Origin of the sequence: Thioalkalivibrio halophilus (genome assembly GCF_001995255.1) — a bacterium.
GTDB lineage: Bacteria > Pseudomonadota > Gammaproteobacteria > Ectothiorhodospirales > Ectothiorhodospiraceae > Thioalkalivibrio > Thioalkalivibrio halophilus.
In genome coordinates this window covers 54725-110226 of sequence record NZ_MUZR01000035.1, presented here as the reverse complement: position 1 = coordinate 110226, position 55502 = coordinate 54725, and the positions used below count along the sequence as shown (strand labels likewise).

The following is a 55502-nucleotide window of genomic DNA, read 5'->3' as shown; positions in this document are numbered from 1 at the left end:
GCCGCCGCTCTGATGATGGGCATGGCCGCTATCGGCGCCGCGATTGGTGTCGCCACCCTCGGGGGTCGCTTCCTCGAAGGCGCCGCCCGTCAGCCGGAACTGATCCCGATGCTGCGCACCAACTTCTTCATCGTTGTGGGTCTGACCGACGCCGTCCCGATGATCTCGGTGGGTATCGGCCTGTACGTCCTGTTCGTTCTCGGCTAAGGGCTGATCGAGTCACGAGGATCCCTCACCACTCGTCAACCTGAGGTAGCAGGATGAATATCAATCTCACCATCATCGGGCAGCTGCTGGCCTTCAGCGTTTTCGTATGGTTCACCATGCGATTCGTATGGCCGCCGCTGACCCAGGCCCTGGAGGCACGGCGCAAGAAGATCGCCGACGGCCTCGCGGCCGCCGAACGCGGCGAGAAGGAACAGGAGCTGGCCCAGGAGCGAGCGACCGAGGTCATCAAGGAGGCCAAGCAGCAGGCCAACGACATCGTCGCCTCCGCTCAGAAGCGTGCCAACGAGCTCGTCGAGGAAGCCCGCACCACCGCCCGCGAGGAAGGGGAGCGAATCAAGGAATCGGCCCAGGCCGAATCCGAGCAGGAGCTCAACCGCGCGAAGGAAGAGCTGCGCAAGCAGGTCTCCGACCTGGCAGTTCAGGGTGCCGAGCAGATCCTGGCCAAGGAGATTGACGCCAAGGCCCACGGTGACCTTCTCAAGAAGCTCGCCGCAAAGCTGTAAGGAGAGGCTATGTCAGACCTGATTTCGGTAGCCCGACCCTACGCTCGCGCCGCCTTTGAGCGGGCCCGCGACGGCCAGGATCTTGCCGGCTGGGCCGAGCAGCTGGAGTTGCTGGCGGCCATCGCCCGCGATTCCCGCGTGCACGATCTCCTCACGAACCCCCGGGTCCCGCGTGCCCAGCGTGCCCAGCTCATGCTGGAGATCGCCGAGGGCAAGCTCGACGACGGCGTGGCGAACCTCGTCCGTCTCCTGGGCGAGAACGGTCGACTGCCGGCCCTGCCGGCGGTGAGCGAGGCGTTCAATGCGCTGAAGGCCGAGGCGGAAAGTCGCGTGGAGGCCGAGGTCATTGCCTCCCGCAAGCTCACGCAGGCGCAGGAGAAAGAGATCCACAAGGCCCTGTCCCAACGACTCGGTCGCGAGGTGGATCTGACCTCCTCGGTCGACAGCTCCCTTATTGGAGGGGCCATCATCCGCGCCGGCGACCTGGTCATCGACGGCTCCGTGCGAGGCCAGCTGGACCGCCTGGCTGCCAATTTGAGTCGCTAAGAGGAAATTATCATGCAACTGAATCCCTCCGAGATCAGTGATCTGATCAAACAGCGCATCGACCAGTTCGATGCGGGCTCCGAGGCCTCCAACGAAGGCACGGTGGTCAGCCTGCAGGATGGTATCGCCCGCGTACACGGCCTGGGCGACGTCATGCAGGGCGAAATGCTCGCCTTCCCCGGGGACGTCTACGGCATGGCGCTCAACCTCGAGCGCGATTCCGTGGGCGTCGTGATCCTCGGCGACTACCAGAACCTCAGCGAGGGCGACACCGTCAAGTGCACCGGCCGCATCCTCGAGGTGCCGGTCGGCGACCAGATGCTCGGCCGTGTCGTGAACTCGCTCGGTCAACCGCTGGACGGCAAGGGCCCGATCGAGACCGATCATACCAGCCCAATCGAGCGCATGGCCCCGGGCGTGATCGAGCGCCAGGGCGTCGACCAGCCGCTGCAGAGCGGCATCAAGGCGATTGACGCCATGGTTCCGGTCGGCCGCGGCCAGCGCGAGCTGATCATCGGCGACCGTCAGACCGGCAAGACCGCGGTGGCGATCGATGCGATCATCAACCAGAAGGACTCCGGCGTTAAGTGCATCTATGTCGCCGTGGGCCAGAAGGCCTCCTCGGTCGCCTCGGTGGTGAACAAGCTTGAAGAGGCCGGCGCGATGGACAACACCATCATCGTGGCCGCCAACGCCTCCGAATCGGCCGCGATGCAGTTCATCGCTCCGTACGCCGGCTGCGCCATGGGCGAATACTTCCGCGACAAGGGCGAAGACGCACTGATCGTTTATGACGACCTGACCAAACAGGCCTGGGCGTATCGCCAGGTGTCCCTGCTCCTGCGTCGCCCGCCTGGTCGCGAGGCCTATCCGGGTGACGTCTTCTACCTGCATTCCCGTCTGCTGGAGCGCGCCTCCCGCGTCAACGAGGATTACGTGGAGAAGGCCACCAACGGTGAAGTGAAGGGTAAGACCGGCTCGCTGACCGCGCTGCCGATCATCGAGACCCAGGCCGGCGACGTCTCCGCCTTCGTGCCGACCAACGTCATCTCCATCACCGACGGTCAGATCTTCCTTGAGACCGATCTGTTCAACTCGGGCATCCGTCCGGCGATCAACGCCGGTCTCTCGGTTTCGCGAGTGGGTGGTTCGGCTCAGACCAAGATCATCAAGAAGCTGGGTGGCAGCGTCCGTCTGGATCTGGCCCAGTACCGCGAACTGGCGGCCTTCTCGCAGTTCGCGTCCGATCTGGACGAGACGACCCGCAAGCAGCTGGATCGCGGCAAGCGCGTGACCGAGCTGATGAAGCAGGGTCAGTACAAGCCGATGTCCATTGGCGAAATGGCGTTCTCGCTGTACGCGGCGAACCAGGGTTACCTGGACGACGTCGACGAGGACAAGGTGGTCGACTTCGAACGTGAACTGCAGGCGTGGCTGCGCTCGAACCAGAAGTCCCTGCTCGACGAGATCAACAGCACCGGTGACTACAACGACTCCATCCAGGAACGCATGACCAGTGCCCTGGACGAGTTCAAGTCCAAGAACACCTGGTAACGGGAGCGCGCAATGGCGGGCACAAAGGAGATCCGGACGCAGATCAAGAGTATCCAGAATACTCAGAAGATCACCAAGGCCATGGAGATGGTGGCCGCGTCCAAGATGCGCAAGGCCCAGGACCGCATGCAGGAGTCCCGGCCCTACGCCGAGAAGATCCGCGACGTGATCGGTCACGTTGCCATGGCGAACGCCCAGTACAGGCATCCGTTCATGGTCGAGCGCGACGTCAAGCGTGTCGCCATGATCGTGGTGTCGACCGACCGGGGTCTGTGCGGCGGGTTGAACACCAATCTGTTCAAGCAGGCCGTGGCGGAGATGCGGCGTTACCGTGAGGAAGGGGTCGAGGTCGACCTCTGCGTCTTCGGTAACAAGGCACTGCAGTTTTTCCGGCGGCTTGGCGGCAATATCGTGGCTCAGGCCACGGATCTCGGTGACCGCCCGCACCTCTCTGACCTCATCGGAACCGTCAAGGTCCTGCTCGACGATTTCCGTGAGGAGAAAATCGACCGCGTGGTCCTGGTGGAGAACAAGTTCGTCAACACCATGACGCAGCAACCCCGGACCACGCAGCTGCTGCCGACGGCGCCGAGCTCCGACGACGAGCTCGAGTACCACTGGGACTACATCTACGAGCCGGAGCCCTACGAGGTCCTGGATACCCTCGTCGAGCGCTACGTGGAATCCCTGATCTATCAGGCCGTAGTCGAGAACGTGGCCTGCGAAATGGCTGCGCGGATGGTGGCGATGAAGGCGGCCTCCGACAACGCCGGAACGATGATCAAGGATCTCCAGCTGGTCTACAACAAGGCACGCCAGGCCGCGATCACGCAGGAGATTTCCGAGATCGTCAGCGGCGCCGCCGCGGTCTAGAGACCGGCTCCCGCAGGCCCGACGCGGCAAGAATTACGACTTAGAGGATTGAACGCATGAGCTCTGGAAAGATTGTCGAAATCATCGGCGCTGTCGTGGACGTGGAGTTTCCCCACGGCGAAGTGCCCAAGGTGTACGACGCCCTCACCCTGGAAAACGGCCTGACCCTCGAGGTCCAGCAGCAGCTGGGTGACGGGGTCGTGCGCACCATCGCCATGGGCAGCACCGACGGCCTCAAGCGTCAGACGGCCGTGACCAGCAGCGGCGGTCCGATCTCCGTGCCGGTGGGTCAGGGGACCCTGGGCCGCGTGATGGACGTCCTCGGGCGGCCGGTCGACGAAGCCGGCGAGGTGGAAACCGAAGAAAAATGGTCCATTCATCGCAAGGCGCCCAGCTTTGACGAGCAGGCGGGTTCAACCGATCTGCTGGAAACCGGCATCAAGGTGATCGATCTGCTGTGCCCCTTTGCCAAGGGTGGCAAGGTTGGCCTGTTTGGCGGCGCCGGCGTGGGCAAGACCGTCAACATGATGGAGCTCATCCGTAACATCGCGATCGAGCACAGCGGTTATTCCGTGTTCGCCGGCGTCGGTGAGCGTACTCGCGAAGGGAACGACTTCTATCACGAGATGAAGGATTCCAACGTCCTCGACAAGGTGGCTCTGGTTTACGGCCAGATGAACGAGCCGCCGGGCAACCGTCTGCGTGTGGCGCTGACCGGTCTGACCATGGCGGAGTATTTCCGGGACGAAGGTCGCGACGTGCTGATGTTCATCGACAACATCTACCGTTATACGCTGGCCGGTACCGAGGTTTCGGCACTGCTGGGCCGCATGCCCTCCGCGGTGGGTTACCAGCCGACTCTGGCGGAAGAGATGGGTGTGCTGCAGGAACGCATCACGTCGACCAAGAAGGGCTCGATCACCTCGATCCAGGCGGTATACGTGCCCGCGGACGACCTGACCGACCCCTCGCCGGCCACCACGTTCGCGCACCTGGATGCCACGGTCGTGCTGTCCCGTCAGATCGCCGAGCTGGGCATCTACCCGGCGGTGGATCCGCTGGATTCGACTTCCCGCCAGCTGGATCCGCAGATCATCGGCCAGCAGCACTATGACACCGCGCGTGCGGTGCAGGGTACGCTGCAGCGCTACAAGGAACTGAAGGACATCATTGCGATCCTCGGCATGGACGAGCTGTCGGAAGATGACAAGCTGGTCGTGGCCCGGGCCCGCAAGATCCAGCGCTTCCTGTCGCAGCCGTTCTTTGTGGCGGAAGTGTTCACCGGTGCCCCCGGCAAGTACGTGTCGCTCAAGGACACCATCCGTGCCTTCCAGGCTATCGTGGACGGTGAGTACGATCACCTGCCCGAGCAGGCGTTCTACATGGTGGGTACCATCGAGGAAGCCGTCGAGAAGGCCGACAAACTCGGCTAAGGAGCACCTGTCATGCCAATGACAATGCATGTGGACGTGGTCAGTGCCGAAGAGTCGATTTACTCCGGCACGGCCGAGATGATTGCGGCTCCGGCCGAGGAAGGCGAGGTCGGCGTGTATGCCGGCCACCTGCAGATGCTGGTCCGCCTGAATCCGGGCGAACTGCGCATCCAGGAAAAGGAAGGGGCAGAGCCCCAGCCGGTGTTCGTCTCCGGGGGCGTGATGGAGGTGCAGCCGCGCCATGTTACGGTGCTCGCGGATACTGCGGTCCGCGCGAAGGACCTGGACGAGGCCGAGGCGCTCGAGGCCAAGAAGCGGGCGGAGGAAGCCCTGGCCGACAAGCAGGCCGACTTCGATTATGCCAAGGCGCAGGCCGAGCTTGCGGAAGCCGCGGCCCGGCTGCAGATGATCGAAAAGCTGCGTCGGCGCCGCTGAGGCGACGGACACGGCAGGGAAGCAGTGCAAGGCCGCCTGTTCTGGGCGGCCTTGTTGTTTGTGGCCCCGACCGGGCACTCGGGATGGAAGGTGAAACGTGGAAACACTGCATCTGATCATACTGGCGGCGGGCAAGGGGACGCGGATGCGTTCGGCCCTGCCGAAGGTGCTGCAACCGCTGGGTGGGCGTCCGATGCTTGCCCACGTGCTGGAACGGGCGGACGCGCTCCCCGCGGAAGCCAGGCATGTGGTGGTGAGTCACGGACGCCAGGCGGTGGAGGGTGAATTCGCGTCCCGACAGGACATCCACTGGGTGGATCAGGGACACCCTGGCGGGACCGGCCATGCGGTGGCCCGCGCCCTGGAGGCTGTTCCCGACGGGGCACGGGTCCTGGTGCTGTATGGCGACGTGCCGAGGATTCCGGTCGCAGATCTGGAGGGTTGTGCTCGCGCCCGTGAGAGTCTGGCGGTGCTCGGAACTCGGGTGGCCGATCCTCGTGGCTACGGGCGGCTGATCGAAGATGCGCAGGGCAACCTGGAGTGCATTGTCGAGGACAAGGAAGCCAGTGCGTCGGAAGCTGCCGTCACGCGGATCAATACCGGGGTGCTTGCCGGGGATGCGGTCGCGCTGAGGCGATGGCTGGGCGCATGCGAACCGGCGGCGGGTAGCGAACGCGAGTGGTACCTCACGGACGTGGTGGCAGTGGCTCGCGGCGAGGGTCAATCGGTGGCGCTGGTCGACAGCGAGGATCCCGATGCCGTTCTGGGCGTGAATGACCGGGCCCAGCTTGCGGTGCAGGAACGTCTGCTCCAGAGGGATATCGCCGAAAAATACATGCGCGAGGGTCTGGCACTGGCCGACCCGGCCCGATTCGATTGCCGCGGCACGCTGCAGTTCGGGCAGGACTGCGGTCTGGACGTGAACGTGGTCCTGGAGGGCACGGTGGTCCTCGGCGACGACGTGAAAATCGGCCCCGGCTGCGTGCTGCGTGACTGTCGTATCGCCTCCGGCGCACGGCTGCAGCCGTATACGGTGGTTGAGGGCGCGCGGCTCGGTGAGCGGGCCGAGGCGGGCCCGTTCGCGCGCCTGCGGCCGGGCGCCGATCTTGCCGAGGACGTTCGTGTCGGCAATTTCGTCGAGGTGAAGAACGCGCGCCTGGATTCCGGTGCGAAGGCCAACCATCTCGCCTATGTCGGAGATGCCCGTGTGGGTGCCGGCGCCAATCTGGGCGCCGGCACCATCACCTGCAATTACGACGGCGCCAACAAGCATCACACCGAGATTGGTGCGGATGCGTTCATCGGCTCGAATACGGCGCTTGTCGCACCGGTCACCATTGGTGCAGGGGCGACCGTGGGTGCGGGCTCCACCATCAGCCGTGATGTCCCGGACGGGGCCCTGGCGCTCACGCGGGCACCGGCACGAACCGTAGAGGGCTGGCAGCGACCGGCCAGGCAGCCTGATTCAGGCGCAGCCGGCCCCAATCCAACCAAAAGCGGGGACTGAACCATGTGCGGACTGGTTGCCGGAATCACCGAACGCAATATCGTCCCGCTGTTGATCGAAGGCCTCCATCGCCTGGAGTACCGCGGCTATGACTCCGCCGGCATTGCGGTCACCGGAGCCGGCGGAATCGACATGGTGCGGACCGAGGGCAAGGTGGCGGCGCTGGAAGATCGCGTCGCCCGGACCGGTATCCACGGTCACGCTGGCCTCGCCCACACCCGGTGGGCGACCCATGGTCGGCCGTCCGAGGTGAATGCCCACCCCCACCTGTCGCGCGACCGGCGTGTCGCCATCGCGCACAACGGCATCATCGAGAACCACGCGGCCCTGCGCGATGCGCTGGCCGACGATGGCTGGACCTGTGCATCCGACACCGACAGCGAAGTCATCGCCCACCTGGTCGAACAGGCGCTGGAGGCGGGTCAGGAACCGGTGGCGGCAGTCCGGAGCACCTGCGCCCGGCTGCAGGGTGCATGGGCACTGGCGGTGAGTGTTTCCGACGCGCCCGAACGCATCATCGTCGCCCGCCACGGGTCCCCGCTCCTGCTCGGACTGGGAATCGGCGAAAATTTCGCCGCCTCGGACATGCAGGCCCTCCTTCCGGTCACCCAGCGGTTTATCGACCTGGAAGAAGGCGATATCGCTGTGCTGTACCGCGACCGGGTCGAGATCGAGGACGTGGCCGGACAGCCGGTCGTCCGCGAAGCTCGCGAAACCCGGTGCGAGGTGACGATCGCCGACCGCGGCGAATATCGCCATTTCATGCTCAAGGAAATCCACGAACAGCCCCGGGCACTGTACGACACGCTGGCGGGGCGTTTCGGGCACGATGGTGTTCTGCCCAATCTTCTGGGTCCGGACACCGACCGCCTGCTGCAGGAAGTGAGCTCGGTCCAGATCGTGGCCTGCGGCACGAGCTACCACGCGGGGATGGTCGCGCGGTACTGGATCGAGGATTATCTCGGCATGCCGGCACAGGTCGAGGTGGCGAGCGAATACCGTTATCGTCGGCATGTCGTGGCGCCGGGGACCCTGTTGCTGGTGCTGTCCCAGTCGGGAGAAACTGCTGATACTCTCGCGGTCCTGCGCCAGGCGCGGGAAGAGCCCTTCGCCGCGCGTCTCGCCATCTGCAATGTGCCCGAGAGCACCATGGCTCGTCTCGCCGATCTGGTCCTGATGACTCAGGCGGGCCCCGAAATCGGAGTGGCCTCAACCAAGGCCTTTACGACCCAGCTGGCCGCGCTGGCGGTGCTGGTGCTCCTGTTGGGCGATACGGCGCGGGCCGCCCGCCTTGCGGATGGTGATCGCCAGGACGGGATCCGGGCCCTGCAGTCCCTGCCCGCGATGGCGGAAGCCACCCTGCAGCTGGACGGCCGCCTGGCGCAGGTGGCGGAGCATCTCGTGGAACGCCACCACGCGCTGTTCCTGGGCCGCGGTGTGCACTATCCGATCGCCCTGGAAGGCGCCCTGAAGCTGAAGGAGATCTCCTACATCCATGCCGAGGCCTACCCGTCCGGCGAGCTCAAGCACGGTCCCCTGGCGCTCGTGGATGCCGAGATGCCGGTGATCGCGGTCGCGCCGGATGACGCCCAGCTGGAGAAGCTCGCCAGCAATCTCCAGGAGGTGCGGGCCCGGGGCGGCGAGCTCATCGTGATCGGGGAAGCGGCTGCTGCGCGTGCCCTGGGTTCGGATGACACCTGGATCGGGATGCCGCAGAGCGGTCCGCTGAATCCCTGGATCGCGCCGGTACTGTTCGCGATCCCGCTGCAGCTCCTCGCCTATCACACCGCGGTGCTCAAGGGCACGGACGTCGATCAGCCCCGCAATCTCGCCAAGTCCGTGACCGTGGAATAGCGTACATGGCTTGTATTGCCGCGCCGGCTTCGCTAGATTCCCCGGCGTCCTGAAAACCGTGACCGGAGTATCCGATGGATCAGCAACAGATCAATCAGCGCTGCGTCGAACTGTTCAACTCGCCGCGGGTGCAGACCAAGATGTGGAATCCGCGCATGTTCTGGGAGGTGGGGCGTCATCTGAACGTGACCTCCGGCCAGCTGACCGATCCGAAGGTGGACGTGGCCGAGCTGGAAGTGATGCTGTCCGCCGCAGCCTACGAGCCGTCCCAGTGCGCGGATGAGGTCAACCAGCGTGAAGGCGGCCGTGCGGACTTCATCCGTCGCGCCGTGCAGTCCGGACAGCGGCCGTTCCTGCGTCGCGCCGACTGACGCGATTTCCGTGTTCGGCCTCCTTGCAGGAGGCGAGCCCCCGCGCCGTTCCGGCGCAGGCATTGGCCGAACGCAAAATCGGCCGGAGGGCCGGCCTCCTACCGGGGCCAGAGTTCCACCTGCCCGTAGGAGGCGAGCCCCTCGCCGACCCGGCGCAGGCGATTGGCCGAACGCAAAATCGGCCGGAGGGCCGGCCTCCTACCGGGGCCAGAGTTCCACCTGCCCGTAGGAGGCGAGCCCCTCGCCGACCCGGCGCAGGCGATTGGCCGGACGCAAAATCGGCCGGAGGTCCGGCCTCCTGCCGGGGCCAGGGTTCGACCTCCCTGTAGGAGGCGAGCCCCCTCGCCGATTCGGCCCCCTCGCCGACCCGGCATCACGTCCGTTCCGGCGGTCCGCCTCAGGCCCGCAGGAGCGGACCCTCCACCGCTTCGCGGGTTTCGCGGCCCGCCAGTTCTTCGATCACCGCCAGGGCGAAATCCATCGCCACCCCGGGGCCACGTCCGGTAATCACGGTACCGTCGATCTCCACGGCCGCTCCGCTCGACTCCACTCCGGTGCCGTCGAGGGCGCCGGTAAAGCAGGTCGCCCGGCGCTCCTGCAGCAACCCGGCCTGCGCCAGCACCTTGGGGGCCGCACAGATGGCCGCCACATGCCGGCCGGCCTCCGCCTGTTTCTGCAGTCGCGTGATCAGCCGCGGGTCATCGCGCAGGTGATTCGCGCCCGGCAGTCCCCCGGGAATGGCAATCAGATCGAAATCCTCGCCGACGGCCGTTTCGAGGTCGCTGTCCGGCTGGATCACCGTAGCACGCGAGCAGGTGACCGGCCCGGCCTCCTGACCGGCCACCGTGACCTCGAAGCCGGCCCGCCGGAACAGGTCGATCATGGTCACGGCCTCCAGCTCTTCCGAGCCGGAGGCCAGAGGTACGAGCACTCGCGTCATCGCGCTCCTCCCAGCTAGCGTCCGTTGTAGAAATTCAGGCCCTTGAGGAGATTGAGGGCCTCGTTAAGCCCGAAGTCGCGTTCGGCCAGACTTTCTTCTTCCTCGTCTTCGACGTCTTCAGGCAGGTCGCGCCGCGCGGGTTCATCGTCTTCCGACCGCGACACCCGCAGTCTCTCGTCGAGCGCGATGTCCGGATTGATGCCTTCGTCCTGGATGGAACGTCCGTCCGGGGTGAAGTAGCGCGCGGTGGTCAGCTTGATCCCGGTCCGCTCGGACAGCGGCAGGATGGTCTGCACCGATCCCTTGCCGAAGCTGTTCTGCCCCATGATGATCGCGCGACCGTGGTCCTGCAGAGCACCCGCGACGATTTCCGAAGCCGACGCCGAGCCGCGGTTAACCAGCACCACCATCGGCACGCCATCGAGGACGTCCCCCGGCGAAGCGTCATATTCGATCTGAGCCTCGTCCAGACGGCCCTCGGTGTAGACGATCCGTCCACCGTCCAGGAAGGCGTCGGACACGCCCACGGCGCCGTTGAGGATCCCGCCCGGGTTGTTGCGCAGGTCCAGGACCAGGCCCTTCAGTCCGTGGGCCTCCTTGAGTTCCTCGATCGCGCTGACCAGATCTCGCGCCGTGCGCGTCTGGAAGTTGCTGACGCGTACGTAGCCGTAGCCTTCTTCCAGCATCTCGGAGCGGACGGATTCCACCTGGATGATGTCGCGCGTGATGGTGATCTCCAGCGGCTGATCCTCGCCGTCGCGCACCACCGTCAGGGTGATGTCGGAACCCTGTTCGCCGCGCATCCGGCTGACGGCATCCGACAGGGTCATGCCGCGCACCGAGTCGCCGTCCAGACGCACGATGAGGTCACCCGCCTGGATGCCCGCACGCTCCGCGGGCGTATCGTCGATCGGAGCGATGACCTTCACGAACCCGTCTTCCATCCCGACCTCGATCCCGAGGCCGCCGAACTCGCCCGAGGTTCCCGCTTCCATGTCACGGAAGTCGTCCTCGTCGAGGTAGGAAGAGTGCTCGTCGAGCCCCGTCAGCATGCCCTGAATGGCATTGTCCAGCAGCTCGCTGTCGTCGACTTCCTCGACGTAATTGCGCTTGATGCGCATGTAGACGTCGGTAAAGCGCTGCAGGTCCTCGACCGGCAGCGCCGACAGACCGGCGGCATCGTCGCGCCCGGCGTACACGCCAACGGACACGCTCAGCATGATGCCCAGAACGAGACCCGTGAGCAGGCCGTAGCCGGAGTGGAAAAGCTTGTTCATCAGAGTATCCCTTGTCCGAGGTCTTTCTGCGGATATGCGCCCAATTCTAGCATTCCGCCCTTATTGTGACGGCCACCATTCCTGCGGGTTCAATGTCCGTCCCTGACGGCGCACTTCGAAGTACAGGCCCGGAGCAATCGCGGGACTGCCTTCCCCGGCCCGCCCCACCGGTTCGCCCGCATCGGCCCGTTCCCCCGGCCCGGCGAGGATGTCTTCCAGGTTGCCGTACAGCGTCAGAAAATCGTCCCCGTGATCCAGGATCACCAGGAACCCGTACCCCTGCATCCAGTCCGCATAGACCACACGACCCTGATGCACTGCCCGCACCGGCGCGCCGGAGGGCGCCTCCAGTACCACCCCGTTCCACTGGCTGCGCAGGTTACCCCGGCGTTCGCTGCCGAAATCGCGGATGACCGGCGCATCCACCGGTCGCGGCAACTCCCCTTCCAGATCCGCGAACGGGACGTCCGGATTGACCGCGCGGGACCGAGGGGCCGCCTCCTCGCCCGTTTGTTCTTCGGCGGCGGTGGCATGGCGTTGTTCTTCGATCTCCGTGATCACGCGATCCAGGGTTTCGGCGTTGCGTTCGAGGCGCTCCAGCTCGAGTGCCTCGTCTTCCATTGCCGCCTCGAGTTCCTCCAGTGCCGCCCGGCGGGCCGCTTCCTGGCGCTCCAGCTCGGCCATCGCTTCGCGGGTTTCGGTTTCGCGACGTGCCAGCCGTTCGCGCTCCTCGGTCAGCCCGGCACGGGCCGCCAGCAGCTCCTCGATCCGTTCGTGCAGGCCTGCCAGGGTCCGTTCCCGCGCCTGCTGAATGGCGGCCGCGTAAACGGGGTGGTGCCGCTGTCCGCCTTCCGTCGGTCGCTCACGCTGCCCGTGGCGCGCCTGCAGCCACTGGTCATGCACCAGTCGCGCCGCGTCGTGTCGCTGCTCGTGCAGCCGTTCCTCGCGCCGGGCCACGCGGGCCTCGTGCTCGGCAATCACCTCCTCCTGGGCCTCGCGGCGGCGTTTCAGTTCATCCAGACGCTCGCGTTGTTCGCCTGCGCCCCGGGCGGACGCGGCGATCCGGTCTTCCAGATCGGCGACTGCCTCGCGGCGTTCCTCCAGCGAACGTTCGACGTCCCGGATGGCCTCCAGGGTCTTTTCCAGCTCCGCCTCGGGTTCCAGTGCCGTGGCCGGCACGGCAACCAGCAGGCCCGCCAGCAGCAGGCCAACCCATGAAAGCGACAGGGACAAGATTGCGTGAATCCGCATATCGGGGTACGTTTGCGTTCTAATATTCTCACCCAGTGGCAGGGGTCATGCCCCTCCGAACGAGAGGCTGCCGTGAGCGACGAACCGTGCATCGAAGACGAACTGATGTCGCAGGACGAGGATATCGAGAGGGCCTCGCGCTCGCTCAAGGCCATGTCCCATCCGCTGCGGCTCAAGATCCTGTGCATTCTGGGCGACCGGGAGGTCAGCGTACAGGAAATCGTGGATCAGGTCGGGACCTCGCAGAGCAATATTTCCCAGCACCTCGGAATCCTGCGTGACAAGGGCATCCTGGCCACGCGCAAGGACGCCAATCGGGTCTATTACCGCGTGGGGGACTCCCGCACCCTGCGCCTGATCGGTATGATGCAGGACGTCTTCTGCCGTTCCTGAATCCCGACCGGTCTCCCGCATGCTTGAACGACTGCCCGAATTCCTCGCCAACAACCCGATTCTGACGGGCGCCCTGATCGCGGTGCTTGCCCTGATCATCTACGCCGAGTTCCGGCGCCTGACGCGCAAGTACCGCGAGCTGGCGCCCACCGAAGCGGTGCGCGTGATGAACCAGGACGATGCCCTGGTGCTGGACGTGCGCGAGCACAACGAGGTCTCCGGCGGCCGCATCGGTGGCGCGAAGCATATCCCCCTCGGCGAACTGAAAAAGCGCATGCAGGACATCGAGGCGTGGAAATCCAGCCCCGTGGTGGTGTATTGCCGTAGCGGTAACCGGTCCTCCATGGCTGCGAACCAGCTGACGGCGGCCGGCTTCGAGGACGTGGTCAATCTTTCCGGTGGCATCCAGGCATGGGAAAATGCGGGCATGCCGCTGAAGAAGAAGTGACATGCGCTTCGAGGTCTACTCTACCGGGCACTGCCCGTTCTGCATCCTCGCCCGCCGCCTGCTGAACCAGCGCGACCTCGGCTTCGACGAATACCGCATCGACCGGGACTCCGGGCTGCGCCACGAGATGGAACAGCGGGCGGACGGACGCACCAGCGTCCCGCAGATCTTCCTGGGGGACACCCATATCGGCGGCTACGATGAACTCCACGCCATGGAACGGTCCGGCGAGCTGGACCGCCTGATCGAGGCCTGCGGGGGCGTGGACGCCGGCGATTCCACGAACACCTGAAAGGATCCGAACGCACCATGGCTGAAGAAAACCAGACCGACGCGGCCGCACAGGGCGGCCAGGGCTCCGATGGCCCCGAATTCTCCATGCAGAAGGTCTTCATCAAGGACCTGTCCTTCGAGGCCCCCGGCGCCCCGGAGATCTTCCTCAAGGAATGGAAGGGCGAGACCGGCATCCAGCTCAACACCCAGGCGCGCCCGGTGGGCGAGCAGGAAGGGGTCTACGAGGTCGAGCTGGGCCTGACGGTCACCACCGAATCCAACGGCGAGACCGGCTACCTGGTCGAGATCAAGCAGGCCGGGGTGTTCATCGTGCGCGGTTTCTCCGAGGAGCAACGCAATCAGCTGCTGGGTGCCTACTGCCCCAATGCGCTGTTCCCCTTCGCCCGCGAGACGGTCGCCGACCTGGTCCTGAAGGGCGGATTCCCGCAGCTGCTGCTGCAGCCGGTCAACTTCGACGCGCTGTATGCCAAGCACCTGAAGGAACAGCAGGAAGGTTCGGGTCAGGGCCAGGGAGGCAACGGCGCCGCCGTCACGGCCAGCGAAAACCCCTGAGCCGGCCCGGCGCATGCGCATCGCGGTACTGGGCGCCGGTTCCTGGGGGACCGCCCTGGCGGTGCATGCCGCACGCCTGCACGACGACGTGCGGCTGTGGGGGCGTTCGGCCGAGACCGCCGAGCGCCTCCAGCGCGAACGCGAGAATCCCCGCTATCTCCCGGGCCTGACCTTCCCGCGCAACCTGCGGGTGACCGCCGCGTCGGAGGTCGTCGACGGCGTCGACCTGGTGCTGGTGGTCGTGCCTTCGGGCGCCTTCCGCGAGACCCTGCGCTGGCTGCGGCCCCGGCTGGAACCGGGGCAGGTCGTGGCCTGGGCCACCAAGGGGCTGGAAACCGGGACCGGTGCCTGGCTGCACGAGGTGGCCGAGGCGGAACTCGGCCCCGGACAGCCGGCGGCCCTGATCTCCGGGCCTTCGTTCGCCGCCGAGGTTGCGCGCGGTCAGCCCACCGCCCTCACCGCCGCCTCGGCCGATCCGGAGCGCCGGCGACGTCTGGCGGATGCCTTCCACGGCGGTTCCATGCGCATCTACGGCAACCCCGACGTGATCGGCGTGGAGCTGGGCGGGGCGTTCAAGAACGTCCTCGCGGTGGCCTCCGGGATCGCCGACGGGGCCGGGTTCGGCGCCAACGCCCGCGCCGCGCTGCTGACCCGCGGGCTGGCCGAGTTGCAGCGCCTGGGCGAGGCCCTGGGGGCGCGGCCGCAGACCCTGACCGGGCTGTCCGGCCTCGGCGATCTGCTGCTCACCTGCACCGACGACCAGTCGCGCAACCGCCGCGTCGGTCTTTTGCTGGGCCAGGGTTACGACCTGGCGACCGCGCGCGAGCGGGTGGGCCAGTCGGTGGAAGGGGTCGAGACCGCGCGCGTGGCGGTGGAACGCGCGCATGCCGCCGGCGTGGAGATGCCGATCTGCGAGGAGGTGCACGCGGTGCTCTACCGTGGCCGGCGGGTGCACGACGCGGTGCGGCGCCTGCTGGAGCGCGACCCGGTCGCCGAGAATATCTGACCCATCGGCTCATTCGCCGCCGGCGAAGTCCAGCTGGCGCCAGGCCTCGTAGATCACCGCCGCGACCGAATTGCCGAGATTGAGGCTGCGGCTGCCGGGCTGCATCGGCAGCCGCAGGTGTCGCTCCTCCGGGATCGCGTCCAGTTCCTGCTGCGGCAGGCCGCGGCTCTCGGGGCCGAACAGGAAGGCATCGCCGGCGGCGAACGCCGGGGTATCAAAGCGGCAGGTGCCGCGCGTGGTGATCGCGAACACCCGCTGCGGGGCCACGGATTCCCGCCAGGCGGCCAGGCTGTCATACTCCCGGACCCGGGCCCATTCCCGGTAATCCAGCCCCGCGCGGCGCAGCCGGCTCTCGTCGAGGCTGAAGCCCAGCGGGTGGATCAGATGCAGGGTCGCCCCGGTGTTGGCGGCCAGACGAATGACGTTCCCGGTGTTCGGCGGGATCTCGGGCTGATACAGGACGATGTGAAACATGAGCGAAGCGCGCGACGATTCGCGGCTCTCCCTGGAATTCTGCGGGCTGCATTTCAACACGCCTCTGGTGCTGCTGTCCGGCTGTGTCGGCTTCGGCGAGGAATATACCCGGGTGGCCGGTTTTTCCAACCGCGATGCCGGTGCGGTGTGTCTCAAGGGCACCACCGGGGCCGCACGGCCCGGCAATCCGCCGCACCGGGTATACGAGACCCCGGAGGGCATGCTCAACGCCATCGGCCTGCAGAACCCCGGGGTCGAACAGGTGGTCGGCGGCATCCTGCCGGGGCTGGATTACGACGAGACGCGCTTCATCGCCAACGTCTCCGGCTCCACCATCGAGGAATACATCGCGGTCACGCGGGCCTTCGACGATTCCCCGGTGGACGCGATCGAGATCAACATCTCCTGCCCCAACGTGAAGGAAGGCGGGGTCGCCTTCGGCAATGACCCGGACATGTCCGCGCGAGTGGTCGAGGCCTGCCGCTCGGTCACGCAGAAACCGCTGATCACCAAGCTCTCGCCCAACCAGACCGACATCGCGGAGAACGCCCGGCGCTGCATCGAGGCGGGCACCGACGGCTTTGCCGTGATCAACACCCTGATGGGCATGGCGGTGGATGCCGAGAGCGGCCGCGCGGTGATCGGCAACAACCAGGGCGGGTTGTCGGGCCCGGCGATCAAGCCGGTGGCGCTGCTGAAGGTCCACCAGGTCCACCAGGTAGCGAAGGCCCACGGCATCCCGATCATCGGCCAGGGCGGGGTCACCCGCGCCGAGGATGCGCTGGAATTCCTGCTGGCGGGGGCCAGCACCGTGGGCGTGGGCACCGGGCTGTTCTACGATCCGCTGTGCCTGCCGAAGATCCTCGCCGGCATCAACGACTACATGGACCGCCACGGGATCGGCCACGTGAGCGAGCTGACCGGGCGGTTGCAGCTGAACGAGGGGTTCTCCGGCTGCGGCGCCTGACGCGCCGGCAGCGCCCGGGCCCGCCGGTTACGGTCGCTCCTCGTTCATACCCAGCTCCTGGATCTTGCGCGTCAGCGTGTTGCGGCCCCAGCCCAGCAGGGCCGCGGCCTGCTGGCGGTGTCCGCCCGAGGCCCGCAGCGCCTCGCGGATCAGCGTGCGTTCCATCGCCGGCTGCAGGCTCCCCAGCACGTCCCGGTCGCCACGTTCCCAGTGCTCGCGGGCCACGCGCGCCAGTTCATCGGTCCACTCCCGGGGTTCGACCGGCACGGCCTGTGCCGGTCCGGGTCCCGGTTGCGGCGTGCCCGTGGACCGGGGCGTGTCATCGCGGCGCAGTTCCGCCGGAAGGTCGTCCAGGTGCACCTCGCGTCCGGAGGCCATCACCGTCAGCCAGCGACAGGTGTTTTCCAGCTGGCGCACATTGCCCGGCCATGGCAGGCGCTGCATCTCCGCGACCACCTCGGGGCGCATCACCTTGGGCTCCACGCCCAGCTCGGTGGCGACCTCGCTCATGAAATGATTCACCAGCAGCGGGATGTCTTCCGGCCGCTCGCGCAGCGACGGCACATGGATGCGGATCACGTTGAGGCGGTGGAACAGGTCCTCGCGGAACTGACCCGCGCGCACTCGCTCCTCCAGGTCCTGGTGGGTCGCGGCGATGATGCGCACGTCGGTATGGATGGGGGTATGCCCGCCCACCCGGTAGAAGGTCCCGTCGGCCAGCACCCGCAGCAGGCGGGTCTGCAGGTCGAACGGCATGTCGCCGATCTCGTCGAGGAACAGGGTCCCGCCGTCGGCCTGCTCGAAGCGGCCCTTGCGGGTCTGGCTGGCGCCGGTAAAGGCCCCCCGCTCGTGGCCGAACAGCTCGCTCTCGAGCAGGTCCTTGGGGATGGCCGCGGTGTTCAGGGCGATCAGCGGCTGCCCCGCCCGCGGACTGTGCTGATGCAGCGCGCGTGCGACCAGCTCCTTGCCGGTGCCCGATTCGCCGTTGATCAGCACCGTGATGTTGGAGCGTGACAGGCGGCCGATGGCGCGGAACATCTCCTGCATCGCCGGCGCCTCGCCGATGATCGGGGTTTCCTCGGCGCTGCCCTCGTCGGGCGTTGCGGCCGCCAGGCTGTCACGGCGAGCCTCCAGGGCACGCTGAACCAGGGCCACCGCCTCGTCCACGTCGAACGGCTTGGGCAGGTATTCGAACGCCCCGGTCTGGTAGGCGCCCACCGCGCTCTCCAGATCGGAGAATGCGGTCATGATGATCACCGGCGGCGCGTCACCCCGGCTCTGCATGCGCGCCAGGAAATCGAGCCCGTTGAGCCCCGGCATGCGAATGTCGGCGACGATGGTGTCCGGGGTGTCTTCCGTCTCCAGGGCCGCCCATGCCGCGTCGGCGGACTCGAACCCGCGCACCGCGATATCGGATCGGCTCAGGGCGCGTTCCAGCACCCAGCGGATGGAATCGTCGTCGTCGATGATCCAGACCGTCGGAGTCATGCGTCGGGGCTCTCGCTGGCGGGCGGTCCGGCCACGGGCAGGAGGATGTCGAAGCGCGTGGAGCCGGGCCGTGAATGGCATTCGATCAGGCCGTCATGCAGCTGCACCAGGCTCTGCGCGATCGGCAGCCCCAGGCCGGTGCCACTGGCGCGACCGGTGATCATGGGAAAGAAGATCCGTTCGCGGACCTCCTCGGGGATTCCGGGGCCATTGTCGCGCACGCTCAGGCGCGCCACCAGCCGGTGCCGTTTGCCGGAAACGGTGTACTGGCGCAGGATGCGCGAGCTCAGCACGATATCGCCCTCGTCACCCAGAGCCTGCAGCGCGTTCTGCACCAGATTGAGCAGCGCCTGTACCAGCATGTCGCGATCCGCTTTGATCTCCGGGATCGACGGGTCGTAGTCGCCGCGGATCTTCACGCCCAGCGGCAGCTGCACACTGATCAGGCCGCGCACGTGCTCGAGGATCTCGTGCAGGTTGACCGATGTCCGTTGCGGCATGTTGTTGGGGCCGAGCATGCGGTCCACCAGGGCACGCAGGCGGTCGGCCTCGTGGATGATGATGCGCGTGTATTCGCGCAGGTCGGGATCATCCAGTTCCCCGGCCAGCAGCTGCGCGGCACCGCGCAGGCCGCCCAGCGGGTTCTTGATCTCGTGCGCCAGCCCGCGCGTGACTGCGCGCGAGATGGCCTGCTGCTTCTGTAGCTGCTCCTCGCGCGAGATCCGTTCGTGGCGGTCGATGGCGCTGAGCTCGAACAGCAGCCGCCCGGGTTCGTCGCCCTCGCCCTGCAGCGGGGTGATGATCACATCGGCGAGGAAGCTCTCCGCGCGCAGGGGTTCCATCTGGCGCGCCCGCAGGGTGATGGGCTGGTCCTGGACCAGCGCGCTGCGCAGGCGTGTGGACAGGTTGCGGTCCAGATGCAGCCAGTGGCCGAGCGGGTGCCCGAGGATGCGTTCGCGGCTGAGTCCCAGAAGGACCTCGGCGGAACCGTTCATGGCCTGCAGTCGCAGTTCTCCGTCGGTGACCATGACGGCCGTGGACAGGTCGTCCCACCACGGAGGGGTGGGCAGCGGAGGGGACGGACGGGGCGTATGCGGGCTCATCATCCGGCTTTAAGCATGAAGCGCGCCAGCATGGTCACGGGGGGCCGGGGCGCTTCGTCCGGGGGCATTGCGCGGGCATGCGCCGATAAGGTGCAGTCATTGCCCCATTATAGGGCATTCCGTGCATTATTGTGGTGCGACGTTCGCGGGCGGTTCAGAAATCCACCAGTTCCACGGGCACCGGGACGTCCTCGATCGAAGTTTCGTCTTCTTCGTCGGCCTCTTCGTCCGCGGCCGCGTCTTCCTCCGGATCGTCGTCCGTCGGGTCTTCTCCCGGCCGCCGGATCGGGCGTTCGAGGATCTCGCGGGCATTCTCCAGGGGGACGGCGCCCATCGGCTCCTGAACCTCGATGCGTTCGCTGCGCCCGTCGCCCGGCGCCTCGTCGGAGAAATGCACCACACCGTCTTCATCCACCCAGCGGTGGACCTCGGTGGAGGCCAGAACGCCGATGCCCGGCGCCCCGGCGATGGCCAGGGCCACAAGCCCCGCGAGGGAGGCCCGCGGGGTCATCAGGCGGCGGGCCTTACCCATACCGACTGCACCCGGGTGCCGGCGTCCTGCAGGCCGGCCAGGCGCGGATCGGGGCCCGCGGGTGCGCGGCCGGCCTCGATGCGTTCCAGCCAGTCGTCGAGCGCGGCCATGCGCAGCAGGGTCGGGGCGGCGCCGCGTTCGATCGCGCTCAGCGGGCGCTCCTGGTGATAGCCGCCCAGCAGGGCCCGGTAACGTTCGCGGTCCAGTTCGCCCGCCTCGTTCACGCTCACCGCAAGTGCGATGCGCGCCAGCTGCCAGAACGCCGGCACGGGGGCCGGCGGGATCGTCAGATCCGCCAGTCCGGTGTGCTCGCCGTGCCGCCTGACCGAGTGCCAGAAGCTGCCGGCCACCGGCAGGTCCTCGAACCGGTACAGCCCCTGATGATGCAGCTCGCGGTTCAGTTGTTCGCGCGCCTGTTCGTCCAGGGTTGCGCTCAGGTCTTCGGTGCGTTCGCGCAGCTGCTGCTGCAGCACGCCGCGGCGCCAGACGCCGTCCTGCGGCAGGGCCTCCGCCGGATGCCAGGCCTGCCAGCGGGCCGCGAGGCGGCCCAGCGCCTCCGGCGTGCCGGGACCACTGGCGATCGCCCCGGGCTCCGCGGCGTTGCCGCGCTCCAGGGTCCAGTGCGCGCGATCCCCGTCAAGCTGCGGGGCATCGCCATCGGCCGGCAGCCCCAGCGGAGCGCCGGCCGCCCGGGCAGCGGCAAAGGCTGCTTCCAGCGCCGCGGCACCCGCGGCCGGCAGTTCCACGGTCGACTGCGTGCTTACCATTCCAGGATCCTCCAGCGGGGCGGGGTGAAATCGGGGGAAAGGTCGTCACGGCGCCGCAGGTCGCCTTCCCCGGTGACATCCACCAGGTAGTAGGTGGGTCCGGCGGCGGGGTTGACCTCAACGATCACCAGGTCGCCGTCCACGCGGTATTCGCGCCGGGTCTCGCCGTCGCGCTCCATGATGATGACGTCGGCTTCCTCCAGCTCCTGCAGCTGGCGGGCGCGCTCGTCCAGTACCGGAGGCGGGGCGGCCTCGTCGGGCATGTCGGGCGGTGGCGGGGCGTCCTCGAAGTCCTGGGCCGCCAGCGGCCCGGCGGCGAGAAAAAGGCCCAGCAGGGCAGCGGCCAGCGCCGTGGCGCGGGTGCTCGTCATCATCAGAGCTCCATCAGTCGTTGTTTCTCTTCCGCCGAGGGCTCGAAGCTGCGGGCCTCGTAGTACTCGAAGATCACGTCCACGACCTCCTCGGGGGTGTCCACCACCGAGTATAGATTGAGGTCCTCGGCATCGATGGTGCCATGGGTGACCAGCGCGTCCTCGAACCACTGCAGCAGGCCTTCCCAGAACTTGCTGCCCACCAGCACCACCGGGATGCGGCGGGTCTTGCCGGTCTGCACCAGGGTCAGGATCTCGGCCAGCTCGTCCAGCGTGCCGAAGCCGCCCGGCAGCACCACGTAGGCGGAGGCGTACTTGACGAACATCACCTTGCGCGAAAAGAAGTGCCGGAACCCCAGCCCGATGTCCTGGTACGGGTTGGCGTGCTGTTCGTGCGGCAGCTGGATGTTGAGCCCGATGCTGGGCGAGTGACCGGCAAACGCCCCCTTGTTGGCCGCCTCCATGATGCCCGGCCCGCCGCCACTGACGACCGCGAAACCCGCGTCCGACAGCTGGCGCGAGATCTGCTCCGCGAGCAGATAATCCGGGTGGTCCGACGGGATGCGTGCCGACCCGAACACGCTGACCGAGGGCTTGATGTGCGCCAGGCGTTCGAAGCCCTCCACGAACTCCGCCATGATCTGGAAGATCTTCCAGCTCTCGCGGGTCAGCGAGGAATCGTCGATGGGCCGCAGCCCGGGGTGTTCCGCTCGATCTTGATCGTTCATCGGGGCGCATTCTTTGCACTCTGGGGCGCCTAGACTAACCGTGGCCCGACGGGCGTACAAATCGCGCCGGCGTTGCTCGGGCCGGGCCCCGCAGCCTGCTAGAATGCTTCCCTCGCAAGCCCAGCCGGATCCGCATGATGTCGCAAGCCCCGCTCGTCCTGGTCGACGGTTCCTCCTACCTGTTCCGGGCCTACCACGCCCTGCCCCCGCTGACCGCCCCCGACGGCCACCCCACCGGGGCGCTCTACGGCGTGGCCAACATGCTGCGCAAGCTGCGCGCGGACTATGCCCCCGAGCGCATGGGGGTGGTGTTCGACGCGAAGGGGCCCACCTTCCGCGACGAGATCTACCCTGAATACAAGGCCACCCGGCCGCCGATGCCGGAGGAGCTGGCGGCGCAGATCGAGCCGCTGCACGAGCTGGTGCAGCTGATGGGCTTCCCGCTGCTGTGCGTGGAAGGGGTGGAGGCGGATGACGTGATCGCCACCCTGGCCGATCGCGCCGCGGCTGCCGGGCAGGATGTGGTGATCTCCACCGGGGACAAGGACCTGGCCCAGCTGGTGGACGGCCACGTGACCCTGGTCAACACCATGAGCGGCACGGTGCTGGATCCCGCCGGGGTGCGCGAAAAGTTTGGCGTGGAGCCGGAGCAGATCGTCGACTACCTTGCGCTGATGGGCGACAGCGTGGACAACATCCCGGGGGTCGAGAAGGTCGGGCCCAAGACCGCGGCGAAATGGATCGCGAAGTACGGCGACCTCGACACCATCCTCGAGCGGGCCGACGAGATCGGCGGCAAGATCGGCGAGAACCTGCGCGCCGCGGCCGATCGCCTGCCGACCTCGCGCGAGCTGATCACCGTGCGCCGGGATGTCGATCTGCCGCTGGGCCCCGATGACCTCGAGCTGCGCGAGCCCGATTCGCAGCAGCTGCTGGAGCGGGTGCGCCACCACGGGTTCTCCCGCTGGCGGGCGGAGCTTGAAGGCGGCGACGCCGGCGACGCTGCCTCCGGTAACGGCGGTGATGCCGATCCGGGGCCGGCGGCGCAATATCACACCGTGCGGGACGAGGCGGCATTCACGGAGCTGCTGGAACGCCTGCAGGGCGCCGCGCGGGTCGCGTTCGACACCGAGACCAGCAGCCTGGAGGCGATGCGGGCCGAGCTGATCGGCATGTCCTTCGCGTTCGAGGCAGGTACCGCGTACTACCTGCCGCTGGCCCACAGCGGTCCGGATGCCGATCCGCAGCTCCCGCGCGAGGCGACCCTGGAGCGCCTGCGGCCGTGGCTGGAATCGGCCGAACACGGCAAGCTCGGCCATAACCTCAAGTACGACCGCAACGTGCTGGGCAACCATGGCATCGTGCTGCGCGGCATCGTCGATGACACCATGCTGCAGTCGTTCTGCCTCGACGCCGGCGCCAACCGGCACGACCTGGATTCCCTGGCCGAGCGCCATCTGGATCACCGCACCACGAAATACGAAGACGTGGCCGGCAAGGGGGCGAAACAGATCCCGTTCGCCGAGGTGGACGTCGGCATCGCCACCGATTATGCCGGCGAGGACGCGGACATCTGCCTGCGTCTGGACGCCCTGTTCCGGCCGCGCCTGAACGAGGCCGAGGGCCCGGCCTTCGTCTACCGCGAGATCGAGATGCCGCTGGTGCCGGTGCTCGCGGACATCGAGCGCGCCGGCGTGAAGGTGGACCCGGACCTGCTCGGCGAGCAGAGCCAGGAGCTGCTGAGCGAGATGGAGCGCATCGAGCGCGAGGCCTTCGACGAGGCCGGTACCGAGTTCAATCTCGGCTCGCCCAAGCAGATCCAGGAGATCCTGTTCGAGCGCCTGGGCCTGCCGGTGCTGCGGCGCACGCCCAAGGGCCAGCCCTCCACCGCCGAGGACGTGCTGGAGCAGATGGCGGACGACTACGCCCTGCCCCGGCTGATCCTGGAGCACCGTGGCCTGTCCAAGCTGCGCAGTACCTATACCGAGACCCTGCCGCGGCGTATCCACCCGGAGACCGGGCGGGTGCATACCTCGTATCACCAGGCCGGCGCGGCCACCGGGCGCCTGTCGTCCTCCGAGCCCAACCTGCAGAACATTCCGGTGCGCACCGAGGCCGGCCGGCGCATCCGCCGGGCGTTCATTGCCGAGCCGGGGTACCGCCTGCTGGCGGCCGACTATTCGCAGATCGAGCTGCGGATCATGGCCCACCTGTCGCAGGACGCCGGGTTGCTGCAGGCCTTCGCCGACGGGCTGGACATCCATCGCGCTACCGCGGCCGAGGTCTTTGGCGCTGATCCGGAGGCAGTCAGCAGCGAGCAGCGGCGCGCGGCCAAGGCTATCAACTTCGGCCTGATCTACGGGATGTCGGCCTGGGGGCTGGCGCGCAACCTGGGGATCGAGCAGGCCGAGGCGCGGGAATACATTGACCGCTATTTCCACCGCTACCCCGGCGTGCACGACTACATGGAGCGGGCGCGCGAACGCGGGCGCGAGCAGGGCTACGTGGAAACCCTGTTCGGGCGCCGGCTGTACCTGCCCGAGATCAACAGCCGCAACGGGGCCCGCCGGCAGCAGGCCGAACGGGTGGCGATCAATGCCCCGATGCAGGGCACCGCGGCCGACATCATCAAGCGTGCGATGGTGCGCATGGCGCAGGACCTGGACGGTAACGGACTCGATGCCCGCATGATCATGCAGGTGCACGACGAGCTGGTGTTCGAGGTCGCCGACGATGCGGTGGAGGCCCTGGGCGAACGGGCCCGCGCCGCGATGGGCGGGGCGGCCGAGCTGGATGTCGAGCTGGTAGTGGACATCGGCGTCGGAGATAACTGGGACGATGCCCATTGAGGGCCATACCGGAGGCTGACCATGGCCGACCTCGAATCACTGGCGCGCGGATTCAACCGCCTGGCCCCCTGGCTGGTGGCCGGGTTGCTGCTGGCGGCCGGCTGGGTGGCGGCGGACCGCTACCTGGCCGGCGGTGGCGGCAGCGATGCTGTCGTGGTGGTGACCCCGGAGATCTGCGATCTCAATGAAGGGGCCTGTGCCGCACAACACCCCGAGGGTGGCCAGATGACCCTCGAGATCACCCCGCGCCCGGTCCCCATGCTGCGGGAGCTGGAGCTGCATCTGCACCATGTCGGGCACGACGGGCGCGATCCCGAGTGGGTCGAGCTGGATTTTGCCGGGGTGGAGATGTACATGGGCTTCCAGCGCCCGCGCCTGGAACGCGTGGGCCCGGGTGAATACGCTGGCACCACCACCCTGCCGATCTGCACCACCGAGGCGATGACCTGGGCGGCGACGGTACTTCCGGAAGGCGATGGTGACGCCGCGCGGGTACAGTATCGCTTCGTCACCGCCCGCGATCACTGACGTACTGGCTTCCACCGAGGATTGCGCGCGATGTCCCGACTTCCCCTGACCACCCTCCTGTGGGCCCTGGCCGCCGTCGCCGCGGCCGCGCTGTTGCTGTATGTCTGGCTCGTCCCGGGCCCCCCCCCAGCCGGCGAGGCCACCACTCACGAAGACATCCCGGTGGCCGACCGGGTGACCGGCGGCCCGTTCCAGCTGCCGGTCTCCACCGAGGGGGAGGCCTTCGATCTGCGCGATCTGGAGGGACAGTATGTGTGGCTCTATTTCGGCTACACCTCCTGCCCGGATGCCTGCCCGGTCAGTCTCGGATGGATCCGGATGGCGCTGGAGCAGCTCCCCGAATCGCTGGAGGACCGGGTCAGCGCGGTGTTTGTCAGCGTGGATCCCGAGCGTGACGACCGCGAGCACCTGGCGGAGTACACCGACCATTTCCATCCCCGGATCCAGGCGGCCACTGGCCCGCACGACGCGCTGGAGCCGGCGGTGGAGCAGTACGGGGTGTTCTACGAGAAGACCGACAGCCAGTCCGCGATGGGCTACGTGATCGATCACAGCTCGTCCACCTACCTGGTGGGGCCGGAGGGCGATCTGCTGGAAATCCATCCGCACGGGACTTCGGCGGATGAACTGGTGGCGACCCTGCAGGCCCGCGCGGAACGCGAGTGAGCCCCGCGGTTTCGCACGGCTTCGCGGGTTGTGACGAGTTTCCGTCCGGAACAGGAACGGCCGGGAACTTCACTGCCGGTGATGCGTCATAAAAGGTGAGCGCCATGGCCCGGCGCTCCCCGCTTCTCTCCCTGAGCGGGAAGACCTCGCCTCCCCCTGTCGAGGTCGCTGGTGCCCCGATCCTCCTCCCCGGGATCGGGGCACTTTTTTATGGGCCCTGTTCGGCCCCTCCGTCCCCGTCCTCGGCGTTTTCTTCCTCCAGCCATTCCGCCAGCAGTCCGCGCAGGTCGTCGACGCCCTGGTTCTTGAGCGCGGAGAAGGTCTGCAGCGAAGCCTCGATGCCGGCCTCTTCCAGACGTGCGTGGGTGGCGTGCAGCTGGCGTTCGGCTTCCTGTCGCGAGATCTTGTCGGCCTTGGTCAGCACGCAATGCAGCCGCCGGTTGGCGCCGGTCCATTCCAGCATCTGCCAGTCCAGGTCGGTCAGCGGCCGGCGGATGTCCATGATCAGGACCAGGCCCGCCAGACACCGGCGATGGCGCAGGTAGCCGCCCAGCAGGCGATCCCAGTGCTCGCGCTGTTTCGCGGAGACCTTCGCGTAGCCGTAGCCGGGCAGGTCGATCAGGCGCCAGTCCTCCGCCGGCGGCAGCGTAAAGATGTTGATTTCCTGGGTGCGACCCGGAGTGCGTCCCACCCGTGCGAGGGCCTTGCGCCCGCACAGGCCGTTGAGCGCGCTGGACTTTCCGGCGTTGGAGCGCCCGGCGAAGGCGATCTCGACCCCCTGGTCCGCGGGGAGCTGGTCGAGGCGGGCGACGCCCCGGGAGAAGGCGGTTTCACGAAAACGTGGTTGCATGATCGAAATCATCCTGAGCTGAGCGGGACAGTGGGAAACTTTTGTGGGTTCCCTGGCGTTGTGCTATAAACTGCGCCCCAGATTTTGATCGCCCTTTTACACGGGGCACAAGGAACGGGTCGAGGCCCGGCACGCATATACAAGCAGGAGATTCTCCATCATGAACCACAAGCTTTCCGCTCTCTTTGCTGCCCTGTCCGTCTCCCTGATGCTCCCGCTGTCGGCGGCCCAGGCGGGCGATCCCCAGCGCGGTCAGGAGCTCTCGCAGTCCTGCGCCGCCTGCCACCAGGCTGACGGCAACAGCGTCAATCCGGAATGGCCCAAGCTGGCCGGGCAGCACCCGAAGTATACGGCCAAGCAGCTGCGCGACTTCCAGGAAGGCGAGCTCCGCCACGATAACCTGATGGCCGGGGAGGTCGCCGACCTCAGCGAGCAGGACATGAAGGATCTGGCGGCCTATTTCGCGGAGCAGACCATCACCACCGAGACCGCCGACGAGGACGTGGTCGCCCGCGGCGAGCAGATCTATCGTGGCGGCATCCCGTCGGAAGGCGTGGCCGCCTGCATCGCCTGCCACGGCGCTCAGGGCCAGGGCAATCCGGAGGCCATGTTCCCCAGTGTGGCCGGTCAGCACGCGACCTACAGCCTGGACCAGCTGCAGCAGTTCCGTGACGGCGAACGTCGCAACGACAACGGCCAGATGATGCGCGGCATCGTCGGCAACCTGTCGGATGAAGACATGGAGGCCGTGGCCCAGTACATGGCCGGCCTCCAGCCGAACTGAGCACGGTACGTACGGCCCGGGTGCGCAGGCGTGCTCCGGGTTCGTCCGGTTTACGAGGGGGCGGCCGTGGCCGCCCCCTTGTCGTTTCGGGGTCCGGATAATGTAGCGGCGGGAACCCGGACACTGGAATGAAGTCGGAAGCCGGGGCGTCTGGTCCCGCGCGCTCCACGCCCCGGCGGAACCCAGCGTCCGTGCGGAATGTCGTGGAAATTGAACTTCCGACCGCGCTCCGTCAGCTTCGGGGCATCCAACGCAGGTTTGAATATGGCAGATTCGCATCAGTCCACGGGTAACTCCGGGGGCCAGGGCTCGGCGAGTTCCACTTCCTCGCGCGGCCAGAACCGCACTCCGCGCCGCAGCCGGATCATCGTCGAATTCCTGGGGTCGATGAACCTCGCGATCACCCTGCTGGTGGCCCTGGCCATCGCCTCGGTGATCGGCACCGTGCTGGTGCAGAACGAGCCGTACACCGAATACCTGATCCAGTTCGGACCCTTCTGGCACGAGATCTTCGCCGGGATGGGGCTCTACCAGGTCTATTCCGCAAGCTGGTTCCTGCTGGTGGTGACCTTCCTGGTGGTTTCGACTGCCTTCTGTGTCTACCGCCAGACGCCGGGTATCCTCAAGGACCTGCGCCGCTACAACCTGCAGGTGAAGGAAAAGTCCCTGCGTTCCTTCCCGGCCAGCTCCACCGGGGATCTGGGGCAGTCGCAGGAGGATTTCCTCGCCCATGCCCGCCGGGTGCTGAAGGCCCAGGGTTTCCGGGCGCGCGAAAAGACGCGAGACGGCGAGACGGTGGTCGCCGCGATGAAGGGGCGCTGGAACCGCCTCGGCTACATGCTGACGCACGTGGGGATCGTGGTGATCTGCGTGGGTGCGCTGCTCGACGGCCAGTTCCTGCTCAAGGTCAACGAGTGGATGGGCAACGTGGAGATCGAGACCCGTTCCATCCCCGAGTCGCAGGTGCCCGAGATCTCGCGCGTCCCGGTCAGCAACCCGTCGTTCCGCGGCAGCGTGGAGATCCCCGAAGGGGCCTCGGCCAACGTGGTCTTCCTGCCGGTGCGCGAGGGGTATCTGGTGCAGGATCTGCCGTTCCGCGTGGAGCTGGAGGAATTCCGGATCCAGCGCTTCTCGACCGGCGCCGAGCAGTCCTACGAGAGCGATCTGGTCATCCATGATCCGGAGCGCGACGAACCGTTGCGCGCCACCATCAGCGTGAACGACCCGCTGATCTACGATGGCTATGCGATCTATCAGTCCAGCTTCGCCGACGGCGGTACGCGCGTCGAAATGGAGGCCATCCCGCTCGGCCCCGGGGCCCTGCGCGGCGTGGACTTTCCGGGCCGGATCTTTGACGAGATGGATATTCCGGCCCCTGGGGGCGAGGAGTTGACGATCGAGTTCATCGACTTTTCCGTGGTGAACACCCAGGCCCTGCTCAACGAGGAGGGCGAGGAAGAAAACGTGTTCCTCGGCCCGCGCGTGGATTTCCGCCTGGTGGACCGCACCGGCGCGGGACTCTATTACCGCAACTACCAGAATCCGATCCCGCAGGAAGGCGCGAAATATTTCCTCAGCGGTGTCCGCGAGAGTCCGGCCGAGGAATTTTCCTACCTGTTCATCCCGGCGGACGCGGATGACTCCCTGGATCGCTTCCGCACCTATCTGACCATGCTTCACGATGACGAGGTCCGCATGGCCGTCGCGCAGCAGGCCGCGCGGGGTTCGGAGGAAATGATGGGCGGAGAAGAAGGGCGCCAGGCGATCGCGCGCACCGTCAGCATGCTCATGCAGACCTTCGCCGAAGGCGGTTACCCTGCGGTGGACGCCGAGATCGAGCAGCGCATCCCCGAAGGCCAGCGCGAGCAGCTCGGCGGCCTGCTGTTCCAGGTCCTGAACTCCGGACTCCAGGGCCTGTACATGGAGGTCCTGGAGGAAGAAGGCGTGGTGGCGATCACCGAGGAGGAACAGCGCTGGCTGGAAGACGCCGTCTCGGCGATCAATGCCCTCAACTTCTACGGTTCGCCGTATTTCTTCCGCCTGGATGACTTTGACCATCGCGAGGCCTCGGGCCTGCAGATCGCGAAGGCGCCGGGCGAGAGCACGGTGTACACCGGCAGCGTGATGCTGATCATCGGGATCTTCCTGATGTTCTATGTGTCCTATCAACGCCTGTGGATCGTGGCACGTCCGAACGAGGACGGCAGCGGCACCCACGTGGTGATGGCAGGCACCAGCAACCGCCACCGGGTGGAATTCGAGAAGCGCTTCGCGCACCTTGAACGGTGGATCATCGAGCAGAAGAACGTTGGCGACGATGACTCGCCGGATTCTGCAACCAACAAGAACGACTAAGTCGCACGCAGTCGGAGGAGAGCGCCCCATGTCTGTACCCCACGAGGCCCTGGATTTCGAACGGCCCGGATTCTTCCGGCAGCTGCTTCTGCGGGACTGGGCCTACATGGCCCTGGTCCTGGCGGTGGCCGTGACCGCCTATTCGCTCTACGGTCACATGATGGACCGTTATGACACCGGCGGTCTGATCCTCGCTGCCGGCATGAGTGCCTGGCTTGGCTGGTTCTGGCGTCCCTGGCAGCTGTTCTCCGTCATCGTGGCGGTGCTGTCACTGTTCGGGGTCTGGTTGTACGGGGACGATCTGGCGCGCGGCGACAGCGTCTTCTGGCTCAACTACATCGGTTCGGGTCAGGCCGGGGTGATGTGGATGAGCGTGATGGTTTACCTCTCCACCGCGGCGTATCTGGTCGGCCTGTTCTCTACTTCCGACTTCCCCTATCGGGTGGGCTCGGCATTCGCGTGGGTCGCGGCGGGGGCGGGTCTGATGGCCCTGATGGTGCGCTGGCGCGAGATCTATCTGCACGACCCGAGCTGGGGTTACATCCCGGTCGCGAACCTCTACGAGGTGTTCGTGCTGATGGTGGCGATGATCGCGCTGATGTACCTGTACTACGAACAGCGTACCGGTCAGCGGGGCATGGGTGCCTTCGTGATGCTGGTGGTCGCGGCCTCCACCACCTTCCTGCTGTGGTACATGTTCGATCGTGACGCCCACATGGTCGAACCGCTGGTTCCGGCGCTCAACAGCTGGTGGATGAAGATCCACGTGCCGACCAACTTCGTCGGTTACGGCGGATTCGCGATCGCGGCGATGCTGGGCGTGGCCTATCTGGTGCGCCACCGCATGGAACGCACCCGTCCGGACTCCCGTGTGCTGGCGCGCATCCCGAGCAAGGACGCCCTCGACGGGGTGATGTACAAGGCAATCGCGATCGGCTTCGCATTCTTCACCATCGCCACCGTGCTGGGCGCGATGTGGGCGGCCGAGGCCTGGGGCGGTTACTGGAGCTGGGACCCGAAGGAGACCTGGGCCCTGATCGTGTGGCTCACCTACGCGGCCTGGCTTCACATGCGCTTCACCAAGGGATGGCGCGGTCCGGGCATGGCCTGGTGGACCATCATCGGCCTGTTCGTGACCACCTTTGCCTTCCTGGGCGTGAACATGTTTCTGTCCGGCCTGCACTCCTACGGAGAACTCTAATGAAGCGTCGTCAGTTTCTCGGAACCGTGGCGGGCACGGGAGCCCTGCTGGCTTCCGGCCGCCTGCTTGCCGACTTTGCCGAAGGGCGTAACTTCATGCGCCTGGACTCGCCCGTCGATTACGGCCTGGAACAAGGCCGCATCAAGGTGGTCGAGGCCTTCTGGTACGGCTGTCCGCACTGCTACTCGTTCGAGCCGCTGGTGCAGGAATGGAAGGCCGACTTGCCGGAAGAGGTTGAATTCGAATACATGCCGGCTCCCCTGAATGATGTCTGGGCCCTGCATGCGCGCGTATATTATGCCGCCGAACAGCTCGGCATTGTGGACGCCCTTCACCAGCCCTTCTATACCGCCATCCACGAACAGGGACGGCAAATGCGCTCGGAGAGCGCGATCCTGCGTTTCGTCAATCAAATGGGTCAGGATCCGGATGCCTTTCGCGAGGCCATGCGCTCCGATAGTGTCGCGCGCCAGGTCGGCCGCTCCGCCGAGCGCGTGCGCGAGTACCGTCTGGAGGGCGTCCCGTCGATGGTGGTCAACGGCGAATCCGTGGTTTCGGCCAGCATGACCACCAGTCACGAGCAGATGCTGGAGATCGTCGATCACCTGATCGCCGAGGCCCGGGGCTGAGCGCCCCGGCCCGTCCCTCGAGGGAACGCATGTCCGATCCGTCGCCGACCACCGCACGGCGCCTGGTACAGTGTCTGGAGCAGGAAGGGGTCGAACGGGTCTTCGGCCTGCCCGGCGAGGAGAACATGGCGGTCCTCGATGCCCTCGAGGATTCCCCCATCGAGTTCGTGACCACCCGGCACGAGCAGGGTGCGGCCTTCATGGCCGATGTCCACGGCCGCCTGTCCGGCCGGGCCGGGGTCTGCATGGCGACCCTGGGGCCGGGCGCGACCAACCTGATCACCGGCGTGGCGGATGCCAACATGGACCACGCGCCGCTGGTGGCCATCGCCGGCCAGGCCAGCACCCACCGGCTGCACAAGGAATCCCACCAGGTCCTGGACCTCAAGGGACTGTTCGGTCCCGTGACCAAATACGCCTCCAGCGTGGTGGAGCCCGAGATCCTGCCCGAGGTCCTGCGCAAGGCCTTCAAGTGGGCCGAGGGCGGCAAGCCGGGGGCCAGTTTCATCGAGCTGCCGGAAAACGTGGCTTCCCAGCCCTGTCCGGTGGCCCCGCTTCCGGTCCATACCGGGGCACCGGCGGTGCCGGCCGAGGTGTCCCTGGCGGCTGCCGCCCGGCTGCTGGAGAATGCCCGCCATCCCCTGATCCTTGCCGGCAACGGCGTGATCCGTTCCGGGGCCAGCGAGGCCCTGGCGCACTTCGCGGGGACCCTGAACATCCCGGTGGCCAACACCTTCATGGCCAAGGGGGTGCTGCCGTTTCGCCACCCGCTGGCGCTGGGCAGCGTGGGCCTGCAGAGTCGCGACTATGTCCACTTCGGCTTCGACAAGGCCGACGTGGTCCTTTGTATCGGCTACGACCTGGTCGAATACCCGCCATCCCTGTGGCACCCGGAGGGCGACTGCACCCTGATCCACGTGGATGCCTCCCCGGCGGAGATCGACGGCCACTACGACATCCAGGCCGAGGTGATCGGCGATCTCGAAACCTGCCTGCATGATCTGGCCGAGCGGGTCACGCCACGCGAGGAGACCGTGCTGCGGCCCCTGCGGCAGTCGTTGATCGACGACATGAACGAGCACCGCGACGACACCGGGGTGCCGATGAAGCCGCAGAAGATCATCTGGGATCTCCGCACCGCCGCCGCCCTGGATGCCGTAGTGATCACCGACGTGGGCGCCCACAAGCTGTGGATGGCGCGCATGTTCCGCTGTGAGATGCCCAATACCTGTCTGATCTCCAACGGGTTCGCAAGCATGGGCATCGCCCTTCCGGGGGCCGTGGCTGCGGCCGCCCTGGATCCGGAGCGCCAGGTGGTGGCGGTCACCGGCGATGCGGGTTTCCTGATGAACCTGCAGGAGCTGGAGACCGCGGTGCGCCTGGGTCAGAGTTTCGTTGTGCTGGTGTGGAACGACAGCGCGTACGGCCTGATCGAGTGGAAACAGGTGCGGGAATACGGGCGCAAGGCCTCGGTGGATTTCGGCAACCCCGATTTCGTTGCCCTCGCCCGCTCGTTCGGGGCCGAAGGGGTGCGCATCGAGCCCGGCGACAGTCTGGAACAGGCCCTGCGTTCCGCCCTGGCGCGCCCCGGAGTCACCGTCATCGACTGTCCGGTAGACTATTCCGAAAATCTGAAACTCACGGAACGCCTGGGGGATCTCGTCTGTCCCTTCTGAACAGGAGTCCCGTGAGGGATGACGGGAAGGAAGGATGACACCATGACGGAGAACGGCTCGTCCGCCGTAACCGACGAACCCGCCCGCGGCCTGGTCTGGCAGCCGGAGGCTGCGGGCCAGCGACTGCGCCTGCTGAGTTTCAATGCCCAGGTGGGCATCCATTCCTCGCGCCTGCATCACTACGTCACCAACAGCTGGAAGCATGTGCTGCCGTACGGCGGGCGCATGACCAACCTGGAGCGCGTGGCCCGCTTCATCCGCGACTTCGACATCGTTGGCGTGCAGGAGCTGGACGGAGGCAGTCTGCGCTCGCGCTTCGTCGATCTGTCCAGCTGGCTGTCCGACCGTGCCGACTTCCCTCACACCTATACCCGCATCAACCGTGATCTCGGCCAGATTGCCAAGCATTCGCTGGCGCTGTTCTCACGGGTGGAGCCGGTGCATGTGCAGATGCACAGCCTGCCCGGGCCGCTGCCCGGGCGCGGGGCCGTGGAGGCGCGGTTTGCAATGGGCAATGGCGAGGAGCTGGTGCTGTTCCTGCTGCACCTCGCGCTGAGTCGGCGCGCGCGCCGGCAGCAGCTGGACTATGTTGCCGAACGCATCGAGGACCAGCCGCACGCGGTGGTGATGGGCGATCTCAACTGCCAGCAGGACAGCCCCGAGATCCGTCGTCTGGTCGCGCGTACCGGGCTGATGGAGCCCATGGCCTGCCCGGCCACCTATCCGGCCTGGGACCCGCAGCGGGTGTTCGATCACATCCTGCTGACCCCGGACCTGCACGTGTCCGATATGCGGGTCTACAACGTTGCGCTGTCCGATCATCTGCCGGTGGGGGTCGAGATCCAGTTGCCCGTGCGGGAGCGTCTGGATGTGCACCAGGCCCCGGCCTGACCTGAACTCCCGGCACCGCCGACGGTGGCGTTCGCAGCGCCCATCGGCTGTAATGGGCGGCCGATCGAGGGAGACCCATGGCCGAGAACGACCTGCGCAAGACCGTCATCGAGCTCGAAACCTCGCTCCAGAACGAGCGCGAACGCATGCGTTCACTGCGGCGGGTGGCCCTGCGCGCCCTGGCCGTGCTGTCGGCCCGCGAGCCCGACCTCGAGGGAGCGGTGCATGACCTGACGCGAACCATCGAGGAGGATCCCGACGATACCCAGTGTCTGGATCGCATGAGTGCGCGGCTGGCGGATACCATCCGCCAGCATGACCAGCGCGAGGCGATGGACGAGGGGGTCCTGTCCGCGCTGGAGAGCGGCCTGGGTGCCTTCCCGTTCCTGGCCGAGGACCTCGCCCGCGTCCGTCAGGCCGCGGAACGCAGCGACGCCGATCTGGTCCGTCGCAGCCTCGCCCGGGTGTTCTCCGCGCTGGAGGAGAACTGTGGTCAGGCCCTGGCCGAGCGCGAACAGCTGACCGAGGTCATGGGCGAGATCCGCTCGCGCCTGAACGACGTGGACTCGGCCCTGTCCGCCGACCAGGACCATTCCGAGCGCACCCAGGCCTCCATCCGCGAGCTGCACGAGAACATCACCGGCGATGTCAGTACCATCAAGGGCCGGGTGATCGACATCACCAATCTCGACACCATGCGCCGCGAGGTGATCGACGGCCTGGATCGGGTCGCGGACCGGGTGAAGGACTTCCGCGACACCCGCGAGGCCGAACTTCTCGCGGCGATGGAGCGCAACCGTGCACTGCGCACGCGCAGCCAGCAGCTGGCCCGCCAGGTCAACGATTTGCGCGAGCGCCTGTCGGAGGCCCGCGACGAGGCCAGTCGCGACAAGCTGACCGGTCTGCTCAACCGCCATGCATTCGATCAGCGCATGGCCGATCTGCGGGCCGATGCCGGCCCGGCATCCCTGATCGTCTGGGACATCGACCATTTCAAGCACGTCAACGACGAGTACGGCCACACCTCCGGCGACCGCATCCTGCGGGCCGTCGCCGAGGTCCTGGCCGAGGGTGTCCACGAACCCGACTTCGTCGCCCGCTACGGGGGCGAGGAATTCGTGATGGTGGTGCACCAGTCGCTGGAGGCCGCCCGCGAACTGGCCGACCGCCTGCGTCGCGAGGTGGCGTCCATCGTGGTCAAGGCCGGCAGCAAGCGCCTCAAGGTGACCATCTCCGGCGGGCTGGCCGACGTCCGCGCGGATGCCCCGGAGGGCAGTGCGTTCGAGCTGGCGGACAAGGCCCTGCTGGCAGCCAAGCGTCAGGGCCGGGATCGCATCGTCGCGGTCTCCTCCGGATAACCCATCACGAACGCATGGAGGGAAAGAGCATGGCCGATGCCCCCGACGTCGTCTTCGGCGAGGTGCTGTTCGATCGTTTCCCGGATGCTCGCGAGGTCCTGGGTGGTGCGCCCTTCAATGTCGCCTGGAATCTCCATCAGCTGGGCGAGCCGGTGCTGTTCGTCGGCGGTGTCGGAAACGACGCCGCCGGGGCGCGCGTGCGCAAGGCCATGCGCGAGGTCGGCCTGGCGGAAGACGCGCTGTATACGCACCCGCAGGCACCCACTGGCGCGGTGCAGGTGACGGTGGAGGACGGCGAGCCCGCCTATTACATCCTGCCCGACCAGGCCTATGACGACTTGCCCGCCACGGTCGATCCCGCGGTGCCCGCGCGCACCCCGCTCCTCTACCACGGCACGCTCGCCCTGCGCAGCGGCAACCGTGAGCTGCTGGCGGCCCTGCGCCGGCGCTGCGAACGCCGCTTCGTCGACGCCAACCTGCGCGAGCCCTGGTACGACCCGCAGGACGTGCGCGACCTGCTCCGGGGTGCCGATGTGGTCAAGCTGAACGCCGACGAGCTGGCCACGCTGTTCCCGAACGTCCCGGCCGAGAAGCGCGCCGAACGCTGCCTGCAGGCCTGCGACATCCAGTCCGCGCTGATCGTCACCCTGGGCGCCGACGGCGCCGAGATCCATCCGCGCGCCGGCCAGCCCGTGCGCGCCCGCGCCCCGGTGGTGGAAGGCATGCAGGACGCGGTAGGCGCCGGCGATGCCTTCGCCAGCGTCGCCATCCTGGGCCTGCGCCGCGGCTGGGGCTGGGAAGGCACCCTGCACCGTGCCCTCGAATTCGCCGCCCGCGTGTGCACCCTGCAGGGGGCCACCACCACCGACCCCGGATTCTACCGCAGCGCGGTGGCGGCCTGGACTTAGTCCATGGCCGCCCGCGTTGCGGAGGGCGTTCAAGCGGGTCCGCGGCTTCGCAGCCGACCGCCTGTGCCAGTGGATGCGTCGCTTCGGGCGACCATGATGGACCAGCGGTTGCTTAATCGTCGCCGGCGCCCGGTGATTCCTTCGGTGCGGGTTCCGCCAGCTCGCTGAGGGTGGCGGGCAGCTGTTCGGCCGGGACCGGCCGGGAGTACAGAAAGCCCTGGGCCGAGGTGCAGCCGAAGCCGCGCAGGGTGTCGGCCTGCGCCGGGGTCTCCACGCCCTCGGCGAGGACCTCCAGTCCCAGGCGGCACCCGAGGGTGCAGATCGCCTCGGCGATGGCGGCATCGGGGGCCGACTCCGGCAACGGGCGCACGAACAGCCGGTCGACCTTGAGGGTGTCGAATGGCAGGTCGCGCAGGTAGCCGAGGGACGAATAACCGGTGCCGAAATCGTCCATCGCCAGGCGTACGCCCAGTTCCTGCATGGCCTGGAGGAACGCCGGAGCCTCGCCGCGACGGTCCATGGCGATGCTTTCCGTGATCTCCGCCTGCAGGCAGTGCGGTGGCAGGCCGCTCTCCGCCAGGGCGACCTTGACCTGCGGGGCCACGGTGCTGCGGCGGATCTGGGCGGCGGAGATGTTGACCGCCACATGGCCGAAGTCCACGCCACAGTCCAGCCACTCCCGCGCCTGATGGCAGGCCTTCTGCAGCACGCGTTCGCCCAGTCCGACGATCAGTCCGCTGTCCTCGGCCACCGGGATGAAACGGTCCGGCGGGATCAGTCCGGATTCCGGATGCTGCCAGCGCACCAGCGCTTCCACGCCGATGATGCGCCCGTCATCCAGTCCGATCTGTGGCTGGTAGTGGAGGACCAGCTCGTCGCGCTCGATTGCCTCGCGCAGGCGCGCGGTGAGCCGCACCCGGTCGGTGGCCAGTGCGGTTTGTTCCTGCGAGTAGACACGCCAGGTGTCCCCGCCGGCCGCCTTGGCCTCGTGCAGGGCCGCGGCCGCGTTACGCATCAGTGATTCGACATCATGGCCGTCCCGCGGGCTGCAGGCGATGCCCACGCTGGTGGTCAGGAACAGGGTTTCGCCGTCCAGTTCAAGGGTCTGCGCGACCTGGTGCCGCAGGGCCTCGGCCAGCAGCATCGCGTGCTCCTCGCCGTCCACCAGAAAGCCGAACTCGTCGCCACCCAGGCGCGCGAGGGTCTCCGCCGGCCGGGTCAGGTGGTGCAGTCGTTCGCCCATGGCCCGCAGCAACCGGTCGCCCGTACGGTGGCCGAGGCTCTCGTTCACGTGCTTGAAGGCGTCCAGCCCGAGGTGCAGCACGGCGACTCCGTCGGCCTGCCGGTCCTGTGCAGTGAGCGCCTGTTCCAGACGCGAGCGGAACAACAGACGGTTGGGCAGACCGGTGACTGAATCGCGGTGAGCGAGGCGCTCGATGCGGGCTTCCGAGGCGCGCAGGTCGGTGAGGTCGGAGAAGACCGCTACGTAGTGGCGAACCTGCCCCTGCGCATCGCGGACGGTGTTGATGCGGGTCCACTGGGGGTAGACCCGGCCGTCCCGGCGGCGGTTGATGAACTCTCCGTTCCACTCGCCAACCGTTTGTAGCTCCTCACGCATTTCGCGGTAGAAACTCGAATCCTGTTGCCCCGATTTCAGCAGGCTCGGGGTCCGGCCGAGGACTTCATTCTCCGGGTAGCCGGTGATCTCGGTGAAGGCTCGGTTGACCGCTTCGATCCGCTCCTCGGCATCGGTGATCATGATCCCCTCGCTGGTGGCGTCGAAGACCGTTGCCTCCAGCCGGGCGCGGGCGGCGTTGCGTTTGCGTTCGGCGCGCAGGGCGTTTTCTGTGCGCCGGCGCTCGGAGATGTCGCGCATCACCCCGACCGCATGCCACTCCCCGTTCAGCCACAGGGCCGAGACCGACAGCTCCACGGGCACCCGATGCCCTTCTGCGTGCACCGCCTCCAGTTCCAGTACCCGCCCCACCACGGGACCGGTGCCGGTATGGCGAAAGCCCTCGTAACCCGCGCGGATCGCGTCCATGTGTTCCGCCGGTGCCACTGTCTCGTGCAGCGGCTGCCCCAGCAGGGCCCGGGGCTCATAACCCAGTACACGCCTCAGGGCGGCGTTGACGTACTCGATGCGTCCGTCGCTGTCGAGCAGGACGAACACCTCCTGAGTGGTGTCCGCGATCGCCTGCAGGCGCAGGGCATAGGTATCCCCGGTGTCTTCGGTCACGGTGTTCCTTCGGGGCGTTCCGGCCCCCCTGGTGGGTTCAGGCGCTCCAGCCGAATTCGCGGGCCTTCTGCGCCGCCAGCGCCGGGATGTCGGTGGCCACGAACTGCTCGTGCAGCACTTGCACGCCGATCATGTGGTTGATCACCGCGTCCAGCTGCACCTGGGTCGCCGCCGGGGTCTCCTCCGACTCGTGGATCTCGAACACCTGGCGCACGCCCTCCGGGTCCAGCAGCCCGGCCTCGGCGACCTTGTCCTCCGACAGGTAGCGATCCGCCAGCGCCTTCATCGCCGCCCATTTGGTCGGGTCGGTGTGGGCCGGCGGTGCCATGAACGGGAATTTCTCGCGCTCGTACAGCACCTTGGGCAGCAGGCCCTTCATCGACTCGCGCAGCACGTATTTCTCGTTGCGGCCCTTGATGCGCATGGTCGGCGGCAGCTGCGCGGCGAACTCGGCCAGATGGTGGTCGAGGAACGGCGGGCGCGCCTCCATGGAATTGGCCATGTCCATGCGGTCGCCGCCCCAGGTCAGGATCTGGCCCTCCAGCATAGTCTTGATCCACACGTACTGGGCCTTGTCCAGCGGATGGCGGCCTTCCAGCATGTCATTGTCCAGGGCGTCGGCAATGGCCTTGCCCGGCTTGTAGTCCTTCATCCGCTTGCGGCGTTTCGGGTGCAGCAGTCCGGGCACGTGGTCGGCGGCGGCCAGCCAGGGCTGCAGGCAGGACGGGGTAAAGCCCATCATGCGGTTGAAGTCGGGGTCGGAGACCTCGTCCTCGGCCAGCATCGCCCCGGAGACCAGTTCGTTGGACTCGTTGAGCATCTGCTGCCAGGCCTGACGGTCGGCCTCCGGCAGGGTGTCCAGCCCGTGCAGGAACATGTCGCGGCGAAACGCCGGGTAGCCGCCGAACAGCTCGTCCGAGCCCTCGCCGGTCACCACCACCTTGTAGCCCGCGTGGTTCACGTGCCGGCTCATCAGCAGCTTGGCCACCGCCAGGGTGTTGTAGATGGTGCGCTCGGCGTGCCAGAGCGCCTCCTCGAAGTTGTCGTAGAGGTGGTCGGCGTCCAGCGACATGATGTCCTGGTCGGCGCCCACGCTCTCGGCCATCTCGCGGGCGATGGCGGTCTCGTCGTAGTCGTCGTTGTCGAAGCCGATGGTGAAGGCCTTCACCGGTGCCTGCTGACTCGCCGAGGCCAGGCCCAGGGTGATGCAGGAGTCGATGCCCCCGGAGAGGTAACAGGCGACCGGCACGTCGGCCTCCAGACGGAGCTGGGTGGCCTCCATCAGCTGTTCGCGTACCCCTTCGATCCAGTATTCCTCGTCGGTCTCGCTCTCCGGCGGGCGTTCCGAGGCCAGCGGGAAGTCCATGTCCCAGTACTTCTCCTGGCGGATCTTCAGCTTGCCGTGGGCGCGCTCGACGATGACCACGTGGCCGGGCTTGACCTGGTGGACGCCCTCGAAGGCCGTGGTGCCGGGGACCATGGTCTGCATCAGCTGGTGGTACAGGCCGTCGTCGGAGAAGCGGCGCTGCACGTCGGGGTTGGCGAACAGGACCTTCAGCTCTGAGCCGAACACGAAGCTGCCGTTGGCGGTCTCGGTGAAGTACAGCGGCTTGACGCCGAAGCGGTCGCGTGCCAGCACCAGGCGGTCGTGCTTGCGGTCATACAGCGAGATCGCGAACTCGCCGCGGAAGTATTGCAGCGCATCCTCCAGCCCCTCGCGCTGGTACAGGTGCATCACCATCTCGGAGTCGCTCTTGGTGCGGAACTTCACCCCGCGCGAGGTCAGATCGGCACGGATGCGCTTGTAGTCGTACAGCTCGCCGTTGACCGCGGTCATGATCTCGCCGTTGCTCATGGTGAACGGCTGGCGGCCGCGGTTCTCGTCGAGGTCGATGATCGACAGCCGCGCGTGGCTGAAGCCCACACCGCGATCATCCTGGGTCTTGTAGCCAAAGCCGTCGGGGCCGCGGTGGTACTGGATCGCGGCCATGTTGACCAGGGTTTGCGGGTCGACCTGACGGTTCGGGTCGGCGTGGAAGATTCCGGCAATGCCACACATGGCATGTCTCCTTGGTTATCCGTTCGGGGCGACCGGGGCGCGGCCCGGGACACTCCGGCGCGCCACGCCGCTCGCGGTTCTAGTGAAAAAGTGGTGTGTCAGCCTTCCGGGGTGTCCATCACCGCGCTGATCCGGCGCACCACCGTGGTCAGCAGGGCCATGCGCACGAACACCGCCCCGCGCGCCTGGGCGAAGTACCAGTTGTGCGGGGTGTCGTCGAGATCGGTCGACAGCTCCGCGCCGCGCGCCAGCGGATGCATGATGATCGCACCCTCCTTCAGCGGCGACTGGCGGTTCAGGTTCAGGCCCTCGCCCATGGACTCGAAGGTGTCGCCGACCCAGGCGATGGCGTTGATGTAGACGACGTCCAGCTCCGGCAGCACCGGGTCCAGGTCGTTCACCACGCGCAGCTTCAGGCCCGCGCCCTCCAGCAGCTCGCGCTGCTCGGGGTCGAAGTTTTCCTCCTCGCGCGAGATCACCACGATCTCGTCGATCGCCTCGGGGAACAGGCTCAGCATGCTCAGCAGGCTGCGTACCGTGCGCATGCGCGAGGGTACGCCCACGATCCCCACCTTCACGTGCTTTTCCGGCGGGCAGTCGGGCAGGAACAGCTCCGGGCGCCACTTGGCCAGGGTGTAGACATCCGCCAGCGCCTGGGTGGGGTGCTCGTCGATCCCGTTGCCGGCGTTGACCAGCGGGATGCGCAGGTTCTCCAGCATGTTGTGCACGGCCTCGCCCTCGGAGGAGCGCAGTACCAGGACGTCGCCGTAGTTGTTGAACATCTCCGCGATGTCGGCCAGCGACTCCCCCTTGGCGATGCCGGTGCTCTTCGGATCGGTGATCGACATCACCGATCCGCCGAGCCGGTGCCAGGCGCTCTCGAATGACAGCCGGGTGCGGGTGGACGGCTCGTAGAAGGCGCTGATCAGGATCTTGCCGGCCAGCGGCAGATGCATCAGCGCCGGGGTCGTCTCGTACTGCGCGGCCAGGCGGAACAGCTGCAGCAGCTCCTCGCGGGTGAACTGGCGGCTGGATACCACGTGCGAGGCGGCCAGCTTCAGCAGTGGGTCGGGATTTTCCTCCACTGCCTCGAGCAGGGCGCGCGGCCGGTCGGTGCCGGCGGCACCGTCCCGCGGCTTGAGGGTGTTCAGCGGGTCATGGGGATTCACCAGAGGCATCCTCTCTTCCAGTCGCGGATGAACAGGGCAATCAGCAGGATCGGGGTCAGGGTCGCGACCGTGGTCGCGATGATCACGATGGTCGCCAGTGCGGTTACCGGGATCGTCATGTGGCCACCTCCGGGTTGCCACGGCCGGGTGAGGCGTCGCGGTCATCGTGCGCCAGCCGGTCCCAGTCGAAGGGCCGCGGGAACAGCCAGGTACCGGCGACCATCACCACCAGCGAGACCGCCGCACCCACCAGTGCGGCCACGTACCAGCCGATCATGAAGTAACTGGCCAGGCCCAGCCCGGAGCCCAGCAGCATCGCCCAGGCCGCCGCCTGCGGGTTGGCGCGGCGCCAGTACAGCCCGGCCACGATGGGCCAGATCGCGCTGGCCACGAAGGCCCCGGTGAAATACAGCAAGGCCGCCAGTGAACCCACCACCGGCACCTCGCCACGGTAGCTGGCGGCCAGCCAGGTCAGCAGGCCCAGCAGCACGACGATGATCTTCGTCGCCCGCAGCTGCGCCTGCTCCGAGGCCTGCGGCCGGATGTGCCCGCGGTAGATGTCGCGGGTGACCAGGTCGGAGGTCGCCGCCAGCAGCGAGTCGAGGCTGGAGGCCAGCGCGGCGAACACTACGATGAACACCACGATCGCGCCGGTCAGGCCGAGCACCTCGGCGGCCACCAGCGGGCCGACCATGTCCGCCGCCGGCACGTTGATGCCCAGCGCCGGGGTGGCCAGCGCCACGAAGCCGGCCACAATCGGGATCGGCAGCCACAGCAGCCCGCCCAGCAGGTAGGCGCGGAAGCCCACGTTGCGGCCGAAGGCGAAGGCGCGCGACCACCACACGTTGGAGTGGAAGATCTCGCCGACCCCGAACAGCAGGTTGTTGAACAGGAACATGATCGCGGCCGGGAACAGCAGGCTCAGCAGTTCCGGGCGCTCTTCCATCAGGTCGAAATGGATGGCCTCGAAACCCACCCGGTCGATGGTCATCCAGGCGAGGAAGGCGGCGCCGGCGATGATGATCACGGTCTGGATGAAGTCGGTGCCGATCACCGCGCGCAGCCCGCCCAGCAGGGTGTAGATCACGCATACCGTCAGGATCACGGTCATGCCCACACGGTAGTCGATCCCGGCCAGAGCGTTGATCAGCACGCCGCCGGCCATCGCCATGGAGATCAGCCAGCCGAAGGCGTAGATCAGGGATACACCGAGGAACACCCGCCAGGTGAAGGTCCCGTAGCGCAGGCGGATGAAGTCCCCGGAGGTAAAGCCGTGCGGCATCAGTTCGCGGATGCGCCGGGCCAGCGGGGCGAACAGGATCAGGCCCAGCGCCCCCAGCGAGTAGCCCAGCATACCCCACACGCCCAGCTCCAGCGCGAGCTGCGGGGCGGTCATGGTGGTGTTGGCGGTGACCCAGGTGGCCATCGCGGTAGCGCTCGCCAGTGCCAGCCCCACGTTGCGCCCGGCCAGCATGTGATCGGCCGCCGTGTAGTTGCGCCGGCCCAGCCACGCGCCCAGCGCGACCCAGAGGACGCTGAAGGCGGCCAGCAGCCCCCAGGCCAGAGAAGTCGGGAGGATGGGATCCTCGAGGGCGGTCACGACGCCTCCTGCACCCTCGTGATCTCGCGGATCGCCTCGTCCGTGGTCATGACGCGGGCGTAGCGGTCCTTGATGGTGGTGATGGTCGCCCGTTGCATCTCGGGGGTCACCGTCGCACAGCAGTCCTCGATGAGCGTCACGTAGAAACCCAGGTCACAGGCGTCGCGCACCGCGGTGGAGACGCATTCGTTGCTGTACACGCCGACGATCACCAGGGAGGAAATGTCCAGGTTCCGCAGGATGTAGTGCAGATTGGTCGAGTTGAACACGCCGCTCGCGGTCTTGTCGAGGACGATCTCGTCGCCCTTTGGTGCGACCTCGTCGACGAACTCGGCATCCTTGCTGTCGGGGGCCGCATGCAGGCCCAGGCGCTTGTGGCCGGGGCTGCGGTCGCGTCCGTCGCGGGTCAGCGAGCGGATGCGGGTATGAATCACCTCCATCTGCTGCGAGCGGAAGGCATCCTGCAGCCGGCGTACGTTCGGCAGAACGGTCTCCTCCAGCCGGTGGAAGTAGTACTCCTGCGCCTCCAGCGGGATGCCCGACACGGCGGAATCCGCGAACACCCCGTGGCCGCGCGCGGCGTCCAGGTACTGCAGGTCGATGCACAGCAGGGCGACATGGTGCTCGCGCAGCTCGCGCCGCAGTACCGGCTTGCTGATCAGGCTCTCCTGGTACTGCTCGCGCAGCGGATCCAGGGAGTCGTAGTCGGTCAGGCGGGAAACGTTGTCGTCGGCCATGCCGCGGGCTCCTTGGTCGGTTGGGGCGGCGCTACTGCGGGGCCGCCAGTGCCAGCGCACTGTGCAGGGCCAGGTTGGCGCCGGTCTCGATGTCCTCCCAGTTTGTCCATTCCGCGGCCGAATGGGAACGCCCCTGCAGGCTGGGCACGAAGATCATCCCGGTGCGGGTGATCGCACTCATGCTCTGGGTGTCGTGCGCCGCGCCGCTGGGCATGGTGATGTATTCCAGTCCCATGCGTTCGGCCTGGCCCTCGATGGTCTGCACGATCCCGGTGTCGCAGCGCACCGGATCGATCTCCGAGAGCACGTCGAACTCGAACATCAGGTCGCGCCGCCGGGCCAGGCTGGAGAGCGTGCGCCGAGCCGCATGCGCCAGGGCGGTCAGGACCTTCTCGTCGGTGTCCCGCACCTCGAACGAAAAGGTCGCCATGCCGGGCACGGTGTTCGGTGCCCCCGGGGACAGTTCGACGCGGCCGATGGTTGCGCGCGAGTTGGGGCTGCCGTGTTCCTCCAGCAGACGGTCGATCTCGCCGCCGAACTCGGCCAGGCCCTGGAACGCGTCCGCGCGCATGTCCATGGGCGTGGTGCCCGCATGGTTGGGCTGGCCCTTCAGGCGCACCTCCCACTTGAACAGCCCGGTGATGGCCTCCACCACCCCCACGCTCAGGCCGCGCCGGTCCAGCACCGGCCCCTGTTCGATGTGGGTCTCGATGAAGGCGTGCAGGGTGTTCGGATCGCGCCGCGCGGCCAGCGCGTCGTCGGCGTTCAGGCCCCAGGCCGCCATCGCGTCCACCAGGCTCACGCCCTCCAGGTCGCGCGCATGGCTGATGCTCTCCGGGGTCAGCTTGCCGGCCATCGCCTGGGAGCCGAACATCCCGCCGAAGCGGCCCTCCTCGTCGGTGAAGTCGATCACCTCCAGCGGGTACTGCAGCTCGATGCCCTGCTCCTGCGTGGTGCGCAGCACCTCCAGCCCGATCAGCACGCCCAGCGCGCCGTCCAGCGGGCCGCCGCCGGGCACCGTGTCGAGATGCGAGCCCATCGCCACCACCGGGCGCCGGCCGTCGTACTGCAGACGGCCGTGCAGGTTGGCCGCCCCGTCCTGCCAGACATCCAGACCGGCCGCCTCCAGGCGGTGGCGGAACCACTCGCGACCGGCCCGGTCGCCGTCGGAGAACGCGCGGCGGTGCAGGCCGCGGTCGGCGTCGCGACCGATCTGCGCGAGGTCGTTGATGTCCTGCTGCAGGCGCTGCATGTTGATGGCGAAATCGGGCATGAAGGTCTCCGGTTGGCCGGGCCAACGGCCCGGGGCATGGGGGTCAGCCGCGCGGGCGGCCCCGCAGCAGCACGACGATCAGCACCAGGAACACCGCGCCGCCGACAGCGAAGAAACCAAAGGCGCGCGCCAGGCCGTGATGCTCGACCACGACCGTGATGCGGTCGCTCCAGGCATCCTCGTCGGCGTCGGCCGCGCGCAGCCGGAAACGGTATTCACCGTCCGGCAGGCCGCTGATCACGCGGCTGGTGTCGCCGCCTTCGTAGATCACGCCGGCATCGTCGAAATCGGGGCCGCTGGCGCGTTCCAGCACCACCGCCCCGGGCGCCTCCCAGTGCAGGGTGAACCCGCCATCGGCGGAGTGCTCGGGGGGATCGTCGAAGCGGGGTTCGGCCAGGGCCGGGGCGGCCAGCAGGACGAGCGCCAGCGCCAGCACCGGAAGGCGGCCGAAGCTGGCGGCGAGGCGGAGCATGCCGCTCAGGCTCCACCCTCGAACGGCTTGAGGCCGGCGCGCTGCTCGGTGGACTGCATGGTTTCCACCAGCATCGCCAGGTTCTGGTCCAGATCGGCCAGTTCGTCCGGCGGCATGGATTCCAGCGCCCGGTTCAGTTCGCCCTGGGGGGCGGCCGGGGCGCGTTCCAGCAGTTCCTGTCCGGTCTCGGTCACGTACAGACGCACGATGCGCTGGTCGCGCTCCGGGCGGCGACGTTCGACCAGGCCCTGCTGCTCCAGCTTGTCCAGCAGGTTGGAGGTGGTGGAGGCATGCACCGACAGCCGCCGCGACAGGTCGCTCACGTTCAGGCCCGGCGTGCGCTGGAGCTCCCACAGCGCCCACAGCTGCGAGGCGCTGATCCCGCAGGCCCGCTCCACCGCGCGCGAATGCCCCTGCAGCGCCCGGATGATCACCCGCAGCTGGCGGATGACCGAGCGTGCGGGGTCCTCGCCCCCGGACGGGGCTGCGGACGTTTGCGTGGCGGCGCTGGCGGATGACATGCGGTTCTCGGCAGTGATGGTGAACGAACACTATTTTTGCGCAAAAATACCTCCGGCGCAAACCGTGTCACGAAAACACGGCCCGGTGGCCTTCACCCCGTGCGACCGCGCCATGCCGCCGTGCGTTCGGCGGAACTTCGGGACCCGCAGGCGGTCTTTCCGCTTGTGGCGCACAACAGACACACCGGATACGGGCGTGTGGGCCCTTTACAACGAATTAGACTTCGTTTATATAACCACACTGGTGTGCAGTGGAATGGATCGTCCGCGATGTTCCGCGCGCAGCTGTTGCAAAAGCCGCACACCGACCGGACGGCGGAGCCGGTTCCGGACATCCCGAAAAGTTTCAATTGAGCGCGAGGACAGGAAGATGATGAACAGGAAGATGCTTGCCGCGGCCGTGGCCGCGACTCTGGCCGCCCCCGGCATGGCCATGGCGCAGGAAGAAGGCGCCGGTCCGATCGACTGGGATTTCTACGGCTCCCTGCGGCTCCAGTATGAAGCTGCCGATCCGGACAACCACAGCAGCTACGATGGCTTCCGCGATGCCTACTCCCGGGTGGGCTTCATGGGCTCCATGGAATTCAACGAAGGGCTGAGTGCCTTTGCGCAGCTCGAGCTGCCGCTGGATCTGGCGAACGGGCGGGTCCAGGATCCGTTCAATGGTCAGGACGAAGATGTCCGCATCGGCAAGATCGGCATTGAATCCGACGTGGCGGGCACCTTCGCCTATGGACGCGACTGGCTGCCGTACTACAACGCCATTGCGTTCCCGGTGGACATGTTCAACTCGTTCCAGTCGGGTTTCATCACCTATGCGGCGTTCCGTGAGAGCGATACTCTTTTCTACTACTCGCCCGACTTCAACGGGTTCTCCTTCGGCGGTGCCTACGTGACCGACGGGGCCGATGACGACAACCCCTATCAGCTGACCGGCACCTATTCGATGGGGGACACCACGTTCTCCGTGGGTCTGCAGGACGCGAATGCGGATGATCGTAATCGCAACTGGGGCTTCTCCGTGATGCACACCATGGGAGATCTGTATATCGGTGCCAAGGCCGAAACCGTGGACAGCGCAGACGATGACGTGGACGGCGACAATTCCTTCAACGTCTTTGCGTCCTACGACTGGGGTCAGCACACCTTCAAGGGCATGCTGGCGACCATGGATACCTGGGGTGGCGATGTCGCGCACCTGGGGTATGACTACCACGTTAACGATGCCCTGACCTTCTTCGCCGAGTACTATCGCGAGAGCGAAAGCGACGATGCCGGTTCCGGTGCGATCGGTGACGTGCGCGCGCGGGACATGGATGACGACGGGATCAACGTGTTCGATACCGGTAACGTGTTCATGACCGGCATGCACTACAGCTTCTGATCTCGCGCACCGCGCGAGTCTCAGCAAGCGGCTGTAACGGGAAGGCCCGCATCGCGAGATGCGGGCCTTCTTTCGTTGGGAGCGGGGCCGGGGGCGCGGTGTGCCCCGAGGCCCCTTCAGTGGCCGGCGTCGAACAGTTCGCCGGCATCCGGCAGCGGCACGTTCAGGTGCAGCGAGGCGGCCATCATCCGCACGAGTTCGCGCTGTTCCGCGGTGGGGTCGCCGCGCTGCTGCACGGTGTCGTCCATGGCCTGCAGCAGCCGCTGGCGGTCGTGGCGCGGCATGCGCGCCAGGCGCTCCAGCGCGCGGTCGAGGATGCGTGCCCAGGCCGCGGACTGGCTGGCCTGACGCAGTTCCTCGGGGATGGGGGCGCTGAATGGCAGGCTGCCGGTGAAGCGGCCCAGACCGGCGATCAGCGCGGCCTCGGCCGTCTCGGGGTCGTCGGGGTGGCCATGCAGCGCGAGGGTCGCCAGCAGGTAGCGCGCCGCGTTTTCGCGGTGCCGGGCGTTCTTCTCGGCGGGGTCCTTGCGCCCGTGTGCCTTGTCGCCCCCGTGCCCGTGACGCCGGTCGAGGTGTTCGATCAGCATGCGGCCGAGGGCGTATTCGGTGGCGGACAGGCGGCCGTCGGCATGGATCAGGCGTTCCACGAGTCCGGCCAGGGTCCGTTGTTCGTCGCGGCTCAGCCGAGCCAGCGCAGGGAAGGCCATCTCGGTCAGCGGAAGACGGTGTTCGGCCGCGGGTTCGGGGACCATCGCGCGGAGCTGGCGCACGCGTTCTTCGCTCTCCGGGCCGCGGGTCTCCAGGATCATATGGAGCTGTTGTTCGCGGATCTCCGGATCCGGATGCAGGATCAGGTAGAGCACCAGGTCTGCGACCCAGTGCGGATTGCGGGCGGAGCGGGCCAGTTCGCCCGGCAGTGCGGCCAGCAGGGCGGCGGCCAGCGAGCCGGGCACGGCCCCGAAGGCCTCGCCCAGCGGCCCGTTCTCCTCCTCTTCCCGCTGCTGCTCGGCGGCAGCCTCCTGCTCGCGGCGCCGGCGTTCGCGTTCGGTCACCGCACGGCGCACCCGGTCGGTGGCCTCGCGGCCCAGGCGTTCCAGACCCTCCTCGTCGAGTGGCTGGCCCAGCCGCTCCAGGCGTTTCTCCAGCGGCGGATGGGTATCGAGCAGCTGGTCAATGGCGCCGTTGGCGAACAGCATGTGTCCGACCATCGCCGGGCTGGCGTTGAGCCCGGCGTAGCGCGCGGCTACCTTGCGCAGGGCGCCGGCCATGCCGTCCCCATTGCGGGTGAACTGCACCGCGTGGGCATCCGCGCGGTACTCCTGTTCGCGCGCGATGGCTGCGCGGATCAGGCGCCCGCCGATCAGGCCGATCCCACCGGCGGCCACCAGCGCGAAGTTGAACCACACCGGCCCCCGCATCTCTCCCGGGTCGCTGCGCGCGCGCCGTCCGGGCAGCATGCCCAGGCCCAGCAGCGCGATCATCTCGATGCCGAACAGGATGCCGACCAGCTGCGTGTTCAGGCGCATGTCGCCGGCACGGATATGGCCGAATTCGTGGGCGACCACCGCCTTCAGTTCCTGCCGGTTGAGGCTCTCGATCGCCCCGCGCGTCACCGCGATGGCCGCGTCATGCGGGGTGAAGCCGGCGGCGAAGGCGTTGATGCCCAGCTCGCGTTCCAGCACGAAGATCGCCGGAACCGGCAGTCCGGAGGCGATCGCCATCTCCTCGACGATGTTGCGCAGCCGCCGGTTCTTCGGGTCCTCGGGCTCGGCGTCCACCGGATCGCCGCCCATCTCGCGGGCGATGCCGCGCCCGCCGCCGGCACGCCGCAGCTGGTACAGGCGCCACAGGCTGGCCCCGGCGATGACCGCGATCGCCAGGCCGGTGGTCCACAGCAGGAAGCCACGGTGCTCCGCGAGCATCTCGGCGGTGGGCATGAGCTGCCGGAGCTCCTGCCAGGGTTCGACCAGGGTATACAGCAGCAGGAGGTTGAGCAGCGCCACCATCAGCACTACCACCAGGGCGAGCAGCCCCAGCAGCAGCGTCAGCCGCCGGCGTGCCCGGTCCTGGTATTCAAAGAAGCGCATTCCTTCGCCGTCCCCGTTTCTCTCCCCGTTACCCCGTATACAACCGGGTTTGGTGCGCGGGGGCAAGGCCGTTGCCCGCATCGGGTGCGAGCACGCTCCCACGGGGTCAGTCGGTCCGTTCGGCGGGGGCCTCTTCGCGCCCGGGCTGGGGTAAGCGGTCGGGGTTGGCGACGCGCGCGATCCACAGCGCCAGCAGGACCGCGGGGATGCCGATCGCGGCCGAACTGACGAAGAACCAGAACCAGCCCATGAACTCGGCCATCACCCCGGTGAAACCGGCGAGGAACTGCCCCGGCAGGGTCATCAAGGAGCTGAACAGGGCGTACTGGGTGGCGGTGTAGGCGCTGTTGGTGAGACTGGAGAGGTAGGCGATGAACACCGAGATCGCCATGCCGCCGGTCACGTTGTCGGCCATGATGGCGAACACCAGCCCGTAGAGCTCCGGCCCCAGCAGGGCCAGCCAGGAGAAGGTCAGGTTGGTGATCGGCGCCAGCAGCGCGGTGGCGATCAGCATGCGCATGATGCCGAAGCGCGCGACCAGCAGTCCGCCCACGGCGGCCCCGCCCAGGGTCATCGCCAGGCCGAAGGCCGCGGCGATATTGGCGATCTGATCCTTGGTGAAGCCGATGTCCAGGTAGAACGGGTTGGCCATCACGCCCATGAAGATGTCGCTGATGCGGAAGATCGCGATGAACGCGATGAGCAGCAGGGCGATCTTGCCGAAGCGCTTCCAGAACTCCACGAACGGGCAGACGAAGGCGCCGATGAACCAGGCCTTGAAGGCGCGCCAGTAGCCGGTGTCCGAGGTGTTGTTGATGTAGTCGAGCACGCGCTGCTCGATCTGCGCGGTCTTGCGGTCGCGCTCGGCCACCTCGGGCTCGCGCACGATCAGGGTGCAGATCACGCCCACCAGCATGAGCGCGGCCATGGTGCCGTAGGCCAGGCCCCAGGTCCCCACCGCGGCGATGTGCAGTGCCCCGGCGCCGGCGGTCAGCAGTGCCACGCGGTAGCCGGTCACGTAGGCCGCGGCCATCGCCCCCTGGCGTTCCTTGCTCACCGCCTCGATGCGGTAGGCATCGATGGCGATGTCCTGGGTTGCCGCCGCGAACGCCGTGATCACCGCCCACACCGCGACCAGCCATAGCTGCTCGGTGGGGTCGGTGAGCGCGATGCCCGTGAGCGAGATGATGATCAGGCCCTGCGCCAGCAGCATCCACGCCCGGCGCCGGCCGAACAGCCGCGTCAGCACCGGCAGCGCCAGGCGGTCCACGATCGGCGCCCACAGCACCTTGATGCTGTAGGCCATGCCCACCCAGCTGAGGAAGCCAATCGACGACAGCTCCACCCCCAGGTCGCGCAGCCAGGCGGTAAACGTCCCGCCGGTGAGCAGCAGCGGCAGCCCGGCGGCAAAGCCGAGGAACAGCATGCCGATGACGCGCGGATGGCGGTACACCGCCAGTGCCGCGCGCCAGTCACGACGGGGTGCGGCCTGCGCGTCCTCGGCGGCGCTCATCGACGGGGCATGTGCCGGACCGGGAGCCCGGTGCGGCTGTCAGGGCGCGTAGTCATAATCGATCCAGAACGGCGCGTGATCGGAGAAGCGCTGCTCGGTATAGATGAACGGGTCGCGCGCGGTGGCGGCGATGCCCGGCGTGGCGATCTGGTAGTCGATGCGCCAGCCCACGTTCTTCGCCCAGGCCTGACCGCGGTTGGACCACCAGGTGTACTGCCCGGGGCGGTCGTCCAGCCGGCGGAACACATCCACCATGCCGATCTCGTCGAACAGGTGGTCCAGCCACGCCCGTTCCTCGGGCAGAAAGCCCGAGTTCTTGCGGTTGGAACGGTAGTTGGTCAGGTCGATCTCCTTGTGCGCGATGTTCCAGTCGCCGCAGATCACCCATTCGCGCCCGTCCTGCATGCGCTCCGCCAGCCACGGGCGGAAGAAATCGAGAAAGCGCCATTTCGAGTCCTGACGGTGGTCGCCCGAGGAGCCGGACGGCAGGTACAGCGACACCACCGACAGGTTGCCGAAGCGCATCTCCACGTAGCGCCCCTCGTTGTCCGCCTCCTCGAAGCCCAGCCGGGTGATCACCTCGTCCGGCTGCATCCGGCTGTACATGGCCACACCGCTGTAGCCGGGTTTCACCGCGTCCACGTAGGCGCTGTGATAACCGGGCGGATGGAAGGGCTCGCCCTGGATCTGGCGGATCTGGGCCTTGGTCTCCTGGATGCAGACCACGTCGGCTGCCGTGGCGGGCAGCCAGTCGAAGAAGCCCTTGCGGGCGGCGGCACGGATGCCGTTGGCGTTCATGGACATTATGCGCATGGCGCGCAACGATACCCGCGCGCGCGGCCGGCGAAAAGACCCGCCCGGACGCTGTGTCAGAATAGGGGCCGTTTCCCCTCGCAATCGACCATGGAGCCGTCATGACCGCCCACGCCTTCCTCGAATACGCCCTGCAGCGCGACGTCCTGCGGTTCGGCGAGTTTACGCTGAAATCGGGCCGTACCAGCCCCTATTTCTTCAACGCCGGGCTGTTCAACCGCGGCTCCGACCTGGCCCGTCTGGGCGAGTTCTATGCGCAGGCGATCGTGGATTCCGGGATCGACTTCGACCTGATCTTCGGCCCGGCCTACAAGGGCATCCCGCTGGCGGCGGCCGTGGCCGAAGCCCTGTACCGCGACCACGACATGGACCGCCCCTGGGCCTTCAACCGCAAGGAGGCCAAGGACCACGGCGAGGGCGGCAACATCGTGGGCGCCCCGCTGGAGGGTCGTGTGCTGATCGTGGACGACGTGATCACCGCCGGCACCGCCATCCGCGAATCGGTGGACATCATCCGCGCCGCCGGCGCCTCGCCGGTGGGGGTGGCCATCGCCCTGGACCGCGAGGAGCGCGGTGCGGGCGACCGCTCGGCCATCCAGGAGGTGGAGAGTGATCTGGGCATGCAGGTGGTGCGCGTGGCGCGGCTGACCGACCTGGTCACCCTGCTGGAGCAGACCGGCCGCGCGCCGGAACACCTGGATGCCCTGCGCGCCTACCGCGCCGAATACGGCGTCTGAGCCGGGTCAGGCCAGCACGTCCAGTTTGGCGAAGCCGACCACCAGCCACTTGGCGCCGGCGTCGGCGAAGTTGACCTGTACCCGGGCCGAGGACCCCGAGCCTTCGAAGGCCGTGACCAGCCCCTCGCCGAAGCGCGCGTGGTGCACCCGGGTGCCGATCGCCAGGCCCTCCTCGCGGGCCGATTCCGCGCGTGCGTCCATGCCGCTGGTCCGCTGGCGCGCGGCGGCAAAGCGTCCGGCGCCGAACGGCGAGGACTGCGGGCGTAGCACCTCGAGCATGTCTTCCGGGATCTCGTTGAGAAAGCGCGAGGCCGGGTTGGAGGCCTCGCGGCCGTACAGCCGGCGGGTTTCGGCGTGGGTCAGGTACAGCTGGCGTTCGGCCCGGGTCATGCCCACGTAGGCCAGGCGGCGCTCTTCCTCCAGGCGCCCGGGTTCGTCCACCGAGCGGGCGTTGGGAAACAGTCCGTCCTCCAGCCCGGTCAGGAACACCAGGGGGAACTCCAGGCCCTTGGCCGAGTGCAGGGTCATCATCTGGATCGCGTCCTCGTCGGGGTCCGCCGACCCCTCGCCCGACTCCAGCGCGGCGTGTGACAGGAAGTCGGTCAGGCGGTCGCCGGTGGTTTCCTCGTCGCGGATCTCCTCCATGTCGAAGGCCCGCGCCGCACCCACCAGCTCGTCGAGGTTCTCCAGACGGGCCTCGCCGCGTTCGCCCTTTTCCTTCGCGTAGTGCTCGCGCAGCCCGGACAGGGCGATGGCCTGTTCCACCTGTTCCCCCAGCGGCCGCCCGGTCAGGGCTTCGCGGATCTGTTCGACCAGCTGCAGGAAACCCGCCACTGCGTTGCGTGCGCGTCCGGGCAGGGCGTTCGCCTGCACCGCGCGCTGCGCCGCGCGCAGCAACGAGATGTCCTGTTCCGCGGCCACCGCGCGCAGGTCGTCCAGGGTCTTCTCGCCGATCCCGCGCGGCGGCTGGTTGACCGCGCGCAGGAAGGCCGGGTCGTCGTCGCTGTTCCCGGCCAGGCGCAGATAGGCCAGCGCGTCGCGGATCTCCTGGCGCTCGAAGAAGCGCAGCCCGCCGTACACCCGGTACGGCAGGCGCCGCGCGATGAAGGTCTCTTCCAGCACGCGCGACTGCGCGTTGGAACGGTACAGCACCGCACATTCGCGGTGCTGGCCGCCGTCCTCGATGTGCCGGGCGATGGTCTCGGCGATGAAGCGCGCCTCCTCCTGCTCGTTCAGCGCGGTGTACAGCCGCACCGGCGCGCCCTCGAGGTCCTCGGTCCACAGCTCCTTGCCCAGACGGCCGCTGTTGTGGCGGATCAGCGCGTTGGCGGCGTTGAGGATGCTGGCGGTGGAGCGGTAGTTCTGTTCCAGCCGCACCACCTGCGTGCCGGGGTAGTCCTTCTGGAAGTGCTGGATGTTCTCGATCTTCGCCCCGCGCCAGCCGTAGATCGACTGGTCGTCGTCGCCCACCGCGAACACCGGGCTGCCGCCGGCGATCAGCCGCAGCCAGGCGTACTGGATGTCGTTGGTGTCCTGGAACTCGTCCACCAGCACGTGGCGAAAGCGCGTGCGGTAATGCTCCAGCAGCCCCGGGTTGTCGCGCAGCAGTTCCAGCGAGCGCAGCAGCAGCTCGGCGAAATCCACCACCCCGGCGCGTTCGCAGGCCTGCTGATACGCGGTGTAGATACGCACCCACTGCCGTGCGATCGGATCGCCGGTGTCCGGCAGGTGTTCCGGGCGGGAACCCTCGTCCTTGCGCGCGTTGATGTAGCCCTGCGCCTGTTTCGGCGGCCAGTGGGACTCCTCCAGCTCCAGCCCGCGCAGCACGCGCTTGACCATGCGCAGCTGGTCGTCGGAATCCAGGATCTGGAAGCTCTGCGGCAGTCCGGCCTCCTGCCAGTGCTGACGCAGCAGGCGGTGGGCCAGACCGTGGAAGGTCCCCACCCACAGCCCGCTGGCCGGATAGTCCAGCAGTTCCTCGATGCGCCCGCGCATCTCGCTGGCGGCCTTGTTGGTGAAGGTCACCGCCAGCAGTCCGTGCGGGGCGATGCCTTCCACGCCGATCAGCCACGCGATGCGGTGGACCAGCACGCGGGTCTTGCCGGAGCCGGCACCGGCCAGCACCAGAACGGGTTGCGACGGCGCGGCCACGGCCTCGCGCTGCGCCGGATTGAGGCCTTCAAGAAGGGGAGAAACGTCCATGCGCGCATGGTAGCAAACGCGGTACAGTCGAGGTCTGCAGAACTTCGCGCGCACGCCCGACGTCACAGGACCACCATGAACGACATGTCATCCCGCCATCGGCTGG

The 55502-nt window shown here is 67.4% G+C and carries 54 protein-coding genes (2 of these 54 running past the window's edge); 30 read left to right on the top strand and 24 right to left on the bottom strand.

The genetic code is table 11. The features are described from left to right. The 10 genes from atpE to B1A74_RS09360 form a co-directional block, all read left to right on the top strand. Positions 1-207, top strand: partial view of a F0F1 ATP synthase subunit C gene (atpE, locus tag B1A74_RS09405; protein ID WP_018868902.1) — the 3' portion only. Its footprint begins 30 nt before the window's first position; only the last 207 of its 237 coding nucleotides appear in the window; the start codon falls outside the window, past its left edge; the stop codon is at positions 205-207. Between the two features lie 53 nt (positions 208-260). Then, positions 261-731 carry a F0F1 ATP synthase subunit B gene (locus B1A74_RS09400; RefSeq protein WP_018947243.1) on the top strand — a complete coding sequence of 157 codons (471 nt, stop codon included), beginning with the start codon at positions 261-263 and terminating at the stop codon, positions 729-731. Positions 732-740: 9 nt separating this feature from the next. After that, complete coding sequence (locus B1A74_RS09395) at positions 741-1277, top strand: F0F1 ATP synthase subunit delta (RefSeq protein WP_024328651.1); 537 nt, start codon at positions 741-743, stop codon at positions 1275-1277. Positions 1278-1289: 12 nt separating this feature from the next. Beyond that, positions 1290-2831, top strand: coding sequence for a F0F1 ATP synthase subunit alpha (gene atpA, locus B1A74_RS09390; protein ID WP_018947241.1), 1542 nt, complete (start codon positions 1290-1292; stop codon positions 2829-2831). Positions 2832-2843: 12 nt separating this feature from the next. Next, on the top strand, positions 2844-3704 hold the full coding sequence (atpG, locus tag B1A74_RS09385; protein WP_018947240.1) for a F0F1 ATP synthase subunit gamma: 861 nt from the start codon (positions 2844-2846) through the stop codon (positions 3702-3704). Between the two features lie 56 nt (positions 3705-3760). Next, a complete protein-coding gene (gene atpD / locus B1A74_RS09380; RefSeq protein WP_018947239.1) occupies positions 3761-5137 on the top strand; it encodes a F0F1 ATP synthase subunit beta in 1377 nt (458 codons plus the stop codon). 12 nt (positions 5138-5149) lie between these two features. Further along, positions 5150-5572, top strand: coding sequence for a F0F1 ATP synthase subunit epsilon (locus B1A74_RS09375; RefSeq protein WP_024328652.1), 423 nt, complete (start codon positions 5150-5152; stop codon positions 5570-5572). A gap of 97 nt (positions 5573-5669) precedes the next feature. After that, entirely contained in the window at positions 5670-7079 is a 1410-nt protein-coding gene (gene glmU, locus B1A74_RS09370) for a bifunctional UDP-N-acetylglucosamine diphosphorylase/glucosamine-1-phosphate N-acetyltransferase GlmU (protein ID WP_077244474.1), read from the top strand. A 3-nt stretch (positions 7080-7082) separates the two neighbouring features. Then, the gene (gene glmS, locus B1A74_RS09365; protein ID WP_077244473.1) at positions 7083-8933 is read left to right on the top strand and encodes a glutamine--fructose-6-phosphate transaminase (isomerizing); all 1851 of its coding nucleotides are present in this window, start codon (positions 7083-7085) and stop codon (positions 8931-8933) included. Between the two features lie 74 nt (positions 8934-9007). Beyond that, positions 9008-9304, top strand: a complete 297-nt coding sequence (locus tag B1A74_RS09360; protein ID WP_077244472.1) for a hypothetical protein — start codon at positions 9008-9010, stop codon at positions 9302-9304. Positions 9305-9701: 397 nt separating this feature from the next. Here the strand turns inward: B1A74_RS09360 and B1A74_RS09355 are convergent, their stop codons facing one another. Genes B1A74_RS09355 through B1A74_RS09345 form a run of 3 tightly spaced genes read right to left on the bottom strand, consistent with a single transcriptional unit; the run spans position 9702 to position 12772 of the window. Further along, on the bottom strand, positions 9702-10244 hold the full coding sequence (locus B1A74_RS09355; protein WP_077244471.1) for a DJ-1 family glyoxalase III: 543 nt from the start codon (positions 10242-10244) through the stop codon (positions 9702-9704). 14 nt (positions 10245-10258) lie between these two features. Then, positions 10259-11521 (bottom strand): S41 family peptidase, encoded by a 1263-nt coding sequence (locus tag B1A74_RS09350; RefSeq protein ID WP_077244470.1) that lies wholly within the window; start codon positions 11519-11521, stop codon positions 10259-10261. Positions 11522-11581: 60 nt separating this feature from the next. After that, entirely contained in the window at positions 11582-12772 is a 1191-nt protein-coding gene (locus B1A74_RS09345; RefSeq protein WP_077244469.1) for a murein hydrolase activator EnvC family protein, read from the bottom strand. 105 nt (positions 12773-12877) lie between these two features. Here B1A74_RS09345 and B1A74_RS09340 point away from each other — a divergent pair, with 105 nt between their 5' ends. Genes B1A74_RS09340 through B1A74_RS09320 form a run of 5 tightly spaced genes read left to right on the top strand, consistent with a single transcriptional unit; the run spans position 12878 to position 15465 of the window. Next, complete coding sequence (locus B1A74_RS09340) at positions 12878-13165, top strand: ArsR/SmtB family transcription factor (protein ID WP_051073636.1); 288 nt, start codon at positions 12878-12880, stop codon at positions 13163-13165. Positions 13166-13184: 19 nt separating this feature from the next. Further along, the gene (locus B1A74_RS09335) at positions 13185-13613 is read left to right on the top strand and encodes a rhodanese-like domain-containing protein (protein ID WP_018868916.1); all 429 of its coding nucleotides are present in this window, start codon (positions 13185-13187) and stop codon (positions 13611-13613) included. Between the two features lies 1 nt (position 13614). Next, positions 13615-13905, top strand: a complete 291-nt coding sequence (grxC, locus tag B1A74_RS09330) for a glutaredoxin 3 (protein WP_077244468.1) — start codon at positions 13615-13617, stop codon at positions 13903-13905. A gap of 17 nt (positions 13906-13922) precedes the next feature. Then, a complete protein-coding gene (gene secB / locus B1A74_RS09325) occupies positions 13923-14459 on the top strand; it encodes a protein-export chaperone SecB (protein ID WP_018868918.1) in 537 nt (178 codons plus the stop codon). A 13-nt stretch (positions 14460-14472) separates the two neighbouring features. After that, positions 14473-15465, top strand: a complete 993-nt coding sequence (locus B1A74_RS09320; RefSeq protein WP_019022530.1) for an NAD(P)H-dependent glycerol-3-phosphate dehydrogenase — start codon at positions 14473-14475, stop codon at positions 15463-15465. Between the two features lie 9 nt (positions 15466-15474). Here the strand turns inward: B1A74_RS09320 and B1A74_RS09315 are convergent, their stop codons facing one another. Then, positions 15475-15939, bottom strand: a complete 465-nt coding sequence (locus B1A74_RS09315; protein WP_077244467.1) for a tRNA (cytidine(34)-2'-O)-methyltransferase — start codon at positions 15937-15939, stop codon at positions 15475-15477. Between B1A74_RS09315 and B1A74_RS09310 the strand changes: the two genes are divergently transcribed. Beyond that, positions 15938-16906: a dihydroorotate dehydrogenase gene (locus B1A74_RS09310; RefSeq protein ID WP_077244466.1), complete on the top strand. Its 969-nt coding sequence runs from the start codon at positions 15938-15940 to the stop codon at positions 16904-16906. The two genes, B1A74_RS09315 and B1A74_RS09310, sit on opposite strands and share 2 nt — an antisense overlap. 27 nt (positions 16907-16933) lie before the next feature. Here B1A74_RS09310 and ntrC read toward each other — a convergent pair whose 3' ends face one another. From ntrC to B1A74_RS09280, 6 genes are all read right to left on the bottom strand, one after another. Continuing rightward, a complete protein-coding gene (gene ntrC / locus B1A74_RS09305; protein WP_077244465.1) occupies positions 16934-18394 on the bottom strand; it encodes a nitrogen regulation protein NR(I) in 1461 nt (486 codons plus the stop codon). Then, on the bottom strand, positions 18391-19497 hold the full coding sequence (gene glnL / locus B1A74_RS09300) for a nitrogen regulation protein NR(II) (RefSeq protein WP_077244464.1): 1107 nt from the start codon (positions 19495-19497) through the stop codon (positions 18391-18393). The genes ntrC and glnL overlap by 4 nt, the downstream gene beginning before the upstream one ends. 154 nt (positions 19498-19651) lie before the next feature. Next, a complete protein-coding gene (locus B1A74_RS09295; protein ID WP_077244463.1) occupies positions 19652-20029 on the bottom strand; it encodes a DUF4124 domain-containing protein in 378 nt (125 codons plus the stop codon). After that, entirely contained in the window at positions 20008-20796 is a 789-nt protein-coding gene (locus B1A74_RS09290) for a hypothetical protein (protein WP_077244462.1), read from the bottom strand. Before B1A74_RS09290 ends, B1A74_RS09295 begins: the two co-directional genes overlap by 22 nt. Continuing rightward, the gene (locus B1A74_RS09285) at positions 20790-21170 is read right to left on the bottom strand and encodes a DUF2782 domain-containing protein (protein WP_018947225.1); all 381 of its coding nucleotides are present in this window, start codon (positions 21168-21170) and stop codon (positions 20790-20792) included. The genes B1A74_RS09290 and B1A74_RS09285 overlap by 7 nt, the downstream gene beginning before the upstream one ends. Continuing rightward, positions 21170-21895: an LOG family protein gene (locus tag B1A74_RS09280; protein WP_018947224.1), complete on the bottom strand. Its 726-nt coding sequence runs from the start codon at positions 21893-21895 to the stop codon at positions 21170-21172. Before B1A74_RS09280 ends, B1A74_RS09285 begins: the two co-directional genes overlap by 1 nt. Before the next feature lie 137 nt (positions 21896-22032). On the opposite strand from B1A74_RS09280, the gene polA reads away from it, so the two are divergent. The 3 genes from polA to B1A74_RS09265 are packed head-to-tail and all read left to right on the top strand — an operon-like array spanning position 22033 to position 25938. Beyond that, positions 22033-24744: a DNA polymerase I gene (polA, locus tag B1A74_RS09275; RefSeq protein ID WP_077244461.1), complete on the top strand. Its 2712-nt coding sequence runs from the start codon at positions 22033-22035 to the stop codon at positions 24742-24744. A 21-nt stretch (positions 24745-24765) separates the two neighbouring features. Beyond that, the gene (locus B1A74_RS09270) at positions 24766-25272 is read left to right on the top strand and encodes a hypothetical protein (protein WP_024328663.1); all 507 of its coding nucleotides are present in this window, start codon (positions 24766-24768) and stop codon (positions 25270-25272) included. Positions 25273-25302: 30 nt separating this feature from the next. After that, the gene (locus tag B1A74_RS09265; protein ID WP_024328664.1) at positions 25303-25938 is read left to right on the top strand and encodes an SCO family protein; all 636 of its coding nucleotides are present in this window, start codon (positions 25303-25305) and stop codon (positions 25936-25938) included. Between the two features lie 208 nt (positions 25939-26146). On the opposite strand, the gene yihA is transcribed toward B1A74_RS09265, so the two are convergent. After that, positions 26147-26788 carry a ribosome biogenesis GTP-binding protein YihA/YsxC gene (yihA, locus tag B1A74_RS09260; protein WP_077244460.1) on the bottom strand — a complete coding sequence of 214 codons (642 nt, stop codon included), beginning with the start codon at positions 26786-26788 and terminating at the stop codon, positions 26147-26149. 160 nt (positions 26789-26948) lie between these two features. Here yihA and B1A74_RS09255 point away from each other — a divergent pair, with 160 nt between their 5' ends. From B1A74_RS09255 to B1A74_RS09220, 8 genes are all read left to right on the top strand, one after another. Further along, the gene (locus tag B1A74_RS09255; RefSeq protein ID WP_077244459.1) at positions 26949-27572 is read left to right on the top strand and encodes a c-type cytochrome; all 624 of its coding nucleotides are present in this window, start codon (positions 26949-26951) and stop codon (positions 27570-27572) included. A 264-nt stretch (positions 27573-27836) separates the two neighbouring features. Then, complete coding sequence (locus B1A74_RS09250; protein ID WP_077244458.1) at positions 27837-29927, top strand: cytochrome c biogenesis protein ResB; 2091 nt, start codon at positions 27837-27839, stop codon at positions 29925-29927. Positions 29928-29955: 28 nt separating this feature from the next. Further along, positions 29956-31128 carry a c-type cytochrome biogenesis protein CcsB gene (gene ccsB / locus B1A74_RS09245; protein WP_077244457.1) on the top strand — a complete coding sequence of 391 codons (1173 nt, stop codon included), beginning with the start codon at positions 29956-29958 and terminating at the stop codon, positions 31126-31128. Further along, positions 31128-31757: a thiol:disulfide interchange protein DsbA/DsbL gene (locus B1A74_RS09240; protein WP_077244456.1), complete on the top strand. Its 630-nt coding sequence runs from the start codon at positions 31128-31130 to the stop codon at positions 31755-31757. The genes ccsB and B1A74_RS09240 overlap by 1 nt, the downstream gene beginning before the upstream one ends. Before the next feature lie 29 nt (positions 31758-31786). Beyond that, positions 31787-33433, top strand: coding sequence for an acetolactate synthase large subunit (locus B1A74_RS09235; protein WP_077244455.1), 1647 nt, complete (start codon positions 31787-31789; stop codon positions 33431-33433). A 42-nt stretch (positions 33434-33475) separates the two neighbouring features. After that, positions 33476-34324 (top strand): endonuclease/exonuclease/phosphatase family protein, encoded by an 849-nt coding sequence (locus B1A74_RS09230; protein ID WP_024328671.1) that lies wholly within the window; start codon positions 33476-33478, stop codon positions 34322-34324. A 77-nt stretch (positions 34325-34401) separates the two neighbouring features. Beyond that, positions 34402-35682, top strand: coding sequence for a GGDEF domain-containing protein (locus tag B1A74_RS09225; protein ID WP_024328672.1), 1281 nt, complete (start codon positions 34402-34404; stop codon positions 35680-35682). A 29-nt stretch (positions 35683-35711) separates the two neighbouring features. Further along, on the top strand, positions 35712-36590 hold the full coding sequence (locus B1A74_RS09220) for a PfkB family carbohydrate kinase (protein ID WP_077244454.1): 879 nt from the start codon (positions 35712-35714) through the stop codon (positions 36588-36590). A gap of 112 nt (positions 36591-36702) precedes the next feature. Here B1A74_RS09220 and B1A74_RS09215 read toward each other — a convergent pair whose 3' ends face one another. The 9 genes from B1A74_RS09215 to B1A74_RS09180 form a co-directional block, all read right to left on the bottom strand. Next, positions 36703-38829, bottom strand: coding sequence for a putative bifunctional diguanylate cyclase/phosphodiesterase (locus B1A74_RS09215; protein ID WP_077244453.1), 2127 nt, complete (start codon positions 38827-38829; stop codon positions 36703-36705). A gap of 37 nt (positions 38830-38866) precedes the next feature. Further along, positions 38867-40888, bottom strand: a complete 2022-nt coding sequence (gene asnB / locus B1A74_RS09210; protein ID WP_077244452.1) for an asparagine synthase (glutamine-hydrolyzing) — start codon at positions 40886-40888, stop codon at positions 38867-38869. 98 nt (positions 40889-40986) lie between these two features. Continuing rightward, positions 40987-42066: an aspartate/ornithine carbamoyltransferase family protein gene (locus B1A74_RS09205; protein WP_018947210.1), complete on the bottom strand. Its 1080-nt coding sequence runs from the start codon at positions 42064-42066 to the stop codon at positions 40987-40989. Further along, positions 42054-42176, bottom strand: coding sequence for a hypothetical protein (locus B1A74_RS14535; RefSeq protein WP_018868948.1), 123 nt, complete (start codon positions 42174-42176; stop codon positions 42054-42056). Before B1A74_RS14535 ends, B1A74_RS09205 begins: the two co-directional genes overlap by 13 nt. Further along, positions 42173-43657, bottom strand: coding sequence for a sodium:solute symporter family protein (locus B1A74_RS09200; protein WP_077244451.1), 1485 nt, complete (start codon positions 43655-43657; stop codon positions 42173-42175). The genes B1A74_RS14535 and B1A74_RS09200 overlap by 4 nt, the downstream gene beginning before the upstream one ends. Beyond that, positions 43654-44394: a cysteine hydrolase family protein gene (locus tag B1A74_RS09195; protein WP_077244450.1), complete on the bottom strand. Its 741-nt coding sequence runs from the start codon at positions 44392-44394 to the stop codon at positions 43654-43656. The genes B1A74_RS09200 and B1A74_RS09195 overlap by 4 nt, the downstream gene beginning before the upstream one ends. A gap of 31 nt (positions 44395-44425) precedes the next feature. Continuing rightward, positions 44426-45667, bottom strand: a complete 1242-nt coding sequence (locus B1A74_RS09190; RefSeq protein WP_018947207.1) for a Zn-dependent hydrolase — start codon at positions 45665-45667, stop codon at positions 44426-44428. A gap of 43 nt (positions 45668-45710) precedes the next feature. Continuing rightward, positions 45711-46139 carry a hypothetical protein gene (locus B1A74_RS09185; protein WP_018947206.1) on the bottom strand — a complete coding sequence of 143 codons (429 nt, stop codon included), beginning with the start codon at positions 46137-46139 and terminating at the stop codon, positions 45711-45713. Between the two features lie 5 nt (positions 46140-46144). Continuing rightward, complete coding sequence (locus B1A74_RS09180; protein WP_024328678.1) at positions 46145-46660, bottom strand: MarR family winged helix-turn-helix transcriptional regulator; 516 nt, start codon at positions 46658-46660, stop codon at positions 46145-46147. A gap of 370 nt (positions 46661-47030) precedes the next feature. On the opposite strand from B1A74_RS09180, the gene B1A74_RS09175 reads away from it, so the two are divergent. Next, on the top strand, positions 47031-48044 hold the full coding sequence (locus B1A74_RS09175; RefSeq protein WP_208855991.1) for a porin: 1014 nt from the start codon (positions 47031-47033) through the stop codon (positions 48042-48044). Positions 48045-48160: 116 nt separating this feature from the next. Here B1A74_RS09175 and B1A74_RS09170 read toward each other — a convergent pair whose 3' ends face one another. From B1A74_RS09170 to B1A74_RS09160, 3 genes are all read right to left on the bottom strand, one after another. Further along, positions 48161-50131, bottom strand: coding sequence for a M48 family metalloprotease (locus B1A74_RS09170; protein ID WP_077244449.1), 1971 nt, complete (start codon positions 50129-50131; stop codon positions 48161-48163). Between the two features lie 106 nt (positions 50132-50237). Next, positions 50238-51644, bottom strand: coding sequence for an AmpG family muropeptide MFS transporter (locus B1A74_RS09165; RefSeq protein WP_077244448.1), 1407 nt, complete (start codon positions 51642-51644; stop codon positions 50238-50240). 39 nt (positions 51645-51683) lie between these two features. Then, a complete protein-coding gene (locus tag B1A74_RS09160; protein WP_279625492.1) occupies positions 51684-52457 on the bottom strand; it encodes an exodeoxyribonuclease III in 774 nt (257 codons plus the stop codon). A gap of 101 nt (positions 52458-52558) precedes the next feature. On the opposite strand from B1A74_RS09160, the gene pyrE reads away from it, so the two are divergent. Continuing rightward, complete coding sequence (gene pyrE, locus B1A74_RS09155; RefSeq protein ID WP_028492026.1) at positions 52559-53194, top strand: orotate phosphoribosyltransferase; 636 nt, start codon at positions 52559-52561, stop codon at positions 53192-53194. A gap of 6 nt (positions 53195-53200) precedes the next feature. Here the strand turns inward: pyrE and uvrD are convergent, their stop codons facing one another. Beyond that, positions 53201-55396, bottom strand: a complete 2196-nt coding sequence (gene uvrD / locus B1A74_RS09150) for a DNA helicase II (protein ID WP_018947199.1) — start codon at positions 55394-55396, stop codon at positions 53201-53203. Between the two features lie 75 nt (positions 55397-55471). On the opposite strand from uvrD, the gene B1A74_RS09145 reads away from it, so the two are divergent. Further along, positions 55472-55502, top strand: partial view of a 2-oxoglutarate dehydrogenase E1 component gene (locus B1A74_RS09145; RefSeq protein ID WP_077244447.1) — the start only. Its footprint extends 2804 nt past the window's final position; the window shows 31 of its 2835 coding nt (coding positions 1-31); it begins with the start codon at positions 55472-55474; its stop codon lies beyond the right edge, outside the window.

What these genes read in the sequence shown, in the direction of transcription:
- B1A74_RS09285 (WP_018947225.1), bottom strand. Translation starts at nt 21,170, where the DNA reads ATGATGACGAGCACCCGCGCCACGGCGCTGGCCGCTGCCCTGCTGGGC.
- asnB (WP_077244452.1), bottom strand. Translation starts at nt 40,888, where the DNA reads ATGTGTGGCATTGCCGGAATCTTCCACGCCGACCCGAACCGTCAGGTC.
- B1A74_RS09320 (WP_019022530.1), top strand. Translation starts at nt 14,473, where the DNA reads ATGCGCATCGCGGTACTGGGCGCCGGTTCCTGGGGGACCGCCCTGGCG.
- B1A74_RS09345 (WP_077244469.1), bottom strand. Translation starts at nt 12,772, where the DNA reads ATGCGGATTCACGCAATCTTGTCCCTGTCGCTTTCATGGGTTGGCCTG.
- B1A74_RS09205 (WP_018947210.1), bottom strand. Translation starts at nt 42,066, where the DNA reads ATGCCTCTGGTGAATCCCCATGACCCGCTGAACACCCTCAAGCCGCGG.
- B1A74_RS09375 (WP_024328652.1), top strand. Translation starts at nt 5,150, where the DNA reads ATGCCAATGACAATGCATGTGGACGTGGTCAGTGCCGAAGAGTCGATT.
- B1A74_RS09395 (WP_024328651.1), top strand. Translation starts at nt 741, where the DNA reads ATGTCAGACCTGATTTCGGTAGCCCGACCCTACGCTCGCGCCGCCTTT.
- B1A74_RS09290 (WP_077244462.1), bottom strand. Translation starts at nt 20,796, where the DNA reads ATGGTAAGCACGCAGTCGACCGTGGAACTGCCGGCCGCGGGTGCCGCG.
- glnL (WP_077244464.1), bottom strand. Translation starts at nt 19,497, where the DNA reads ATGAGCCCGCATACGCCCCGTCCGTCCCCTCCGCTGCCCACCCCTCCG.
- B1A74_RS09270 (WP_024328663.1), top strand. Translation starts at nt 24,766, where the DNA reads ATGGCCGACCTCGAATCACTGGCGCGCGGATTCAACCGCCTGGCCCCC.
- B1A74_RS09360 (WP_077244472.1), top strand. Translation starts at nt 9,008, where the DNA reads ATGGATCAGCAACAGATCAATCAGCGCTGCGTCGAACTGTTCAACTCG.
- atpA (WP_018947241.1), top strand. Translation starts at nt 1,290, where the DNA reads ATGCAACTGAATCCCTCCGAGATCAGTGATCTGATCAAACAGCGCATC.
- atpG (WP_018947240.1), top strand. Translation starts at nt 2,844, where the DNA reads ATGGCGGGCACAAAGGAGATCCGGACGCAGATCAAGAGTATCCAGAAT.
- B1A74_RS09195 (WP_077244450.1), bottom strand. Translation starts at nt 44,394, where the DNA reads ATGGCCGACGACAACGTTTCCCGCCTGACCGACTACGACTCCCTGGAT.
- B1A74_RS09295 (WP_077244463.1), bottom strand. Translation starts at nt 20,029, where the DNA reads ATGGGTAAGGCCCGCCGCCTGATGACCCCGCGGGCCTCCCTCGCGGGG.
- ntrC (WP_077244465.1), bottom strand. Translation starts at nt 18,394, where the DNA reads ATGACTCCGACGGTCTGGATCATCGACGACGACGATTCCATCCGCTGG.
- B1A74_RS09355 (WP_077244471.1), bottom strand. Translation starts at nt 10,244, where the DNA reads ATGACGCGAGTGCTCGTACCTCTGGCCTCCGGCTCGGAAGAGCTGGAG.
- B1A74_RS09180 (WP_024328678.1), bottom strand. Translation starts at nt 46,660, where the DNA reads ATGTCATCCGCCAGCGCCGCCACGCAAACGTCCGCAGCCCCGTCCGGG.
- B1A74_RS09280 (WP_018947224.1), bottom strand. Translation starts at nt 21,895, where the DNA reads ATGAACGATCAAGATCGAGCGGAACACCCCGGGCTGCGGCCCATCGAC.
- B1A74_RS09315 (WP_077244467.1), bottom strand. Translation starts at nt 15,939, where the DNA reads ATGTTTCACATCGTCCTGTATCAGCCCGAGATCCCGCCGAACACCGGG.
- B1A74_RS09350 (WP_077244470.1), bottom strand. Translation starts at nt 11,521, where the DNA reads ATGAACAAGCTTTTCCACTCCGGCTACGGCCTGCTCACGGGTCTCGTT.
- pyrE (WP_028492026.1), top strand. Translation starts at nt 52,559, where the DNA reads ATGACCGCCCACGCCTTCCTCGAATACGCCCTGCAGCGCGACGTCCTG.
- uvrD (WP_018947199.1), bottom strand. Translation starts at nt 55,396, where the DNA reads ATGGACGTTTCTCCCCTTCTTGAAGGCCTCAATCCGGCGCAGCGCGAG.
- glmS (WP_077244473.1), top strand. Translation starts at nt 7,083, where the DNA reads ATGTGCGGACTGGTTGCCGGAATCACCGAACGCAATATCGTCCCGCTG.
- B1A74_RS09240 (WP_077244456.1), top strand. Translation starts at nt 31,128, where the DNA reads ATGAAGCGTCGTCAGTTTCTCGGAACCGTGGCGGGCACGGGAGCCCTG.
- B1A74_RS09175 (WP_208855991.1), top strand. Translation starts at nt 47,031, where the DNA reads ATGATGAACAGGAAGATGCTTGCCGCGGCCGTGGCCGCGACTCTGGCC.
- B1A74_RS09400 (WP_018947243.1), top strand. Translation starts at nt 261, where the DNA reads ATGAATATCAATCTCACCATCATCGGGCAGCTGCTGGCCTTCAGCGTT.
- yihA (WP_077244460.1), bottom strand. Translation starts at nt 26,788, where the DNA reads ATGCAACCACGTTTTCGTGAAACCGCCTTCTCCCGGGGCGTCGCCCGC.
- B1A74_RS09190 (WP_018947207.1), bottom strand. Translation starts at nt 45,667, where the DNA reads ATGCCCGATTTCGCCATCAACATGCAGCGCCTGCAGCAGGACATCAAC.
- atpD (WP_018947239.1), top strand. Translation starts at nt 3,761, where the DNA reads ATGAGCTCTGGAAAGATTGTCGAAATCATCGGCGCTGTCGTGGACGTG.
- B1A74_RS09255 (WP_077244459.1), top strand. Translation starts at nt 26,949, where the DNA reads ATGAACCACAAGCTTTCCGCTCTCTTTGCTGCCCTGTCCGTCTCCCTG.
- B1A74_RS09230 (WP_024328671.1), top strand. Translation starts at nt 33,476, where the DNA reads ATGACGGAGAACGGCTCGTCCGCCGTAACCGACGAACCCGCCCGCGGC.
- B1A74_RS09265 (WP_024328664.1), top strand. Translation starts at nt 25,303, where the DNA reads ATGTCCCGACTTCCCCTGACCACCCTCCTGTGGGCCCTGGCCGCCGTC.
- B1A74_RS09235 (WP_077244455.1), top strand. Translation starts at nt 31,787, where the DNA reads ATGTCCGATCCGTCGCCGACCACCGCACGGCGCCTGGTACAGTGTCTG.
- grxC (WP_077244468.1), top strand. Translation starts at nt 13,615, where the DNA reads ATGCGCTTCGAGGTCTACTCTACCGGGCACTGCCCGTTCTGCATCCTC.
- B1A74_RS09335 (WP_018868916.1), top strand. Translation starts at nt 13,185, where the DNA reads ATGCTTGAACGACTGCCCGAATTCCTCGCCAACAACCCGATTCTGACG.
- polA (WP_077244461.1), top strand. Translation starts at nt 22,033, where the DNA reads ATGTCGCAAGCCCCGCTCGTCCTGGTCGACGGTTCCTCCTACCTGTTC.
- B1A74_RS09310 (WP_077244466.1), top strand. Translation starts at nt 15,938, where the DNA reads ATGAGCGAAGCGCGCGACGATTCGCGGCTCTCCCTGGAATTCTGCGGG.
- secB (WP_018868918.1), top strand. Translation starts at nt 13,923, where the DNA reads ATGGCTGAAGAAAACCAGACCGACGCGGCCGCACAGGGCGGCCAGGGC.
- B1A74_RS09170 (WP_077244449.1), bottom strand. Translation starts at nt 50,131, where the DNA reads ATGCGCTTCTTTGAATACCAGGACCGGGCACGCCGGCGGCTGACGCTG.
- ccsB (WP_077244457.1), top strand. Translation starts at nt 29,956, where the DNA reads ATGTCTGTACCCCACGAGGCCCTGGATTTCGAACGGCCCGGATTCTTC.
- B1A74_RS09160 (WP_279625492.1), bottom strand. Translation starts at nt 52,457, where the DNA reads ATGCGCATAATGTCCATGAACGCCAACGGCATCCGTGCCGCCGCCCGC.
- B1A74_RS09185 (WP_018947206.1), bottom strand. Translation starts at nt 46,139, where the DNA reads ATGCTCCGCCTCGCCGCCAGCTTCGGCCGCCTTCCGGTGCTGGCGCTG.
- B1A74_RS14535 (WP_018868948.1), bottom strand. Translation starts at nt 42,176, where the DNA reads ATGACGATCCCGGTAACCGCACTGGCGACCATCGTGATCATCGCGACC.
- B1A74_RS09165 (WP_077244448.1), bottom strand. Translation starts at nt 51,644, where the DNA reads ATGAGCGCCGCCGAGGACGCGCAGGCCGCACCCCGTCGTGACTGGCGC.
- B1A74_RS09250 (WP_077244458.1), top strand. Translation starts at nt 27,837, where the DNA reads ATGGCAGATTCGCATCAGTCCACGGGTAACTCCGGGGGCCAGGGCTCG.
- B1A74_RS09225 (WP_024328672.1), top strand. Translation starts at nt 34,402, where the DNA reads ATGGCCGAGAACGACCTGCGCAAGACCGTCATCGAGCTCGAAACCTCG.
- B1A74_RS09220 (WP_077244454.1), top strand. Translation starts at nt 35,712, where the DNA reads ATGGCCGATGCCCCCGACGTCGTCTTCGGCGAGGTGCTGTTCGATCGT.
- B1A74_RS09340 (WP_051073636.1), top strand. Translation starts at nt 12,878, where the DNA reads ATGTCGCAGGACGAGGATATCGAGAGGGCCTCGCGCTCGCTCAAGGCC.